Raw genomic sequence first — 57,671 nt, 5'->3', positions numbered from 1 at the left:
TTGTTGAAAAAAAGCTAGTTACGTAGAGGGATTCCTCCTTATACAGAAATTTATGGCCACATCTGAATTGATGTTTCTAAGGAAACGCCGGAATCCGTAATAGGAAAATCCGGCTTTTTTTCTGGGCTGCTTTATGGATTTTATCAGTTGATCGATAAACTTCCGGCACGGTGAATGCGCCGGCGATATGAAAAAGCGCGGACAAAAGAAATTGCCATTAGCTAAAATTAGAAGGAAGTGAAAGATATGTTTTTAAAAAGGATTAGTTTATTACAAGAACGGATAGAATTTGATGACCGGTACCCGTTTAATATCCCTTCGCTGAAAAATCTTGACAGCTTGGACCTGACCAGCGCTGTTACTTTTTTTGTCGGGGAAAACGGCTCAGGCAAATCGACGCTTTTGGAAGCCATTGCTAAAAAATGCGGATTCAATACAGCCGGTGGCGGCCGCAACAATACATACGATGTTTACGGAGCTGAATCTGCTCTGGGCGACTATATCCGCCTGTCCTGGATGCCGAAAGTAACGAACGGTTTTTTCATGCGGGCGGAATCGTTTTACCATTTTGCTACCCATATTGATGAAATCGACAGCAGCGGCTTTCAGGCATACGGCGGCCGGTCATTGCATGAGCAATCGCACGGCGAATCCTTTATTTCTTTGTTCCTAAACCGTTTTAACGGCCGGGCGCTGTATTTGCTTGATGAACCGGAAGCGGCACTTTCACCCCAGCGGCAATTGGCATTTTTAAGAATCCTGCACGATTTGACGACCCAAGAAAATTGCCAATTCATCATCGCGACGCATTCGCCAATTTTGTTAGGCTATCCGGGTGCGACGATTTTGAATTTCGATGCAAGTTCTATAAACGAAATCTCCTATGAAATGACCGACCACTACCGGATTACAAAGAATTTTTTGGATCATCGCGAGAAGTTTTTAAAAGAGCTGTTGGAAGGCGGGGAAGGGGAATAAATGGCCTTTAACATAGCATTAAGTTTCCAAGAATTGATGTCTGTGGGAGAGCAGGAGCGGCAAACTGTTTTGGCAGCAGGCTTTTTTCTTGTTATATTACCGGCAGGAAAGCCAGCCATATCGAAATAGGATTTGCACTCGGACAGAGTAAGAAGGTTTTCTATATTTTTCGACTGAAGAAGTGAATAACTTGGCTATATGCCTGACAGCAGTAAAAGTAAGGAAATGGGTTTAATGCCAGTAAACTGGAATCGAAAAGTCTTCATCCGACGTTTCCAGCAGCTGACGCTCTTGCAAATCTCCCTTTATCCAAATGGCATTAAAAGATATATCGATACTGCCCGCTTTTTGAACTAACAAACCAAGGTGCCAGGATTCCTCCTTCGTTTACTAGTAGTAAATCTACGATATTTCCAATAATATCCCTGAATTTAAAGTGATTCATCTCCAAATAATATAAAAGGCATGGAACCAGGATTTTCCGGTTCCATGCCTTTAACGGAGCATTGCTTTAAAGCTTATTGTAATGCAGTTTCGAGCACTTGGAGGTTTTTCTCCATTAAAGTGAAGTAAGTTTCTTTGTTATCAATGTTTTCCTGGGTCAGCACACCAAGGTTATGCATTTGCAATGCTTCAGCCCCGACTTCATTACGGATGACTTCTGTTAATTTTGAAGAAACATTCTGTTCAAAAATGATGTAATCAATATTCTTCTCTTTGGCCAAATCAACAATTTCCGTAAGTTCTTTTTGTGACGGCTCATCTTGGCTATTCAGCCCGGCGACCGGAATTTGTTCAAACCCGTACGGTTCTGCGATATAGCCAAAAGCAGAGTGGGAGACGAAGAATGTTTTATTCGTTACCCGTTTCGATAAATCAGTGAACGATTGGTCGAGTTCTTCCAGTTCATCGATCAGCTTTGCGTAATTGGCGTCATACATTTCAGTGCCTTCCGGATCTGCTTCTGTCAAAGCATTTTTAATGGATGCGGCTAATTTTTGGCTAAGCACCGGCGATATCCAAACGTGCGGGTCAGTGTCGCCATGGGTGTGCCCTTCATGGGCATCGGCTTCGTGTTCTTCACTATGCTCGTCTGCATGTTCTTCATGCACTTCTCCAGACTCCAGTTCTTCGTCTGTAATAGCGTCTGATGCAGCAATAAATTTTACGTTTTCATTTTTCAAAGTCTTTTTCGCATTGTCAATAAATCCTTCCAGACCAAGGCCGACATAGAACATCAAATCTGCTTCAGCAAGAGCAATCATATCTTTTTGCGTTGGTTCAAATGTGTGTTCGTTTGCTCCGGCAGGATAGATGGATTGGACATTGACGCGTTCTCCGCCGATGCGCTCGGTAAAGTAAGTCAATGGGTAAACGGTTGTATAGACATCGATTTTGCCGGTTTCTTCAATATCAGTTTGAGAGTCGCCAGACTGGCCGCAAGCACCCAGTATTAAAACAAGAATAAACAAAGGAATTAATTTTTTCATAGTAGTACCTCCAAAGTGTAACGGTTACGTTTTTTCGACATTAGGTTATACTACACGAAACTGCTTGAAAACACAAGAAACCCCCTAATTATTTTTTAGGGGGCCATTCTTCGGGAACAAAATCGATTCCGCCTTTATGGAACGGGTGGCATTTCAAAATTCGTCGTATTGCCAAATAAGCGCCTTTTACAGCACCGTGTTTCTCGACCGCTTCAATGCCATAATGCGAGCATGTCGGATAAAACCGGCAGCTTGGCGGTGATAGAGGTGAGATAAACCGTTGGTAAAAACGGAATAGTTTTAACAACGCGGTTTTCATGAATGGTCAGCTCTTTTCGGATAGTTTGGAAAATCCTTTAATGTTTATTGTAAGGACTCCAGAGGTATTAATAAAGTATATAAGCTTAATCAACCTAATTGGAGAGTGATTTGAATGTCAGCGGAATTAAATCAGGAATTAAATGTACAAGTGGCCACATGGTCAGTAGTCTACACAAAACTACATAATTTTCATTGGTATGTGAAAGGGCATCAGTTCTTTACGTTGCATGTGAAGTTTGAAGAATTGTATAACGAAGCGACTTTGCATATGGATGAGATTGCCGAACGCTTATTGGCGCTTGGCGGCAAGCCGGTTGCGACGATGCGTGAACAGCTGGAGCTTTCGGTTGTGGAGGAAGCAACAAGCAAAGAAAGTTCGGACGAAATGGTCCAAACGGTCGTTTCCGACTATGACAAAATCATGAAATCGTTAAAGCGCGGCATGGAATTGGCTGCAGAAGACAACGATGACATGACAGAAGATATGTTGAATGCGATCCACCAGAACTTAGAAAAACATTCTTGGATGTTATCAGCATTTCTGGGCGAAAAGAAGTAAAATAGAAATAATGAAGCGTACACTGATTCTTCAGTGTACGCTTTTTCTGATTGCCTAGAGGTGAATACGGATGGAATATAAAGATTTGAATGGCTATACATGTGAACTATCCTTTGTGCCCGGACATTTTTCAATAGCGAGCGAACATGTGCTGGTGATTGCGAAATTCAAAGGCCGCTGGCTGTTGACCGATCATTTGGTGCGCGGGCTGGAATTCCCGGGTGGCAAAGTCGAAGCAGGGGAAAGTTTAGCCGCCGCGGCAAAACGGGAAGTGTATGAGGAGACCGGAGCCATTATTGAAAACTTGGAATGGCTGGCAGAATACGTAGTTTATTCGGAGAAGCCATTCTGTAAAACGGTCTTTTTGGGAAGAGTCAGCCGGATGGAGGACAGCCTGTTGCTTGAGACAGCCGGTGCAGTACTGTCAGATGAATTGGCACTCGACGGCCGCTTTAGTTTTTTAATGAAAGATTCAGGTATGAAGGAAATTTTGGAGAAGGTGAAAAGCATTGGAAAATGGAATGATTGAATCGAAAAAATGGTACCCGTCGCCAAATCCGCATGTCCGGATGCAGGAAATCGTCTACTGGTCGGAAGGCTTGAAAGTGAAAGGTTTGCTGGCAGAGCCAAAAACATCTGGCGACTACAGCGGTGTGCTGTATTTGAGAGGGGGTATCCAATCGATCGGAATGGTGCGCCCGGCGCGCATTGCTCAGTATGCCGCACAAGGTTTTGTCGTTTTTGCGCCTTATTATAGAGGCAACCGCGGAGGAGAAGGAAAAGACGAATTCGCGGGTGCAGACAGATGGGATGCGGTTTATGGAGTGGATGTCTTAAAAGCGCGCTGCAATGGAAAAATTCATTTGCTGGCATTTTCCAGAGGCGGCATAATGGCGCTTTGGACAGCCATTTTGCGAGATGATATCACATCTGTGGTCACATGGGCTGGGGTAACTGATACGGTATTGACATATAAGGAGAGGCCGGACATGCGCCGCATGATGAAACGGATATACGGCGGTACGCCAAATACTGCGCTCGCAGCTTATGAAGAGCGAAATCCACTGTTGCGTTTAGAAGAAGCGACAGCTCCGTTTCTTATCATCCATGGACTTAATGATGAAAATGTCTCACCTGGGCAAGCTTATTTACTCGAAGAAGCATTGAAGATGAATAATCAGCCGCACGAGACGTGGTATTTTCCAGACTACACGCATTTCTTTCCGCCGGTGGCAAATCGCCGGACGGTGCGGGCGGCTGCGGAGTGGATGAAAAGGCAGGAATAAATTATTAGAAGCTGTCCGTTCAAGGGCAGCTTTTTGAAAATGATAAAAGCCATCCGCATAAGCGAATGGCTTTTTTTATGATAGGTTATTCTGCTGCGGAAGGTCCGCCTTGAACACTGATGTCAGAAGAGACAGTGCCGAATTTTTTAAAGTTTTCTTGGAATTGGCGAGCCAATTCCTTTGCTTTTTTGTCGTATGCTTCTTTGTCAGCCCAAGCATTGCGTGGGTTTAACACTTCAGTCGGCACACCAGGAACTTCTTTTGGAACTTCAAAGCCGAAAACTGCTTCTTTTTCTGTTTCAATGTTATTTAGCTCACCGTGGATAGCTGCGCGTACCATTGTGCGCGTATAAGACAGTTTCATGCGGTTTCCTACGCCATATTCTCCACCAGTCCAGCCAGTGTTGACAAGGAAGACCTGAACGCCATGCTCATCAATTTTTTTGCCGAGCATTTCCGCGTAAACTGTTGCGTGAAGCGGAAGGAAAGGCGATCCGAAGCACGTAGAGAATGTTGCTTCAGGAGAAGTAATGCCGCGCTCAGTTCCGGCCAGTTTAGATGTATAGCCGCTCAAGAAGTGGTACATCGCTTGTTCTTTTGTCAAATGGCTGATTGGAGGCAAAACGCCGAACGCATCAGCAGTCAAAAAGACAATCGTTTTCGGGTGTCCTGCTACCGACGGATCGACGATATTGTCAATTGCCTGGATCGGATATGCAGCACGCGTATTTTCAGTCAATGAACCATCATGGTAGTCAGGAATACGGGTGTCTTCATCAACGACTACATTTTCAAGAACAGAGCCGAAACGGATAGCATCAAAGATTTGCGGTTCGTGTTCACGAGTCAAATTGATGGTCTTGGCATAGCAGCCGCCCTCAATATTGAAAACGCCGTTATCTGACCAGCCATGCTCATCATCGCCGATCAACTTGCGATTTTCATCTGCAGACAGTGTTGTTTTTCCTGTACCTGAAAGACCGAAGAACAATGTAACATCGCCTTCTGGGCCAACGTTTGCTGAGCAGTGCATTGGAAGAATTCCTTTTTCGGGAAGAATATAGTTCATAATGGAGAAAATCGACTTTTTCATTTCACCGGCATATTCAGTGCCGCCGATTAAAATGATGCGTTTTTCCATCGACACGATAATGAATGTTTCCGAATCAGTGCCGTCTACTGCAGGATCTGCGTGGAAAGTAGGTGCGTATACAACGGTGAATTCAGCTTGGTGCGCTTCAAGTTCTTCAGCAGTCGGACGGATGAACAATTGGTGGGCAAATAAATTATGCCAAGCGTATTCATTGATGGTTTGGATTGAAAGGCGGGATTCAGGATCTGCGCCGGCAAAACCTTTGAACACATACAAAGCGTCTCTCTGTTTCAAATGGTTGAGGACTTTAGCGTAAAGGTTTTCAAAAACCTCGGAAGAAATTGGACGGTTGACGCTGCCCCAATCGATTTTGTCTTTTGAAGTTTCTTCTTCTACCATATATTTGTCTTTAGGCGAACGGCCAGTGTATTTGCCAGTCTCCGCAGCAACGGCTCCATCTGCAGTCAATACCGCTTCTCCTCGGGATGTTGCTTCTTCCACTAGCTGTGGAACAGACAATTGAACACGTACATTGGGGCTATTTAATAAATCATTCAAGTCGTTTACGAAGTTTACTGAAGTCATATATGTACCTTCCTTTTCGATTATTCCCATAAAAAATGGGGAGCTTGTATATTCGAACATTAGTATAACACATTGATTCGATTAGTCTATACTAATAACTACAGAAATGCAAAGTTTCCAATCTGAGGACAGTTTTAGCTGCATTTTGAAGTTTTTAAGGTGAAAGGGCAACTTTATCGGAAAAAAGTTGACATCAACAATTACATTCCGTAAGATGGAAAATTGAACGGATACTCTTATTCCGAGCTGGTGGAGGGAGCAGGCCCTATGAAACCCGGCAACCTGCTGCAATTGCAGCGAAGGTGCCAAACCTGAAACAAGGCGCAGGGCCTTGGATGATAAGAGTGAAAGGTGCTTATGATGATTTTTCCTTTCCTTATGCAATAAAAGGAAGGGATTTTTTTGTGAAATGCCCTTTATCCTCGTGTGCAAAGGCCACAATACAACGGCTTGAAGCCCATTCATTTAGAACGGGCTTGACATGGGAAATGAGTATCAGATCAATTTCGAGAGCAATCTCGCAGGATATAAGGAGGAATACACATTTTGAAAAACCGTCGATTATTCACATCAGAATCTGTAACAGAAGGACATCCGGATAAAATTTGCGATCAAATCTCAGATTCTATTTTGGATGCCATTTTAAAAGAAGATCCAAATGCGCGCGTAGCGTGCGAAACAACTGTCACTACTGGGCTAGTGCTTGTAGCGGGAGAAATTACAACTTCTACATATGTAGATATCCCAAAAGTAGTGCGTGAAACAGTTCGCGAAATCGGCTATACACGTGCAAAATATGGCTTTGACTCAGAAACTAGCGCAGTATTGACATCTATTGATGAGCAGTCGCCTGATATCGCTGCTGGCGTTAACGTAGCGCTTGAATCGCGCGAAGGCCAAATGACAGATAAAGAACTGGATGATATCGGTGCAGGAGACCAAGGCCTCATGTTCGGATACGCTAATAACGAAACAGAAGAATTGATGCCTTTGCCGATTTCATTGGCTCATAAATTGGCGCGCCGGTTAGCGGAAGTGCGCAAAGAAGAAATTCTTCCATACTTGCGTCCGGATGGCAAAACTCAAGTAACAATCGAGTATGATGAAAACAACAAGCCACTTCGTGTGGATACAATCGTCATCTCTACTCAACACCATCCAGAAGTAACGCTTGAACAAATTCAACGCAATATTAAAGAATATGTAATCAATGAAGTTGTTCCTGCTGAATTGATGGATGCAGAAACAAAATACTTCATCAATCCAACAGGCCGTTTTGTTATCGGCGGACCTCAAGGTGATGCAGGATTGACAGGCCGTAAAATCATTGTTGATACTTACGGCGGTTACGCACGCCACGGCGGCGGAGCTTTCTCTGGCAAGGATGCTACGAAAGTTGACCGTTCAGCAGCATACGCTGCGCGCTATGTAGCGAAAAACATTGTGGCTGCAGGACTGGCTGACCGTTGTGAAGTACAATTGGCTTACGCTATCGGTGTAGCACACCCTGTATCATTGGCGTTCGATACATTCGGAACTGGCAAAGTCAGCGAAGAAACCTTGATCGATCTTGTCCGTGCAAACTTTGATTTGCGTCCGGCTGGAATCATCAAAATGTTGGATCTGCGCCGCCCAATCTACAAACAAACTGCAGCATATGGCCACTTCGGCCGCACAGATGTGGACCTTCCATGGGAACGCACTGATAAAGCCGCAATTTTGAAAGAGCAAGCTGGCATCTAATAAAACATATAGAAAAAAGACGACCTTTTGGTCGTCTTTTTCTCAACTTGTTGAGAAAGTTAACGTTGTATGAGCGAGCATTCCTTAACCGATAGTTCGCCAACCAGCTGCGAAGCTATTGGCCGAAGTTATTTTGGCCAATAGCTTTGCGACGAGCTTGCGCAGGAGCATATGTTTTAAATGCCGCGGGCGAGCGCCAAGCCTCCTCAGCCGCTCCGCGTCTTGCGGGGTCTCGGCTGTCTCGCTATCCCGCAGGCGTCTCCGCCACTTGGCTCCCTATCGAGAGAGAAGGAAACACTACCAGCGAATTTGCTCAAACAATCAGGAGTGCAGAGCATCTCCAAAGCGAATGAAAAGAAGCGACATGCAGCGGAAGGCGGCGAGCAAGTTGGGCGAAGGGAGTTCGACCAACTTGTTTGCGACGAAGCAGCGAAGCGATGCAGGAGCACCGTTTTTTCCTGCGGGAATGGTGCGAGTCCTGAGACCCCGCAGGGAATGGGTTGGGCAAAAGTAATTTGCCAACCCATTTGCGACGAAACTAGCGCAGCGATGCAGGAGCACAAGGTTTTCAAAGCGAGCGAGGAGGCTCAGGCCGCACCCCGCGGAAAGCGTCCGTCTGGAGCGCAATATGAAAAGAGCAACAAGAGTTTCTCAACAAGCTGGAAAAAAGACGACCTTTTTGGTCGTCTTTTTTTATGCATAACTCACAAATCTGATGCTAATTGAATTTTTCTGTTGCAAAAGGTAAGATGAAAATACTAATAAAACTAAAAATTCTAAAAAAACATTTTCGATTTTATTTCATTTTTTAGGGAATAGATAAAGAAGCGAAACGGCTTTTTTAAGTTTGCTGAAGCGATTTGTAGTAAGCACCTTTTTCTGCGTATTCACGGACAATCCGTTCCATGTCGATTCTGTCGTCTTCACGCAGTTCGCGAACAACTTTTGCAGGGCGTCCAAGCGCGAGCATTCCCGGTGGGATCACTTTCCCAGGAGGAACGAGGCTGCCGGCACCGATAAATGCGCCTTTGCCAACTTCGGCACCATCTAAAATGATGGATCCCATGCCGATTAACGCACCTTCTCGGATGGTGCAACTATGAAGAGTCACTTGGTGGCCAATCGTTACATTGTCTTCTAGCCGCAGGGTCTTGCCAGGGCTTTGGTGCAGCATGCAAAGATCTTGAATATTGACGTTCTTGCCGATAATGGTCGGCGAAACGTCTCCGCGAATTACGGTATTAAACCAAACCGATGAGCCGCCGCCGATCGTCACGTCTCCGGTTACCGTAACAAAATCAGCGATAAAGACAGATGGATCGATGGACGGATGCTTGTCTTTGAACGGATAAATCATAAGAAAAACTCCTTTAAGGAAAATAAATGATGCTTTAATCTTATCAAAACCAATAGAAAGGTCAAATTTTGGAAAACAAGATGGCTGATTTTGAAAGGGGAAGATTGGATGTGGAAATGGGAAGCGGCTGGACAGGCAAAAGCGGTCATCGTTCTTATACATAGTGCTTACGAGCATCACCTGCGGTACGCATGGCCAATCGAGCAGTGGCGTTCCCAGAATTTCAACGTCATCATGGGGGATTTGCCAGGACATGGAGAAGGCATAGATGTCGGGCTCGTACACGAGGAATCGTTTGATGATTATGAACAGGCGGTGCGCTTATCAGTCGAAGCTGCGCATAAAGACAGCTTGCCGGTGTTCGTTGTCGGCCATGGATTGGGTGCAACGCTCGCCATGAACGTTTTAAGCAAGAATTCTTTCGCTGTGGCGGGAGCCGTTTTCACATCGCCTTGGCTCCAGCTAATAAAAACCCCGTTCAGCTTATCGAAATCGGTGCCAGGGCTGCATAAGTTGATGGCCAATATGAAATTGGATCATGATATCCAAGTACGCCACCTGACCCGGAATATTGAAGTGATTGTTGCAGAAAACGACGATAATTTATACAACACATTGATTACCGCTGGTTGGTATAATGAACTGCAAGCGTATATGAAGGGGACTGAACAAGGGAGAAATCGATTTCCGGACATTCCGGTGTTTGTCCAGACAGGTGAAAAAGATGAGATTATTGATATTGCCGCCGCAAAACAATGGCTTTTGCAACAGGATTTGACTGAATTCAGTTTTAAAGAATGGAAAAATTGCTACCATGATTTGTTCCAAGAACCTGAGCGGGAAGACATTTTCATATCATCGCATTTGTTTATGAAGAATGTCTTGCGTTCGCTTGGGTATCTAGTAGAGTGATGGGCATATGGAGGGACACCAATGGTTTTGAAATATAGCATACTTGATCAATCGCCTATATCAGAAGGCAGCACCCCGCAAGAAGCATTAAAACAAACCGCTGAATTGGCGAAAAAAGCGGAGGAATGGGGCTATACCCGGTTCTGGGTTTCTGAGCACCATGATGCAACGACGCTCGCCGGATCTTCACCGGAAGTGCTCATTGCCCATTTAGGTGCAGTGACTAGGAAAATCAGGCTTGGCTCTGGAGGGGTCATGCTGCCACATTATTCAGCGTTTAAAGTGGCAGAGAATTTCAAATTGCTTGAAGCGCTGTATCCAAAGCGTATTGACGTGGGCGTCGGGCGGGCACCAGGCGGCATGCCGCGTGCGAGCTACGCGCTGAATGAGGGCGGCAAGCGGGATGCTAGCCGTTTTCCTGCCCAAATCGACGATCTTCGCATGTATTTGACCGATTCCATTCCTGAAGAGCACCAGTATTACGGAATGAAGGCAACGCCTGTCACGGAATCGCCGCCGCCGATTTGGGTATTGGGTTCGAGCCAAAGTTCAGCGGAACTTGCGGCTGAAAAAGGGCTGCCTTATATGTTCGCCCAGTTTATCAACGGGGAAGGCGGCCAAAGTTTCGCGCGTACATACCGCGACCGCTTTGTTTCTAATGGCGGCAGCGCCCCTTATCAAGGAGTCGCCATTTTTGTAGTGTGCCAGGAAACGGAAGAGGAAGCGGAACGCGTGGCTTCATCAATGGATTTAGCGCTTGCTATGGGTGCGCAAGGAATGCCGTCAAAAGGCACACCGCCACCGGAAAGAGCAATGAATTATCCATATTCTAAATTTGAACGGCTCCTTGTTGAAGAAAACCGCCGGAGAATGATTGTCGGAACGCCTTCCCAAGTGGTGGACAAGCTGGAACATTTGGCCGCATCCTACGGGGCGGATGAAGTGATGCTAGTCTCAATCGCTTACGATTTCCAAGCGAAACTAAAAACCTTCCAATTGGTTGCTGAAGAAATGAAAAAACGCCAGGCGGCTTAATCCGCCTGGCATTTTTTAGTTTACTGTACTTCAAGTGCCGCAAAATGTTTGGTAAGGACCGCTTGTTGGTTCTGGCGGCTGGGCGTATTCCGCCTGTTCTGTGGAGTGTGCAAACGGATCTGCCAAAACAGCAAGCAAGCGTTCAAGAACGCGGTAATCTCCTTTGACCGCAGCTTCAAGCGCGGCTTCTACTCGGTGGTTCCGCGGAATGACTGCGGGATTGCTGCTGCGCATCAACTCTAGTACTTCTTCTTTTGATTGCTGCTGCCGGCTGAGTCGTTCTTGCCAACGGCTATGCCATTCGGTAAATTCAGGTGCCTCGAATAATTCTGCCGCTTCCAGTTTGCCGAAAGTCAAAGCTACAAAGGTATTGGTGTAATCAGCTTCGTGTTCTTGCATTAATTTCAACAAATCGTCGATTAATGATTCATCTTCTGCTTCTTCATTGAAAAGGCCAAGCTTGGAACGCATGCCAGCATGCCAATTTTCGTGGAACTGTTCCGCATAAACCTTCAGCTGGGTTTGGGCGATTGCAACCGCTTCTTCTTGCTCGTCATGCAAGAGCGGCAATAAGGTCTCCACAAAACGTGCCAAGTTCCATCCGCCGATAATCGGCTGGTTGTTGTAAGCATAGCGGCCTTGTGCGTCAATCGAGCTGAACACCGTTTTTGGGTGATAAACATCCATAAAGGCGCATGGGCCGTAGTCGATGGTTTCGCCGCTGATCGCCATATTGTCGGTGTTCATGACGCCATGGATAAAGCCCACTAGCTGCCATTTAGCAATTAATAAGGCTTGGCGTTTGGCCACTTCCTGGAACAATTTCAAGTAGCGCTCTGGATCCTTAGAATCAATTTCCGGAAAGTGGCGCTGCAAGGCATAATCTGCAAGAGCCCGAACCTCGTCAATCGATCCTGCCCCTGCGGCATATTGAAACGTGCCGACACGCAAATGGCTGGCCGCTACACGGGTTAACACAGCGCCAGGCAGAAATCCGGTTTCACGGCGAATGGTTTCACCGGTCGCGACAACTGCCAAGCTGCGGGTTGTCGGAATGCCAAGAGCATGCATTGCTTCGCTGATAATGTATTCACGCAGCATTGGTCCTAACGCTGCCCGGCCATCGCCACCGCGTGAGTAGGCTGTTCTTCCTGAACCTTTTAACTGGATATCGAATCGCTGCCCATCTGGTGTAATTTGTTCACCAAGAAGCAACGCGCGCCCATCGCCAAGCATTGTCAAATAGCCGAATTGGTGTCCGGCATAAGCCTGGGCAAGAGGATTCCCTCCTTCAGGAGCCCGGTTACCGGCAAGCACCGCTACACCTTCTTCACTCTCAAGCGCCTCGGCGTTCAATCCTAAGTGGCCCGCTAGCGGCTTGTTAAGAATGGCGAGCTTGGGTGAGCTTACAGGGTTCGGGTTCATGCTCGTATAAAATTTATCCGGAAGGCTGGCATAACTATTGTCTAAATTCCATCCGATTTCGGTTTTATCGATTTTCTTTGTCATTAAAATCCCCTTCTTCTTTTTGGCTTTTATGTCGTGAATCCAGGAACGGCTGGTTTGTTATTACTTATCTACATACCCTTTTGCTGTGAAGGTAAAGCCCTAAAACCGACGAAATCATATTAATGGCAGATCAAAAAAGAAGGACAGATGCCAATGTTGAAACAGCTGTCCTTCTCTCATAGGTGAAATTAATTTTTTTTAAGCTTCTTTTCAACTGCAACAAGAAAAGGAGGTGAGTGCTGTTGGTTGATGAAGCCATATTGCAAGACGTCGAAATTGGTTTGGGGAAGTGTACGGACAAATTCCATAACGGCATCCCGTTCTTCACTGCCGCCTTCATGCCCGCTGTAAATGACCACTAACAGCAGCCCATTCGGCTGGAGCAATTCTAGGCATTGTTCCATAGCCGAAAGGGTGCTTTGGGACTTTGTGATAATGCTGTGGTCGCCTTTTGGCAAATAGCCGAGATTGAAGACCGCTGCAGAAATTGGGGAATCCACATATTCGCTGATTTTCGCATGGCTGTCATGGATCAGACGGACATGATGGAATCCTTCTACACGGGTTTTCGTCGCTTCAATCGCTTCTTTTTGGATGTCGAAAGCAAAGACTGTGCCGTCCGGTCCGGTAAGCTGGGCAAGAAAAAGCGTATCATGGCCATTACCGGCAGTCGCATCAATAACCCGGTCGCCACTTGCCACAATTTGTTCCAGCAAGCTTTTTGTGAAAGGCAAAACACGCTGCAAGCTCATGATGTCGCACTCCCAGTAAAAAGTTTGCCTTGCCAGCTTTCACGGCGCAATAATTCCGTGTCAATGCCGTTCAAAACATCCCATTTGTTGACGCTCCACATCGGCCCGATCATCAAATCAATCGGACCATCCCCGGTGATGCGCTGGACTACCATTTGGGGAGGCAGCACTTCCAGTTGATCGGCGACCAGATTGATGTATTCCTGCTTTTCCAAAAATTCCACCATGCCTTTTTCGTATTGCTTGACCATTGGCGTGCCTTTCAATAAATGCAGCAAATGGATCTTGATGCCTTGCACATCGAGCTTCGCCACTTCGCGGGCGGTTTCCATCATCATATCCCGGTCTTCAAGCGGCAAGCCATTAATGATGTGGGTGCAAACACGGATGCCGCGTTTGCGGAGCTTCTCAACTCCCTCAACATATGAAGAGAAATCATGGGCGCGGTTGACGAGCAATGCCGTCCGTTCATGGACTGTCTGCAAGCCTAGTTCCACCCAAAGATAGGTGCGTTCGTTCAGCTCAGCCAAATAATCGACAACGTCGTCCGGCAAACAGTCGGGACGCGTTGCAATGCTCAAACCGACGACATTTTCCTGTTCAAGCGCCGCTTCAAATTTTTCTTTAATGACTGCAAGCGGGGCATGCGTATTTGTATAGGCCTGGAAATAGGCCATGTATTTGCCGTCTTTCCATTTTTGGTGCATCTTTGATTTTATTTTTTCGAATTGGACCGGAATAGAATCAATCCGGTCACCGGCAAAATCACCTGATCCGGCGACGCTGCAGAATGTACAGCCGCCATGGGCGACAGTGCCATCGCGGTTCGGGCAGTCAAATCCGGCGTCCAATGCAATTTTCATCACTTTAAAGCCAAAATGGTCGCGCAAATGGCGATTCCATGTGTAGTACCGTTTGCCATTTGAAGAAAAGGGCAATGCAGTTTCCATAAAAAACAACTCCTCTCATCGTATTGTAGCATGTGTTAAAAAAGGGCTTCAACGGCAGAAAACTCTGTTTTTACGGGTCACGAAATATTTCTCTTGTCGGGAAGCTTTAAAAAGAATACAATGACTCTTGGAATTTAGAATGAAAGGAAGACTGGAATGCCTAAACGCGTCTGGCTATTGATTATCGGAATGCTCGTGAACGTTACAGGGAATTCATTTTTATGGCCGTTAACTACTATATATATGCATGATTATCTAGGGAAATCTTTGTCGGTTGCCGGGCTTGTATTAATGGTGAACGCAGGAGCGGCAATTATCGGCAACTTGCTTGGCGGCCTGCTTTTTGACAGAATTGGGGGATACCGTTCTATCATGGGCGGAATCATCGTGACTACACTTGCGCTTACTGGTCTGACGGTTTGGCACGATTTTATGCAATTTGCCGTTTTTTATACCATCATCGGTTTTAGCGGGGGAATTGTTTTTCCAAGCATGTATGCAATGGTGGGAACTGTCTGGCCAGAAGGCGGAAGAAAGGCGTTCAATGCCATTTATCTGGCACAAAATGTCGGCGTCGCAATCGGTCCCGCACTTGCAGGATTTTTGGCCGCATACAGTTTTGATTATATTTTTGCGGCGAACTTAGGGATGTACATTCTTTTCTTTTTGATCGCCTGTTTTGGATTCAAGTCGTTGTCAATTTCGCCAATGAGCCATACGTCGGTTTTTAACGAGAAAAAGAAAATCCGCAAAGCTGCACCTTTTTATGCACTGATGATTGTATCGATAGGCTACTTGCTTTGCTGGATCGGCTATGTCCAGTGGCAGTCCACAATTTCCACATATACACAGGAGATTGGAATCACTCTTCCGCAGTATAGCCTCCTTTGGACAGTCAACGGTTTATTGATCGTTTTGGGCCAGCCCTTCATCCAACCAATCATTAAACGAATCGAAGACAATATCAAACGCCAGTTGGTGATCGGCATCATCATTATGATGGTGTCATATATCGTGGTCGCATTTGCTGAAGAATTCAGTATGTTCATTATCGCGATGGTCATTTTGACTATTGGCGAAATGTTTGTATGGCCTGCTGTACCGGCACTTGCCAACCAATTGGCGCCAAAAGGCCGAGAAGGATTTTATCAAGGCATTGTCAACAGCGTAGCAACAAGCGGCCGCATGATCGGCCCGCTTTTTGGAGGATTGATGGTGGATTTGTATGGAATGCCAGCGCTTTTCTTGGTCATTACTTTATTGGTCAGCGTTTCCATCGCCACTTCGCTCTTATACGATTATCCATTGAAAAGAGCGAAGAAAGAACAGCTTCAAGAAAATTATATGCAGTGAAAAGCGACCGGCGGCCTGGAATGGGCCGCTGGTTTTATTTATTTAGAAGTGGTTGACTCAATTGCTTCCGCTTTTCCGGATTGCCTTTTATTGGAGAGTTTGCTTAAATTGTATATGAAAGCGCTTTACCGGAACGATTCAATCACTGGATTTTAAAAGGGGGGCTTTGGATGAAACCGATTTATGGATCTGCTCAAGAAGCAGTGGAGCAAATACAGGACGGCGCGACAATCATGGTTGGCGGGTTCGGTTTAGTGGGGATCCCGGAACAATTGATTTTAGCGCTGGTAGATAAAGGGGTAACTGATCTGACTGTAATTTCGAACAACTGCGGGGTAGATGATTGGGGTCTCGGATTGCTGTTGAAAAATAAACAAATCAAAAAAATGATTGGTTCGTATGTAGGTGAAAACAAAGAATTCGAACGACAAGTGCTGTCCGGCGAAATTGAAGTTGAATTGACGCCGCAAGGAACTTTAGCTGAAAAAATGCGTGCTGGCGGAGCTGGAATCCCGGCGTTTTTCACGCCAGCTGGAGTTGGGACGACTGTTGCGGAAGGCAAGGAAATCCGCGAATTCGATGGCAAAGAATATGTGCTTGAGCATGCGTTAAGAGCGGATTTCGCATTGGTGCGCGCTGCCAAAGCTGATAAAATGGGCAACCTTGTCTATAACAAGACGGCACAAAACTTTAATCCTTTGGCTGCCGCGGCAGGCAAGATAACGATTGCCGAAGTGGAGGAGATTGTGGCTACCGGAGAAATTGATCCGAACCATGTCCACACTCCAAGCATTTATGTGCAAGGACTTTTGCAGGCGAAACAAGAAAAACGCATTGAACGTTTAACAACTCGAACAGTTTAAGAAAGGGCGGGGAATCTTGTGGATGAGAAACAATTAGTAAGAGAACGCATAGCTAGGCGTGCTGAAAAAGAAATCAAAGACGGCGATTACGTCAATCTCGGAATTGGAATGCCGACGCTAGTCGCCAACTTCATTTCTGAGAACAAAAGCGTTGTGCTGCAATCTGAAAATGGTTTGCTGGGCATCGGTCCATATCCGACAGAAGACGAAGTGGATCCGGATCTGATCAATGCCGGAAAAGAAACGGTTTCGACGATTCCCGGTTCTGCGTTTTTCACAAGTGCTGAATCGTTTGCAATGATTCGCGGCGGCCATATCGACGTGGCGATACTCGGCGGGATGGAAGTATCGGAAAAAGGCGATTTGGCTAACTGGATGATTCCAGGAAAAATGATCAAGGGGATGGGCGGTGCAATGGATCTTGTCCACGGGGCAAAAAAAGTCATTGTCATTATGGACCATGTATCAAAAGATGGCTCTGCGAAAATCAAGAAACAATGCGAACTGCCGCTGACAGGCAAAGGCGTAGTCAATAAAATCATTACCGAACGCGCCGTGATCGAAGTGACGGAGAACGGCTTGGTGCTGACCGAAGTTTTCGAAGGGTATAGCGTCCAGGACATTATCGATTCGACAGGTGCGCCACTTAACACAGATCATGTTAAAGTATCCTAAACTATTGCCAAATAACGGTGCTTCGTCTAAAATAAATAACAATAGCAAATGACAGCGAAGAGGATCAGTAGATTGCTTTTTTTCCCAAGAGAGCCGGCGGGTGGTGTGAGCCGGCGAAAAGCGCAATTGAACTCGCCTTGGAGTCAGTGTATGTGAACTAGAGTAAGATACACCGTTTTCCGCGTTAAGGAGTCAAGTTGAGCGAGCGATCGCTAATTTGGGTGGTACCGCGGGAAAACTCCCGTCCCTTATTTTATTTAAGGGACGGGAGTTTTTATTTATTCTGCTATAAATGCCGAGCTTTCTAGAGCGGGGGAGTTAGGTTCAACAAGCAACACCGGCCTTTTGGCCGTTTCCGCTTTTTAATGAGGAGGAACTGGACATGACATTCAAGCACAAAGAAGTTGAAAAAAAGTGGCAGAAATATTGGGCCGACAACAAAACGTTCAAAATGGACAACGACGAGTCCAAAGAGAAATTTTACGCTCTTGATATGTTCCCGTATCCTTCGGGTGCCGGGCTACATGTAGGCCATCCAGAAGGCTATACAGCAACGGATATTTTAAGCCGCATGAAACGCATGCAAGGCTATAACGTCCTTCATCCAATGGGCTGGGACGCATTTGGCCTGCCTGCTGAACAATATGCACTTGATACCGGAAATGATCCTGCTGAGTTTACTGAGAAGAACATCGCAACGTTCAAGCGCCAAATTCAGGAACTTGGCTTTTCATATGATTGGGACCGTGAAATCAATACGACGGATCCGGCTTATTATAAATGGACACAGTGGATTTTCATCCAGCTGTACAATAAAGGCCTCGCCTATGTGGATGAAGTGGCTGTAAACTGGTGCCCGGCACTTGGCACAGTACTGGCAAACGAAGAAGTAGTCGACGGCAAATCCGAACGCGGCGGACATCCGGTTGAGCGCCGCCCGATGCGCCAATGGGTGTTGCGCATCACCGAGTACGCAGACCGTCTGCTTGAAGATCTGGATGAACTTGACTGGCCGGAAAGCCTGAAAGACATGCAGCGCAACTGGATCGGGAAATCCGAAGGGGCGGAACTTGAATTCCAAGTGGATGGCAACGGGCATTCTTTCCGAGCGTTCACAACGCGTCCGGACACGATTTTTGGTGCAACCTATGCGGTTTTGGCACCGGAACATAAATTGGTGGCTGAGATTACGACGGCTGATCAAAAAGAAGCGGTTGAAGCTTATATCGATGAAGTGAAAACGAAAAGCGATTTGGAACGGACTGATTTGGCAAAAACCAAATCCGGCGTATTTACAGGAGCTTACGCGGTCAATCCGGTAAGCGGCGAAAAAATGCCGATCTGGATTGCGGATTATGTGCTTGCAACTTACGGAACAGGCGCCATCATGGCAGTTCCAGCGCACGACGAGCGCGATTATGAATTCGCGAAGCAATTTGATTTGCCGATCGTCGAAGTTGTTTCTGGGGGAGATATCTCAACCGAAGCATATGCTGGCGACGGGGAATTGATCAATTCCGATTTCTTGAACGGTCTGAACAAAAAAGAAGCTATTGCCAAAGCGATTTCGTGGCTTGAAGAACACGGCGTCGGTGAAAAGAAAATCACGTACCGCCTTCGCGACTGGCTATTCAGCCGCCAGCGCTACTGGGGCGAGCCGATTCCGATCATCCACTGGGAAGACGGCACAATGACTGCTGTTGATGAAAAAGACTTGCCATTGACGCTTCCGGTGACTACCGATATAAAACCGAGCGGAACCGGTGAATCGCCGCTTGCCAATATCGAGGAGTGGGTCAATGTTGTTCATCCGGAAACGGGATTAAAGGGCCGCCGTGAAACGAACACGATGCCGCAATGGGCCGGCAGCTGCTGGTATTACTTGCGCTTTATCGATCCGACTAACGACGAAGTGCTTGCAGATCCTGAACTTTTGAAGCGCTGGCTGCCGGTAGATGTTTACATCGGCGGTGCAGAGCATGCAGTACTTCATTTGTTGTATGCGCGCTTCTGGCATAAAGTGCTTTACGATGTCGGTGTCGTATCAACAAAAGAGCCGTTCCAAAAATTGTTCAACCAAGGAATGATTTTAGGAGAAGGCAACGAAAAAATGTCGAAATCCAAAGGCAATGTCGTGAATCCCGACCAAATCATTGAAAGCCACGGAGCAGACACGCTTCGCATGTACGAAATGTTCATGGGGCCGCTTGAAGCGTCGATCGCTTGGTCGACAAATGGCCTTGACGGTTCTCGCCGTTTCCTTGACCGCGTATGGCGCTTGCTTATGGAAGAAGACCAATTGAGCGGGAAAGTGGTTGAAGCCAATGACGGCAAACTTGAAAAAGTCTACCACCAGACGGTCAAGAAAGTGACGGAAGACTTTGAAGCGCTTCGCTTCAATACAGCTATTTCGCAAATGATGGTCTTTATCAATGAAGGCTATAAAGCCGATTCGATTCCAAAAGAATACGTTGAAGGCTTTGTGAAACTCCTGTCTCCAATCGCACCTCACGTAGCGGAAGAACTATGGGAGAAATTGGGCCACAGCGGAAGCATCGCTTATGAAGCATGGCCGGCATTCGACGAATCGAAATTGGTTTCGGACGAAGTTGAAATTGTGGTTCAAGTGAACGGCAAAGTAAAAACGAAACTGGTTGTTGCCAAAGCCAGTACAAAAGAAGAACTGGAAACAGCGGCACTTGCCGACGAGCACGTACAAAAAGCGGCAGAAGGCAAACAAATCCGCAAAGTCATCGCGATTCCAGGAAAGTTGATCAATATCGTAGTAGCTTAATAATTTCGCCTGTCCGAGAGCTGAGTGCTGAAGGACAGGCTTTTTATTAGGAAGCATATTTGCGGCAGACAAACCTAAGCTGCGAAGCCGATTCCAGTTGCTGTCCAATTTGAATGAAATGCAGTCCAAATAAGCTGAAATACTATCCGTTAACAATAAAATTGAAAAAGGAATTGCGGAGACCGCAATTCCTTTTTTTATTTGGCTAATTCTATTTCTTTTGCAAATTCCGCTGCGCTTCTTCCGGCGACGTTGCCTGTGACCAGCGCGGAAGTGATATTGTAGCCGCCGGTATAGCCGTGGATGTCCAGAATTTCGCCGCAGAAGTACAAGCCGGCTTTCTTTTTGGAAGCCATCGTTTTCGGTACGATTTCTTTGATCGATACCCCGCCACCTGTGACGAATGCTTTTTCAATAGGCTGTGTGCCGTAAACAAACATGGAAAATGCGGTCAGTTGAGCTGCCAATATCCGGACTTTGTCGCTCGCAAGTTCTGCACCGATTGCTTGCGGGTCGATGCCTGCGCGCTCAAACAGGAACAGCAGCCAGCGTTCTTGGCCAATGCCTTTCCAAACATTCTTCACCGCTTTTTTCGGTTCGTCTTTCATCATTTTGTGAAGCATCTGGAATGCCGATTCGGCGTTTTCATCCGGCAAGGAATTGATGCGGATTTCAACAGGCTCTCCGCCGTTTTTCTTCATTTCTTTCACAACATACTGGCTGCAGCGCAAAATGGCCGGACCGCTGAGGCCGAAATGGGTGAAGAGCATGTCCATTTGGTGGGTGACAAGAACTTTGCCTTTTTTGTTCAGCACTGATACCGCTGCGTCGCGAAGTGCCAAGCCTTGGAGTTCACGATTGACGATAAATGGCTCTTTTGACAGCAATGGAACTTCCGTTGGATACAAGTCGGTAACGGTGTGTCCTGCTTTTTCTGCCCAAGGATAGCCATCCCCGGTAGAACCTGTTTGCGGCACCGCTTTCCCACCGACTGCGACGACCACCGCTTTAGCGGTAAATTCTTCGCCGGAATGCAGGCGGATCCCTGTCACTTTTTCATCGGTCATCAGCAATTTTTTCACTGGCGAGTCGAGCAGGACTTTGACGTTCAACCGGTCCATTTCACGGAACATCGCATCCGCTACATCTTGCGCCCTGTCAGAAACAGGGAACATGCGGCCGTGGTCTTCTTCTTTTAAGGCAACGCCGAGGCCTTCAAAAAAAGCGATGATGTCTTCATTATTGAATACAGAAAACGGGCTGTGCAAAAAACGGCCGTTTCCTGGAATATTTTTTACAATTTCGTCAAGAGGCAGGCGGTTGGTGACATTACAGCGTCCTCCGCCGGAAATGACTAATTTTTTCCCGAGTTTTTTTCCTTTTTCAACCAACAAAACCTTTTGATTTCTAGAAGCAGCAGCAATTGAAGCCATGAGTCCCGAGGGACCCCCGCCGATGATGATAACGTCATACATAAAATAAGAACTCGCTTTCGTTTTTCTTTTCAGTATACACGATGCATCGAAACACGTTGAGTAATTTCTTCTATGGGTGTAAACTATCGTGTAGATTGTTTTTTTAGAAGAATAAATGCCGTGTCCCTTAGCCAGAATATTTCATACAAGTCAGGAAGTGCAAAATGTCTACACTCATCAAAGGAACTGCCATTTTAACCTTGGGTCTGTTTTTATCAAAGATTCTTGGAGTTATTTACGTTATTCCGTTTTACGATATGGTCGGAGAAGAAAACATCGGCCTTTACCAATATGCGTACATACCGTATAACCTTATGTTGTCGCTCGCTATATCGGGCGCGCCCATTGCTTTTTCAAAATTCGTAGCAAAATATAATTCGCTTGGTGATTATGAAACCGGCCGGCGGCTTTTGAAATCTGGATTGCTGACAATGATGGCAACCGGTTTTGTGGCGTTTTTACTGTTGTATTTCTTTGCTGAACCGCTTGCCCATATGACAATCGACGAAAACGATAAAATCCATTCAGTGCAAGATGTTAAAGAAGTGATTCAATGGGTCAGTTTTGCTTTAATTGTTGTGCCTTTCATGAGCTTGTGGCGCGGGTTTTTCCAAGGCTACAACTTCATGATGCCGACAGCGGTCTCTCAATTGATTGAACAGATCGTCCGCATCATTTTCTTGCTTGCCGGTGCATATATCGTCTTAAACTTTTTGGACGGCACACCGAAAACCGCTGTCCAAGTCGCAGTTCTTTCTGCTGCAATTGGTGCATTAGGCGGCGTTTTGGTTCTGTTTTACTATTGGCGCAAAAAAAAGCCGGAATACAATGAACTCCGGGCAAATTCAGTTGAATCGTATGATGTGCGTTTACGCGATATGTACAAAGAGATCCTCATTTACGCAGTGCCGGTCGTTTTTCTCGGCATTGCCAATCCGCTATTCCAGTTTGTTGATATGTTAACGTTCAATAACGCCATGAGCACAACGCCGGATGCCGTAAATTCGAGCACATATTTGAGCATTTTGAACTTTACTGCCCATAAATTAGTGATGATTCCGGTTATGTTGGCAACCGGGTTTTCCATGGCATTGATTCCGCTTGTCACAAAATACTATACGAAAAACGAGCATGTCCAAGTGAACCGGACTTTGGACCAATCGTTCCAAGTGCTATTGTTTCTGACTTTGCCTGCAGTCGTCGGAATGACAATGTTGTCTGATGAGCTTTACCATGTGTTTTATGAAATAAGCGCAAGCGGCTCCGAAATTCTTGCCCATTATTTGCCGGTAGCGATTCTTTTTGCGCTGTTCCCAGTGACAGCCTCCATTCTGCAAGGAATCAATCAGCAAAAATGGATCATCCTGAATTTATTGATCGGCCTTTTATTGAAATTGGCCTTAAACATCCCGCTCATCAAATTGTTTGAAACAGATGGGGCGATCGCCGCAACTGTCATTGGTTATGGAGTTGCGATCGGGATGAATCTGGCAGTCATCGCAAAAACGTTAAATTACCGTTCTTCTTTAGTAGTAAGAAGAATTGTATTGATCATTTTGATGAATGCAGTGATGGCGGCAGCTGTATTTGCAGCTATCTGGGCGCTTGATCAGTTCCTGCTGATGGACAGCAAATTCCATTCAATTCTTCGCATTTTACTTGTGGGAGCAGTTGGCGGAGCGGTTTATGGTTTTATCGGCTTGAAGACAGGCATTGCACAAAAACTGCTTGGCGAACGTTTGACAAAATACACACGTAAATTCGGTTTCTAGGAGGAGAACATGCGAATTGACAAATTTCTGTCCAATATGGGATTTGGTTCTCGAAAAGAAGTGAAAGTCCTGCTGAAGTCCAAAGCGGTGGAAGTGAACGGCATTGTTGTCCGGGATCCGAAAGTGCAGATCGACGAGCAAGGGGATACCGTTAAAGTGAATGGAGAAGCGGTGGAATATGTGAAGTTTATCTATCTTCTGATGAACAAGCCTGCGGGTGTGGTATCAGCGACAGAAGATAATCACGACCGCACGGTTATTGACCTGTTAAAAGAAGAAGAGAAGCATTTTCAGCCGTTTCCAGTGGGCCGGCTCGACAAAGACACGGAAGGATTTTTGCTTCTGACCAATGACGGCAAGCTTGCCCACGAATTGCTGTCGCCGAAAAAACATGTGGATAAAACATACTTCGCTGTTATTAACGGTGAAGTGACTCATGAAGATGTTAAAGCGTTCGAAAAAGGCGTGGTGCTTGAAGACGGCTATGTGACCAAACCGGGTTTGTTGAAAGTGGTGAAAAGCGGCCCTGTTTCTGAAATTGAATTAACAATTACAGAAGGCAAGTTTCATCAAGTAAAGCGGATGTTCATAAGCGTTGGGAAAGAAGTAAGCTATTTAAAAAGGTTGTCGATGGGTCCGCTGTCTTTGGATCCAAAACTAAAACCTGGGCACTACCGCCATTTGACCGAAGCAGAAGTAGACCTCTTAAAACAAAGAAAATGACCGCAAATATTGCGGTCATTTTCTTTGTTTAGAAAGCCATTCAGGTTGTTACTTTCACTTTTTTGTGCGTCGTTGTCCATTTGCCTCGAGTTGGGCTAATCACCAAATCGTTAAAGGCTAACACATTCAAATCTCTTTGAATGGTGCGAGGAGTGATGCCGAATTCATCGACTAAATCTTGCGTAGTTACAGTTCCGTTTTCTCGGATGTACTTATACATATCTTTAATTCGAATGAGCATGCGATCAGTGGTAGGTTTCATTAAAATAAACCACTCCTTCATCTTTTTTCCCATTGGCAAAGACTAGCGGACGATGTGCTGAGGTTTATACAGCAGGTTCGGTATTGAGAAAGACAACCCCTTTTTCTAAAAAATGTGTCAAATTAATTTGTTTGACAATTTGATTATATCGGAAAAATAATTACTTTACTATAATTTTCACTTTTTTCCTGCAATTTGACAGGAGAAAAGGCAAAAAAATGTCTGTTTTGTACTGGAATTATTTAATTTTTACAGAAAAGGTGTACAATAGCTTTAACAAAAAGGAGTGTGGAATATGGATTGGCAACTGGAAGCAGAAAAGCGAAAAGATCATATGCTTAAAGAATTGCAGCAACTGATGGCAATTCCAAGTGTGTTGAGTGAAGAAACAACACCTGACGCTCCTTTTGGAAAAGATGTCAAGCGGGCGCTCGATTGGTTTTTGGAAAAAGGAACAGCGAATGGATTTGATGTAAAAAACGTAGACCATGTTGCTGGGCATTTGGAATTTGGGCAAGGCGATGAACTGCTGGGCATTCTAGGGCATGTGGATGTCGTGCCGCCTGGCGCCGGATGGACGAAAGATCCGTTCGGTGGGGCTATTGAAGACGGCAAGCTTTATGGCCGTGGTGCAATCGATGATAAAGGACCGACAATTGCAGCTTGGACGGCGCTTAACCTGGTGAAAGATGCTGGTTTCGAGTTTTCCAAACGGGTACGCCTTATAATCGGAACCGATGAAGAAAGCGGCTTCCGATGCGTTGAGCGCTATTTCGAAAAAGAAGAAATGCCGACCATCGCATTTGCGCCTGATGCAGATTTTCCAATCATTAATGCAGAAAAAGGCATTGCCGGATTGGTCTTTTCGAAATCGGAGTGGTCGCAAGCTGATGCATTGGTTTCATTCAAGTCCGGTGAACGGACGAATATGGTTCCGGATTTAGCGGAAGCAACAGTCGCCGGAGAATTCACAGCATGGCAAGAACGCTTTAACAAATTCTGCAGCGAACAGCAAGTGAGCGGATCCGCTGTTGAAAGCGAAGAGAACACAACGCTCACTTTACACGGGAAATCGGCGCATGCGATGGAGCCGGACCATGGCATCAATGCCGGAATTTTGCTTGCTTTGTTTTTAAAGGATCACTTGAGCGGGGACGGTAAACAGTTTGTAGAATTTATCGCCGTCCATTTCCATAATGATTCGCGTGGCAGAAAGCTTGGCCTCGATTTTGCCGATGAAATATCCGGAGACACGACATTCAACCCCGGCGTCATCCGATTTGAAAAGGGCAAAAAAGCGACAATATCCATTAGTATGAGGTATTCGGTGAGTTATCCTTTTAAAGAGAAAATGACTGATTTTGAAACGGAAGGATTTTTGTTGGAGATTGCTTCGGATTCTCCTCCTCATCACGTAGACGAGAACGATCCCTTCATTCAAACCCTTCAGACAGTTTATGAAAAGCAGACTGGGCAAAAGGCGGACCTTCTGGCGATTGGCGGCGGCACATACGCACGTGTGTTGAAAAAAGGCGTAGCCTTTGGCATGCTGTTTCCAGGGGAGAAAGACGTTGCCCATCAACTGGATGAATTTGTAGACATCGACAACTTACTAAAAGCGACTGCCATTTACGCAGAAACAATATACCAACTGGCTTGTAAAAAATAAGAAAAGAGGGATTGGCTATGGACGTGATTTTACATAATGACCAATTTATTCGTGAAGAGGAACTGGTGATTTCCAAAGAAGACCGAGGCTATCAGTTCGGTGACGGAATTTATGAAGTTATCCGGGTATATGAAGGAAATCTGTATACGGCAAAAGAACATATTGACCGGTTTTACGCAAGCGCAGAAAAGATAAAAATTGTCATCCCTTATACAAAAGATGTTTTTCATAAATTGGTATACGATTTAGTTGAAAAAAATGAAATCAATACCGGCCAAGTGTATGTGCAAATCACCCGGGGCGCTTCTGTTCGGCAGCACCATTTTCCGGCAGACACGCCGCCAGTTCTGATTGGTTATACAAAATCGGTCGAGCGCCCTGTAGAATTGATGGAAGCCGGTGTCCGGGCAACGTTTATCGAAGATATCCGCTGGCTCCGCTGCGATATTAAGAGTTTAAATCTGCTCGGCAATGTTTTGGCAAAGCAAGAAGCCCACGATAGAGGCTTTTACGAAGCGATCCTCCACCGGGGAGAAGTTGTGACTGAAGGCTCTTCAACGAATATGTACGGAATAAAAGATGGTGTGGTGTACACACACCCAACAGACAACCTCATTTTGCCTGGAATTACAAGAAGCGTGATTCTGGAGCTGTGCAAAAAAGCGGGAATACAAGTGCAAGAAACGGCCTTTACGAAATCCCAAGCTTTGGAAATGGATGAATTTTTCTTGTCTTCAACGACTGCTGAAGTGATGCCCATCATTGAAATTGATGGACAACCGATCGGCGGAGGCACTCCAGGTCCCTTGACCCAAAAACTCCAAGAGGCCTTTACGGCAAACTTGGGCTTAACGGTAAAAGCGTAATAGTGATCGGCGAAAGCCGATCGCTATTTTTTTATAAGAAGTTAAATGATAAACTGGAAAGAGGTGGCGCAAATGTCCAAACATTACTTTATCGGCATTAAAATACCTGAAGAGGTTGCTGTGGTGTTAGATGAGGCAAGAAAAGAGTGGAACTTGACGAGCCATAAACGGTATACACCACCGGTCGATATGCATATTACTTTGCTTTTTATCGGCAACGACCCCAATTCGGAAATTGAAGCTGCAGCAAAAGCGCTGGAAAGAGTGGAGCATGCACCTTTTAATCTTAAGATTAATGGCGTAAAGACATTTGGAAAACCATCGACTCCTCGTATCATCTATGCGTCAGTCGAAGACAGCGAGGAATTGGCCGCTCTGCAGACCAGTGTTCGGCAAGCGCTTCAGCAGTTCAACCTGAATCCGGATACAAAACCGTTCGTTCCGCATATCACACTTGCAGGCAAGTGGAAAGGCGGGCCGCCAATCGAGCAGCAGTTGAGGCTTGAACCGGCGACGTTCCAAGTGAAGGAATTCTCCGTATTCCAAATTGAACCGCAACAAGTACCGAGATATATTCCAATTCACACTTATCAATTGAAAGAAGGATGACCAATGATGCGAATAAGAGCTGCGGCTCCGCTGAGCGGTAAAGAATGAAGACAGTGTTCATCATCAATCCGGCCGCCGGAAATGGCAACGCGTTAAAGAAATGGCGGAGTTTTGAACAAACGGTTCAGTTTCCTTTCGAGGCCATGTTCACTGAAACAAAAGGACATGCCATATCTTTGGCCAAAACATTTCACGCATCAAAAGAAAGGGTCCTGCTCATCGGTTTTGGAGGAGATGGTACGCTGCGTGAAATCATCGCCGGGGCGGCAGGAGCTGAAAATCTTATCGTCGGCGCCGTCGCTGCTGGCTCAGGAAACGATTTCAGCAGAGGCTATGCCGCTTTTCGGGATGCAGATGCTATTATGCAATTCTTCGAACATCCGACTTTTGTAAAAGAAGACTTAGGAGAATTTAGCAACGGAGCAGCCAATCACTTTGTCAGCTCTTCAGGCATCGGTTTTGATGCCGAAATTTCTGTTTTGGTCAATCGATCTCCGGCAAAAAAATGGCTCAATAAAATCGGTGCCGGAAAAATCGTTTATTTGCTTTATGTAATTAGGACATTGGTAAATTTCAAAGGGTTTCAGCTGGTGGTAGAAGAAGAAAACCACAAGCATGTTTTTGATGATGTATGGTTTGCCACCGTCAGCAACCAGCCTTATTTCGGAGGAGGCATGAAAATTTCACCTCGCTCCAAAACGAACGATGGATTATTGGAGTTGACTGTTGTCCACAATCTATCCCGTTTGAAACTCTTGCTGGTTTTTGGTACGGTATTTACCGGAACCCATACTCGGTTTAAAGAAGTGGCCCAATTGAGCAGGCCGGAGTTCCGGCTAACGGTGAACAAAGCTGTCTTCCGCCACGTTGACGGAGACAATGCAGGAACAGCACCAAGAAATCAAGCGGTGACGTATGCCGTGAGCAAACAGTATTGGCAATCTGTGAATATAGAAAAGAAAGAGGAAGTCTAATGAGATCACGTTTTAAACCATGGGCAGCAGATTTAATCCAAGCCCATCCGGAAATCGTCATTCCAGAACCGGAAAAAGTAAAAGGAAAATGGCAAGAAGTTTTTGGCAACGACCGTCCACTGCATATTGAAGCAGGAACGGGGAAGGGCCGGTTTATCGTCGGCATGGCAAAGATGAATCCGGATATCAATTATATCGGCATCGAGCTTTTTGACAGTGTGATTGTCAGTGCCCTTGAACTGGTTCTAGCAGAAGAAGGCGGTATTCCGAACCTGAGACTGTTAAAAGTGAACGCGAAAAACATTGAATCATATTTTGAAAAAGGCGAAGTAGACCGCCTGTATTTGAACTTTTCAGATCCATGGCCGAAATCGCGCCATGCAAAGCGCCGTTTGACGCATGAGACGTTTTTGCGGTTGTATGAGACAGTTCTGCCTGAAAATGGCGAAATTCACTTTAAGACCGACAATCGCGGCTTGTTTGAGTATTCGCTTACCAGCATTTCGGAGTATGGCATGCTTTTGAAAGATGTATCGCTGGATTTGCATGCGAATGAGCCGGAATGGAATATCATGACCGAATACGAAGAGAAGTTTTCTAAAAAAGGCCAGCCGATTTACCGGATGGAAGCACAATTCCAAGCAGAATGATGATCAGGGGGATGGAAGATGGAAAAGTTTCAATTTCACGACATGGCGTTAACATGGCTGGATGGGGGAACCACTTGGCTCGACGGCGGCACAATGTTTGGGGTAGTGCCGAAAGTTGTTTGGTCAAAGCGGTATCCAGTCACTGAAGGGAATCAGATCGAATTGCCGACTCATCCGATCTTAGTGCAATATCAAGACCATAATATTCTTATTGACAGCGGCTTGGGTTCGGGGAAACTAACCGATCGCCAAAAGCGTAATTTGGGTGTTTCTTCCGAATCCAGAATTGATGAAGCACTGGCGGAGCTCGGGCTTTCTGCAAAAGATATCGATACAGTGTTGATGACGCATCTGCACGGCGACCATGCTGCTGGATTGACGAAAAAACAAGGCGATTCTTATGTGCCGGGTTTTCCAAATGCGAAAATTTATGTTTCTTCAGTTGAATGGGAAGAGATGCAAAATCCCAATATCCGTTCCAAAAATACCTATTGGAAGGAAAATTGGGAACCGATTATGTCTCAAGTCGAGACATTCGAAAAAGAAAAAATACTTTTTGATGCCATTACCATGATTCATACCGGCGGCCATTCAAACGGCCACAGTGTCATTAAATTAACAAGCGGCGGGGAAACGATCCTTCATATGGGAGATATAATGCCGACACATGCCCACCAAAATCCGCTCTGGGTGCTGGCATATGACGATTATCCGATGGATTCGATCTACGCAAAAGAAAAATTGATGAAAGAAGCATTGGACGGGGGCTATTATTTCAGCTTTTACCACGATGCTTACTACCGTTTGTTAAAATGGAGCCAAGATGGCAAAGAAATTCTGGAATCGGTAAAATATAAAGAAGTGCAATTTTAAAAAGAGCCGAGATTCGGCTCTTTTTTAGTTTGTTGAAAATATCCTTTTTATACTTTAAAGAATTATGATAAGTCTTCCATTCAGCAACATGCTCCGCCAGGAACAAAATAAAAAAGCCGCCGAAAACTTTTCGGCGGCTTGTAAAAAAAGAACAGCAACGGTTCCTTTTTTATACTTTCTTAACTTCTAAAACGGCGCCGGTATGGGCGTCAGCTAGGAATTCGAATTGTTCCAGCTCGTCTTCACGGTGGCGTGTAATGCCGCCCTTATAAACTTCTGTTGTTATTGCATGTTGTTTGTACGGTTCGGTCTTCATGAAAATCCAGGAACCGTCAATCGGTCCTTCTTCTTTGAAGGCAGATTTAACTTGCTTTAATACATTATCTGCTGAGTAAAGCTTTTCTTTGCGGTCGTATGCTTCTTTTACTAAAAAAGCGGTAGCGGCCCCTGTTGCAAATCCAATCAATAAATCGCGATTTTTCACTCGAATCCCTCCTATACGTGCTGCCTAAATTGTACCATAAACTAAAACGTGCAAGGAAATAATGTGCCATTCAAAAGTTTTCGTTTCGCCAGTCGAAATATAAAGGTGGAAATACTCTGAAAAAAACTCTAAACTATTAGAAGGCAGTTATTTAGGAGGAATTAGTTGTATGAACAGTGAAACAATCAATTTATTCAAAACCTTAACAGAACTTCCGGGCACTCCTGGCAACGAACATGCAGTAAGAAAGTTTATGAAACAAGAACTCGGCAAATATTCAGATGAAATTATTCAAGACAAATTAGGCAGTATTTTCGGCGTCAAACACGGCAAAGAAGATGGTCCGCGCATCATGGTTGCCGGCCATATGGATGAAGTCGGGTTTATGGTATCTTCCATAACCGACAATGGCCTTCTCCGCTTTCAGCCGCTTGGCGGCTGGTGGAATCAGGTCATGCTGGCAACACGTGTGGAAGTCATCGCGGGCGATAAAATCATTCCTGGCGTGATTGGTTCCGTTCCGCCTCACTTATTGAGTGAAGAAATGCGCAAAAAACCGATGGAGATCAAAAACATGTTGATCGATATCGGCGCTGACAATAAAGACGATGCAATTGCGATCGGCATTCGGCCTGGCCAGCAAATTGTTCCTTTCAGCCCGTTTACACCGATGGCAAACGAGAAAAAAATCATGGCTAAAGCATGGGATAACCGTTACGGCTGTGGGTTGGCAATTGAACTGCTAAAAGAATTGAATGGCGAAGTTTTGCCGAATCAGTTGTTTTCGGGAGCTACGGTAATGGAGGAAGTCGGTTTGCGCGGCGCCCAAACCGCAGCGAATATGATCGATCCCGATATGTTCTTTGCCCTTGATGCGAGTCCTGCAAATGATGCAACCGGCAACAAAAATGAATTTGGCCAACTTGGCCAAGGCACATTGGTCCGCATTCTCGATAAGAGCATGGTTACGCATCGGGGCATGCGCGAGTTTATTTTGGATACAGCCGCCACCCATAAAATTCCGCATCAGTTTTTTGTGTCCCAAGGCGGCACTGATGCAGGCCGTGTCCATATGTCAAACCGCGGCGTGCCAAGCTCTGTTATCGGCATCTGTTCGCGTTATATCCATACAGCAGCGTCAATCGTCCACACAGATGATTACGCAGCAGCAAAAGAACTGCTGAAGCAGCTTGTTAAAACTGCTGACCGCACCACTGTCGAAACCATCAAGCAAAACGTTTAAAAAAGTGCCTTCGGGCTCTTTTTTTTGCTCTCATCCCTAATCGAATTTGAAAGGAATGGAATCAGATGACCAAAATCCAAGTAAATATCGCTTCAAAAAATCCTGCAAAGATCAATGCCGTTGCCGCCGTATTAAGCGAATTGAACCTGGTATTCGACTTGCAGCCGACAGAAACGGATTCCGGCGTGCCGGCCCAGCCTTTTTCTCTGGAAGAAACCCGGCTCGGCGCAATCAACCGGGCAAAGCGAGCGCTAAATGCCGGACAAGAATTTGCCATCGGGCTTGAAGGCGGCGTTTATGAATTAGAAGGGGTTATGTATTTATGCAATTGGGGAGCATTGTGTTCAAAAGAAGGCTTGCTGTTTACAGCAGCCGGTGCACAAATTCCACTGCCGAAAAGCATTGCTGCTTCTTTGAAAAAGGGAGAGGAATTGGGACCCGTTATGGATAGTTATGTGCAAGAAAGCGGTACACGTAAACATAAAGGCGCTGTCGGAATTTTGACTGCCGGGCTTGTCAACCGCGATGAAATGTTCCAGCACATTGTCAAACTTTTGGTCGGGCAATATTTACTCAGCGGCGATTCAGTTGCATGTGCTTCCAAACACCTTTAAAATAAGAACATGCAAAGCTAAGGAGGAATTAATGTGCCTCGAAAAAGATTGATTGGGCTGGTTCTTTTTGCAGCTGCCATGTTGGCTGGCTGTATGGCCACGCCGGAAGAACGGGCGGCTGATGGCTTAGCGCATGCGCGCGAGGCATTTGAACAAGAACCGATGGACACCAACGAGCGTGCCGATGACAGGGAGCTGTATCTTCCCGGCGGCTATACAATTGAAAAACCTTCCGATAATAATAACGTTATCATTACAAAAGGCAGCGATTCTTTTGTATTGTTTATAAACCCGAACGAAGCAAGCGACAGCAAATTTTTTTACGATCTTCAAAAAGCGAATCCCGATCAGCAGTGGCTGGTGGATGAAACATTTGAACAAAATGGCCGATTCGGTTTCACCACGGTCCGGATGATTGCCGAAGACCGTTATGAGGTTGTGGAAAGTATGGGCGGCGTAAAGATGACGACTATTTCTGAAGAGAGCGCCATTGCCGACAACATGGATTGGATGATGAAAACCGTCCGTTCCATCAATATTGAAGAATAGGAGTTGAAATAAAGATGAGACGATTACAATCAGTGGACGAGTTTCACGATTTAACTGAGCAAAAACCGGTGGTCTTCATGTTTACTGCAGGATGGTGCCCGGATTGCCGGGTGATCGATCCGGTCATGCCTGAGGTGGAAAAGTCCTTCAAAGAATACGAGTTTGTTTCGGTGGACCGCGATGAATTTATCGATTTATGCATTGAAAAAGATATATATGGAATTCCGAGTTTTCTAGCGTTCAACAATGGCGAAGAAGCGGGGCGTTTTGTCAGCAAAGACCGGAAGACGCAAGAAGAAATCGAATCATTTCTGGCCAATTTGCCGAAATAATAAAAAAGACGGTTCGCCTTTTAGGCTGAGCCGTTTATTTTTGAAAGGATGAACGTCTATGAAATCAACAGAGCTAGTGAATCTCTTAAGAGAACGGATGCCGAGCCGCCAACTGGAATGGCGCTTTGACCGTGAAAAAGACATGGTGCATATTCGCCATGCAGCATTGCAAAAAGGCATGTCCTTGTCGCTTCCGCAAGTGATCAATCGCTACCAGGCGAAAGGCGATGCGGCTATTGAGGAAATTGTCTATACCATCACAGAAACGTTCAACGCCATGGAAAAAGAAGCCGAAGGACAGCTCGGGTCTTCAGAACATATTTATCCGGTCATCCGTTCGACTTCGTTTCCTCTTGAATCCAAAGAAGGCCATAAGTTTATCACGATGGAACATACAGCGGAAACCCGCGTGTATTTTGCTTTGGATGCTGGCACTACCTATCGCTTAATTGATGAAAATGTGTTAAATTCATTAAGTCTGACAGAAGACCAGCTCAAGGAAATCGCAAAATTCCAAGTGAAAAAGCTGACCACCAAGTTGAAAGAAGACCACGTCGCAGGCAATATTTTTTACTTTTTAAATGAAAATGACGGGTACGATGCTTCACGCATCTTGAATGAAGCTTTCCTAAAAGACATGAAAACAAAAATAGCGGGGGATATGACGGTGTCCGTGCCTCATCAGGATGTACTGATCATCGGCGATATCCGCAATGAAACCGGGTATGATGTACTAGCGCAAATGGCTATGCACTTTTTCACAAACGGCAAAGTGCCCATTACATCTTTGTCGTTTGTCTATGACAAAGATGTATTGGAACCGATCTTCATCATGGCAAAAAATAGACCGACTAAGGAGAACGATAAAAAATGAATGTTTTCTACAATAGAAACGGAATCGGCGATGTATTGCTGGTTCAATTGCAAATGGAAAAGCCAGAAGAAATCAAGACGCAAATTTCAGGGGATGTCACCCTCATTAAAGACGAGGCAGATCAAATCGCCGGCTTTAATTTATTTAATGCGTCTTCCTATATCGATTTTCCCGAAACCCAAGCAGTGGATTTGTCGGAAGAATTAGTGACAGCTTTGCAAAACGCTTTAGAGAAAAATGATATCAACTATACATTAGAAGTTGATTTGTCACCCAAATTTGTCATTGGCTACGTAGAAGCGAAAGAAAAGCACCCGAATGCCGACAAATTGAGTGTTTGCCAAGTGGCTGTTGGAACGGAAACTTTGCAGATTGTTTGCGGGGCGCCAAATGTCGAGCAGGGGCAAAAAGTAGTGGTAGCGAAAGTTGGCGCAATCATGCCTTCTGGAATGTTGATCCGAGATGCAGAACTGCGCGGTGTTGCTTCAAGCGGCATGATTTGTTCTGCCAAAGAATTGGCGTTGCCGGATGCACCACAAGAAAAAGGAATACTTGTGCTGTCTGCAGATGCAGAAATCGGTGCACCATTTGAAGTAAAGGCGTGACGCATTATGGGCTGGGTTAAAAATATTTGGACTCGCATGTTTTCAAGTGATAGATCAGAGGAAAATGAGGAAGTGCAATGGGAACAAGCACCGTCTGCCCCTATTGAACCCACTCCTTTTCGTTTTCCACTCATTCCGGATGATGAAAAAGAGGTGTTTTTAAAACGGGATGCTACTTTAGTGAAAGTGGACCCTTCGATAAAGAAGGAGACTCCACCGCCGTTTGAGCCGCCGATTCGAAGACCAGCAGTCTCGCCAGCGCGCAAACCTATAACACCTTCGACCGGCAATAGAATCGTTCCGCCTGCCAACAGAACGCAAAAATCCGTGCCAAAACCTATCAATAAAACACGCCCATTTGAACCGACAAGAGTTCCTTCTCCTGTTTACGGTTTTGATGAATCGCGGCCGGCACCGATTGAAAACTTGCTTGAACGGAAAGAAATCCATTTCAAGCCAAAACAGCTGCCTGAGCCAATGGCGCTAAGAAGTCCGCTTAATAAGCAGGAAGAAGCGGAGAAAAAATTATCAGGCGCCAAGGATCCGGTTACGGAAGAAACACCGGCTGAAGCGAATGCATCTGTCTTGGCCCACCAACCTGCTGATTCCGAGGAACCAACAGTTGTGCAGGAGCCAGTGATGCAAGCAGCATCGGCAGCAGAACAAGAACCAGCTGTGGAAGAAACACCGTTAGAAGCGCAGAATCTGATCGTGCAAGAAGAACCATCTCCAGCAGAAGACCTTGTTGATCAGAAATATCCAGATTCAGCACAAAAGCCGGATGTACAAGAAGAGCCAGTTTTAGTGCAAGAGTTTGCTGATCAAGAAAAATCGGCTATGGAGCCAGAACCTGTTAAAGAACAAATTGAACAAACAAAAGAAGCTGGACAAGCAGTACATATGGTGACACAAGAATCAATGGCTGAACCTGAAAAAGCGGAGCCAACCCAGGAAAAGAAACGGGAGAAAACCGTGCCATTTAATGTCTTGATGTTGAAGTCAGACAAAGAGCGGATGAAAAAAGCCGTGCGGCCAGCTATGCCCAAGCCGGTAGAGCAGAAACAGGCAGAAAAAAAAACCGTTGAACCGGAAGTGGAAGAACCGGCAAAAGCAGCCCAAGCTGCAGCAGAAAAGATAAAGCCGGCTGCAGAAAGTCTGCCGCCAGAAAATATATCTTCTGTTGAAAAAGCCGAAGAAAAACCAGCGGCTTATTTGCACCCGGAAAACGACTTTTTATTAGCGCCGGAAGATGACCGAAAAGATGATAATTGGATGGAAGAACAAGGCGAACGGTTAGTAGAAGCGCTTTCCCATTTCCAGATCCAGGCCTCAATTTTGAGCATCGTCCAAGGACCGGCAGTCACGCAGTTCGAACTGACGGTAGCGCAGGGAGTAAAGGTCAGCAAAATCCGCAACTTGGCAGACGATTTGAAACTGGCTCTCGCAGCGAAAGACATACGCATCCAAGCCCCGATTCCTGGAAAAAGCTCCATCGGCATCGAAATTCCGAACCGGACATCGCGTGCAGTACGAATTTCCGAAATCATCGACAGTCCAGTTTTCAGGGATTCCGATTCTCCGATGGAAGCTGCGCTTGGACTGGATTTGACTGGTAAGCCTGTAACGCTCGATTTGCGCAAAATGCCGCACGGGTTGATAGCCGGAGCGACTGGTTCCGGCAAAAGCGTCTGCATCAATTCTCTTTTAGTTAGTTTATTGTATAAATCTTCTCCAAGAGATTTAAAATTATTGTTGATCGATCCGAAAATGGTGGAATTGGCTCCGTACAACCACATCCCGCATTTGGTCAGCCCAGTCATCACGGATGTGAAGGCGGCCACTGCTTCATTAAAGTGGGCTGTCGAAGAAATGGAACGGCGCTACCAGTTGTTCGCTCATGTCGGCGTAAGGGACATCAGCCGCTACAATAAAATGGTGAAAGATAAAGGCGATCATGCACAGCATTTGCCTTATATTTTGATAATTATCGATGAATTGGCCGATTTGATGATGATGTCGCCTTCTGATGTTGAAGATGCCATTTGCCGAATTGCGCAAAAAGCGCGGGCCTGCGGCATCCATTTGGTCATTGCGACACAGCGGCCATCCGTTGATGTCATTACCGGACTGATCAAATCGAATATCCCGACGCGAATTGCATTTTCGGTATCATCGCAAGTTGATAGCCGGACCATTTTGGATTCCCAGGGCGCTGAACGGCTTCTTGGCAGGGGAGATATGCTATATCTTGGAAACGGCATGTCGGCTCCGGTCCGGCTCCAAGGCACTTTCGTGACAGATGAAGAAATTGAAATCGTAATAGAGCATGTGCGCGCGCAAGGAAAACCTGAATACTTCTTTAAAGAAGAAGAGTTGATGAAACGAAACCAATCTCCAGGAGAGCAAGATGATTTGTTCGAGGAAGCTTGCCGCTTCATTTTAGCCCAAGGGACTGCATCAACATCGCTTTTGCAGCGGAAGTTCCATATTGGCTATAATCGCGCAGCAAGATTAATGGATTTGCTCGAGGACCAAGGCTTTATATCGGAACAGAACGGCAGCAAGGCGCGGTCTGTTTTGATCACTGCCGATGACGTGGAGGAAGTTTTTCAATAAGCTTTCTCTGAAGACTCAATTATAAAAAATATCGGTTATTTTAGAATGGCATAAAAATATGATATAATTTACAGAATTAGTATCGATATAAACCAGCTATAAATACCTTTCACCAGGTTTTGTAGACTAATTTTCAGCTCCCACAGGAGGTCCAAATATATGACAGTCTTACATTTTACAGGCATTAAAGGTGCCGGTATGAGCCCGCTTGCGCAAATCATGCACGACATGGGCCAGCAGGTACAGGGGTCTGATATAGACCAGCACTTTTTCACAGAAGACCGGCTTCGCGAAAGAGGCATCACCATCTTGCCTTTTGATCCCGGCAATATTGAAGAGAATATGACCATCGTAGCCGGCAATGCCTTTAACGACAACCATCCGGAACTTGTTAAAGCAAAAGAGCTAGGGGCGACGATCATCCGTTACCATACGTTCTTAGGTGATTTGATGAAACAATATGTTTCAGTGGCCATTACAGGGGCGCATGGCAAAACTTCTACAACAGGTTTGATGGCGCATGTCCTGAACGGCTACAAGCCGGTTTCTTACCTTATTGGAGACGGCACTGGCTACGGCAAAGAGGATTCTCATTTCTTCGTATTGGAAGCTTGCGAATACCGTCGCCACTTTTTGGCTTATCACCCGGATTATGCGATCATGACCAATATCGATTTTGACCATCCGGATTATTTTAGCGGCATCGACGATGTTTTCAAGGCATTCGAAGAAATGGCCCAGCAGGTGAAAAAATGCATTATTGCTTGCGGTGATGATGAGCATTTGCAAAAGATCCAGGCGCCGATTCCAGTTGTTTATTACGGACTTGGGGAAGAAAATGATTTTCAAGCGCAAAATATCGTTAAAACAACTTCCGGGACTACGTTTGATGTAGTGATCCGCGATGAATTTTTCCATACGTTCACCATCCCGATGTTTGGCGACCACACGATTTTAAATGCCCTTGCGGTGATTTCTCTTTGCCATTACGAAAATATTCCGGCAGAGATTATCCAGCAGCAGTTTACAAGCTATGGAGGCGTGAACCGCCGCTTTACACAAACCGAAATCGGGGGACGCATCTTAATCGACGATTATGCGCATCATCCGACTGAAATCCGCGCAACCCTGCAGTCTGCGCGCCAAAAATATCCGGACCGAGAACTCGTGGCTATTTTTCAGCCGCATACATTTTCACGGACTCAGACGTTCCTGCAGGAATTTGCAGATAGCTTAGCGGAAGCGAACCATATTTATCTATGTGATATCTTCGGCTCTGCGCGCGAAAAAGCAGGAGTGCTGACGATTGAAGATTTAGCCGGAAGAATTGAAGGCAGCCATGTTTTAAAAGAAGACGGAGTCGGCACGTTGCTTGAACACGGCAATGCAGTGTTTTTGTTCATGGGGGCCGGGGACGTCACAAAATTCCAAGAAGCTTTTGAAAACTTAATTCAAACAGAGGAAACAGTTTAACTTTCGGGTTAAACTGTTTTTCCATTTAGGCAGGAATTCACAAGCCTGTGTGGAATAAATGTAAAGGGGGTTGGTTTAGTCGTACTTCAGTAGGGGTAGAAAACAATATAACGTTGAGTTAAAAAGGAGGAAACAGCATGGATTGGAGAATACTGCTTTACATAGCCGCTATCGTGGCTGCAGTAGGGTTTTTGGTGTTGTGCGTAGCGTTGGCAATGACATTAAACTCGCTAAAAAACACATTAAAAGAAGTTTCAGGAACTGTTGCAGGTCTTGAAAATCAATTGCAGGGGGTTACATTGGAAACTACCAACCTGCTACACAAAACAAATGAATTAGCTGAAGACATCCAAGACAAATCACAAAAACTGAATACAGTTGTGGATGCAGTGAGAGGGGTCGGAAATTCAGTAACAGACTTGAATTCATCCGTACGCCACATTACGACTTCTGTCACCTCACAAGTTGAAGACAATCGCGACAAAATCGCGACAGTGGTCCAATGGAGCAATGTTTTGATGGGAATCCGCGATAGCTGGAAAGAGCGCAAGATTTATGAAGCGCGTGCAACTTCTGCCTACGAACCGGTTCCAGGGCAAAAACAATTGCCTCACAATGAACGAGCTTAAGAAATCCTATAATACTGGAGGAACAGATTATGACTCAAAACTACAACAATAATCAAAACAACCAAGGTTCTCGCGACAATCAACAAAATTCGAATCCTAACGATGCGGCTTATAACAACACCTATTATTCACAAAATGGCGGTGCTTTTGAACAAAGTGAATACGTGCCTCAGTCATATGGCATGTCAAACCGCTATGATGACCTTTATGATTATGAAGAGGAACAAGCTTCAAAAGGCTTTCTTACTGGAGTAATTGTTGGCGGGCTTATCGGAGCGGCCGCTGCTTTATTCTTGGCGCCTAAATCCGGCAAGGACTTCCGGACGGATTTGAACACCCACGCGTCTACGCTTAAAGAAAAAACTTCCGGCTACACAGATTCAGTAAAAGGAAAATCAGGCGGCCTAACGCAACAAGTGAAAGAGCAATCTTCAAAAGTGGTGGATAAGGTCAAGAATTTAAAAGGCGGCAAATCGCCAATGGACGATGGTACTGCTTCTTCTGAAGGGGAAGAGTCAATCGAAATGCTGGATACTGTCCACAACCAAAGCGATTCGACTACCACAACAGGCGGTCAAGAAAACTTTACATCCACTGCAGATGCATTGAGAGAAGCTGTTGAAGAAGTGAAAGAAGAAAGCAAATCAGGTTCAGCCAATACTTCTGGATCTACAGGCACTTCTGGAACCAAAGCTTCAGGAACTACCGGTACAGTAGGTTCTACAGATTCTAAAAATTCGTCAAGCTCAGCGGGATCTGCAGGTACCGGCGGAACTTCGAACAATAAAGGATCTGGTTCTAATTCAACTTCCAACAACTCGAACAAATCATCAAACTCAAACAGTTCAGGGCGTTGGAACAACTCGAACAACTCGAACAAATCCAATAACTCGAGCAACAAAAACAAATAATACGAAATATCTTGGGAGCGGGTTTCATGAAAAATTTAGTGCGTGTTCAACATTTAGATGATATAAAACAAGCTACTTCAGGTACACTGCATTATTGGTTGTTTAAACACAGCAATACATGTCCGGTATCGGCAGCTGCTTGGAATGAATACAATGAATATTGTTCTTTGCACCCCAACCAACTATTTCTATTTTTAGTGGTACAAGAAGATCGTGAACTTTCAAATGCAATTGAGGAGATTACACAAATCAAACACGAATCGCCTCAACTGTTCCACTTTTCAAATCAAGTGGTTGATTGGCATGAATCTCATAACAAAATCAAAAGCAAGGCAATGACAGAATTTCTTGCTTAATAAAAAACCGGAGCTTGAATGCTCCGGTTTTTCTATGCAAAAACACTTTCGCGCGTTGAAGCGCTAAAATATTTCGTGACTTTCCCGAATACTTTGCATATAATAGTTTTATTATGTTAAGATGAGTCACTAAGTAAGGTGATTTGCGAAAGGAGAAGTTGGAGAATGAGCCATTTAGATTTAGAGCAGCTAAGAGAAAAAGTCGACGCAGTGAACCTTCAAATTTTATCTCTTATAAATGAGAGGGCTTCTATCGTGCAGGATATTGGGAAATTGAAGGAAAAGCAAGGGATTGACAAATACGATCCAATGCGTGAACGCCATATGTTGAATTTGTTGAAAGATAACAATAATGGGCCACTAGACCAAAAAACGGTTGATCATATATTCAAAGAGATTTTCAAATCAGCTCTTGATATGCAGGAAGAAGATCACCGTAAAGCTTTGTTGGTTTCTCGTAAGAAAAAAGCTGAAGATACCATCGTTACAGTCAATGGTGAAAAAATCGGCGATGGAACTCCATCCTTTATTTTCGGACCTTGTGCAGTAGAGTCACAAGAGCAAGTTTCAAAAGTGGCCGAGGCGATTGGTGGCAAAGGGCTTCGGATGATTCGCGGTGGAGCATACAAACCCCGTACTTCTCCATACGATTTCCAAGGACTTGGACTTGAGGGCTTAAAAATGTTGAAAAAAGCCGCCGATGAAAACAACTTGGCCGTCGTATCTGAGATTGTGACACCGCATCATTTGGAAGCGGCACTGGATTACGTGGACGTTGTTCAAGTTGGAGCACGCAATATGCAAAACTTTGAACTCTTAAAAGCAGTTGGTTCGATCAACAAACCGGTTCTTTTGAAAAGAGGATTGTCCGCAACAATCGATGAGTTCATCAATGCGGCGGAATACATCATCGCAAACGGCAATAGCCAAATTATCTTATGTGAACGCGGAATCCGCACATATGAAAAAGCGACAAGAAACACACTTGATATTTCCGCAGTGCCAATTTTGAAACAAGAAACACACCTTCCAGTATTTGTGGATGTTACTCATTCTACTGGCCGCCGTGACTTATTGTTGCCTACAGCAAAAGCTGCTATCGCAATAGGCGCAGACGGAGTTATGGCTGAAGTACATCCAGATCCTGCAGTAGCATTATCGGATGCCCAACAGCAAATGAATATACCACAATTTGACGAATACTACGATGCTTTAATGAAGTTCATGAAGCAATACGAATTGAAAGCTTAAGACCGAAGAGCCGGGAAATTACCCGGCTTTTCTTTTTTAGTTGATAACATGAAAGTTTCTATCGTATGATTAAAAGAGCAATTGAAAGGAGGCGTACAATGACGGTTACAATTTATGATGTGGCAAGAGAAGCGAATGTTTCCATGGCTACCGTTTCACGGGTGGTAAATGGAAATCAAAATGTAAAGCCTGCCACACGAAAAAAAGTGTTGAAAGTTATAGAAGAATTAGGCTATCGTCCTAATGCAGTAGCAAGAGGGCTTGCCAGTAAAAAAACCACAACGGTTGGTGTAATCATCCCTGATATTTCCAATAGTATGTATGCCGAACTTGCGCGTGGTATTGAAGATATCGCTACGATGTACCGATACAATATCATTTTGTCGAATTCAGACCAAAATCAAAACAAAGAACTTCAATTATTGGAAACAATGCTTGGGAAACAAGTGGATGGAATTGTTTTCATGAGCGGCGATATCACGCCAGAACTTCTGCATGAAATGGGGCGCTCATCCTCTCCGATCGTTTTGGCGGGATCTATCGACGAGTCGGCCACCATCGCGTCAGTCAATATTGATTATTATGGAGCGGCTTATGAAGCTGTAAAGAAATTGATTGATAATGGACATAAGAAAATTGCGTTTATTTCAGGCCCTATGACGTCTAAGGTCAACAAAGACTATAAGCTTAAAGCTTATAGACAAGCTTTGTTGGACGCGGGGATCGAATTTGAAGAGCAGCTGGTTGTCGAATGCGACAATTCGTATGAAGAAGGCCTGGAGGCTGTTGAAACATTGAAACCGTTAGATCCGACAGCTTATTTTGTCAGCAATGATGAAATGTCCGTCGGAGTTATACACGGAGTGGAAGAAATCGGGAAAAGAATACCGGAAGAAGTGGAAATCGTCAGTTACGAAAATTCAAAATTAGCTCGCATGGCGCGACCTATGCTTACCTCTATCGCATTCCCCTTATACGATATCGGAGCTGTATCCATGCGTTTACTAACGAAATACATGAACAAAGAAGAAATTGAAGAGAACCAAGTGATACTTCCATATCGCATAGAAGAACGCCAATCTACTAAAAACAACGACTAAAAAGCTCCCGCAAAGGGAGCTTTTTCATGTATTTCGAATCATGTACAACGCTTTATTAAGCATTTGCTGGTTTTTATCCGTGATTTCTTCTTTCCGTGGAATGGCTTCATACATATTCTCTGGATCATGCCATGTGTCGATTAATCTGACGGGGGATTCGGGCTGCCACTTGGACAGCCAGCTTTCCGGCAGTTTCCCTTCAGGAAGGGGAATGTTGTTCATTTCCATCCATAGAAGAGACCAAGCTCTCGGCACGACGCGCCAGATATCGTAGCCACCGCCTCCAACCGCAATCCAGCGGCCTTCGCAGTATTCGTGGGCGAGTTCGTGGGCTATTTTGGGTATCTCCCGGTAAATGTTCATAGTGCCGTATAAATGCGTCAGCGGATCTAGGTAATGGGCATCCGCTCCATTTTGGCTCAGGATAACATCGGGTTTAAAAAATTCCATAATTTCTTTCATGGAAGTGCGGTAGACTTCCAGAAACGATTCATCTTCCGTAAAGGCATCTATCGGAAAGTTGAAGCTTGTCCCGTAACCTTGGCCGCTGCCGCGCTCACTGATGCTTCCTGTGCCTGGAAACAGGTAGCGGCCGGTTTCGTGGATAGAAACAGTGCAAACATCTGGGTCTTCGTAAAAGCACCACTGAACGCCATCTCCGTGGTGTGCATCCGTGTCGATGTAGAGGACGCGGGCCCCGTATTTTTCCCTGATGTAATTAATGGCTACTGAGCTGTCGTTGTAAATGCAAAAGCCAGATGCTTTCCCGCGAAAGCCATGATGAAGTCCGCCGCCAAGATTAAGCGCATGCTGTGCTTTTCCTTCCATGACATAATCGACAGCTGTCAGCGTGCCTCCCACCAAACGGGCGCTGGCTTCGTGCATATTTTCAAATATAGGCGTATCTTCTGTACCGATGCCGTAACTTTCTCCTGCTTCCGGCGTGATTTCTCCATGGCTTGCTTTTTTGACAATGTCGATATAACGCTGATCGTGAGCAAGCAACAACTCTTCATCAGTAGCTATACGTGCTGGAACGATAGCATCCGTTGAAAGCGCATTCATTTGGTTGAGCAAATCAATGGTTAAAATGAGTCTCTTCTGGTTAAACGGATGCGTCTCTGAAAACTTGTAGCCTAATTGATCTTCTGAATAGACAAAGACGGCATGTCTCATTGGTTCGTTTTGGGTATGTTTGGCCATAAAACATCGAAACCTTCTTTACGTAAGTCGTTAATCACAGCTAATGGATTCATTGTCTGGACACGGAACACCAAGACTTTATTGCTGGAATTCTGTTTGTCCGGGTAAACCAAGACGCTAAGAACATTAATATGTTTTTCATAGAAGACTTTTGAAACTTCGTATAACACACCAGAACGATTCGGCACTTTTATCTCAATCTGAGAACCGGGTTGGTGCGCGCCAGTCAGTTCGATATATTTGTACAAGAGATCAGTTTCTGTTAAAAATCCGACAAGTTTTTCTCCGCTTATCACCGGAAGACAGCCAATTTGCTGCTCGTAGAAAACCAAAGCGATTTCTTCGACAAAATCCATAGGATGGGCAGTAACAGGATTTTTTGTCATGATGCTCTCAATTTTCTTTTCATATCTTTCAGGCGGCGGGGAGGTTGCAAAGCGCGATGGCAAAGCATCTTTCAGATCGCGATCCGATAAAACCCCAACTAATTTCCCGTCTTCTACAATCGGTGCATGGCGAATGTGTTTTTCTTCAAATAAAAGAACAGCTTCCTTAACAGTTTGATCAGGCCGAAGCAAATGAATATTGGTTTTCATGATTTCTTCAACTAACATACTTACACCCCTCAGATTTAGTACATGTAGCGATTCATAAAACGCAATTGATCAAATTTTTGGATCGATTCGGGATCGACGCGGCTACCGATTTTCGCCATTAAGCAGTTGGCTGGATGTGAACTGATTTCCGGATCATCAGTGGCATAATACTCCAGGCCGCCAGCCTGCATCATTTTCTCCATGACTTTCCGGTATTCCCAGACATTTAAGCCGGTTCCGTTTAAATCCCAATGCCAGTAATATTCTGTAGTAATGACGATAAAATCTTCTAGCGCATCATCCATCATCGAAACTCTTAAAAGTGCCTTTCCGACTCCACTACCCCTAAATTTAGGAATAACTTCTATGGCACCGAGTTCGATCAAATTTTCCATTTTTCCTTGTGACCATCGTTCAAGTGGATCCGGATATAAATACGTGACATATCCTACGATCGTATTTTGGTCTCGGGCTATGATAATGCGCCCTTCTGGCAAGTCGGCAATTCCGATAATTGCTTTATGCTGTTGTTCGGGCGGACGGAAAGCGACTAGATCTTCATGAAAATCAAGCTCTTTTAATTCATGCGAAGGAATGGGTCCTTCAATTACGATAGGGCCATGCTTTGTTTTTAACTCCAAGACATTATACGTTTTCTGATGGTTCATTTTTTCACCGCCTATTGGATGCAATTAGCTTTATTATACATGAACTGGAGGGAATTGGGGACTATCGTCGGAGAAGAGCGTGTCTTTTCTAAAAAATTAAAATAATTGGCATTCAATTGTCAGAATGTTGTAGAATATAAGAGAATCGACATGAAAGGATGATTAGAATGAAAGTGGAAGCGATACCGGCGGCACAAGGGAACTATCTATTACATAATTATGAAGAAACTGCTGCAAACTTTGATTGGTCTGATGCTGAAAAAGAATTCAGCTGGCATGAGACCGGAAAAGTTAATATGGCATATGAAGCAATCGATCGCCACGCAGATTCTGATCGAAAGAACAAAGTTGCGCTCTATTATAAAGACCAAGGAAGAAGCGAGTCTTATACCTTTTATGAAATGAAACGGATGACGAACCGAGCGGCGAATTTATTGAAAGCGCATTCTAATTTAGAAAAAGGGGACCGGATATTCATTTTCATGCCAAGATCGCCAGAACTGTATTTTATGATGTTTGGCGCGTTGAAAATGGGGCTGATCGTCGGCCCGTTGTTCGAGGCGTTTATGGAAGGGGCCATATACGACCGTTTGGACGACAGCGATGCAAAAGCGATCATTACGACGCCGGAATTGCTGCCGCGCGTCCCGCATGACCGGCTGCCCAATTTAAAAACAATTTTCTTGGTTGGCGGGAATATTGAAGAAGACAATAAAATCATTGATGTACAGAAATATTTGAATTCAAGTTCCGATCAGTTTGAGATTGAGTGGCTTGATAAAGAAGACGGCCTTGTGCTGCATTACACCTCTGGTTCAACAGGAAAGCCGAAAGGGGTGCTCCATGCACAGTATGCGATGGTTCAACACTACCAGACGGCTAAATGGGTATTGGACTTGAATGAGCAGGACATCTACTGGTGCACTGCTGATCCAGGGTGGGTTACTGGAACATCGTACGGCGTGTTTGCTCCATGGCTTACGGGCACAACAACCGTCATTTTAGGAGGCCGCTTTTCTCCCGAAGGCTGGTACAAGGCGATTGAAGATTTCGGCGTGACGGTTTGGTATAGCGCACCAACTGCATTCCGCATGCTGATGGGCGCAGGGGACTCATTGGTGAGAGAGTTCGATTTGTCGACGCTTCGCCATGTGCTTTCAGTTGGAGAGCCTTTGAATCCGGAAGTGGTCCGCTGGGGCATGCAAGTCTTTAAAAAGCGGATCCACGATACATGGTGGATGACAGAAACAGGAGGCCATATGATTTGCAACTATCCGTCCATGACGATCAAACCGGGATCGATGGGCAAACCGGTGCCCGGCATAAAAGCGGCAATCGTCGATGACCAAGGCAATGAGCTTCCGCCGAATCAAATGGGAAATTTGGCCATTAAAAAAGGCTGGCCATCCATGATGCGCCAAATTTGGAACAACCCCCAAAAATATGAGTCTTATTTCATGAATGATGAATGGTATGTTTCCGGTGATTCAGCCTATATGGATGAAGAAGGCTATTTCTGGTTCCAAGGCCGTGTAGATGACGTTATTATGACTTCAGGTGAACGCGTAGGGCCGTTCGAAGTTGAAAGCACGTTATTAGAGCACCCTGCAGTAGCCGAAGCAGGCGTGATCGGAAAACCGGATCCGGTGCGAGGAGAAGTCATAAAAGCATTTGTCGCATTGAACGAGGGCTATGATCCATCTGAGGAACTCATTCAGGATATTCAGCAATTTGTGAAGAAGGGGCTTGCGGCACACGCAGCGCCAAGAGAGATTGAGTTTAAAGACAAACTGCCGAAAACGCGGAGCGGTAAAATCATGCGGCGCGTGTTAAAAGCATGGGAACTGGATTTGCCGACAGGCGATTTGTCAACAATGGAAGATTAATATGAAAAGTCTCGACCTGACTCTTTGGTCGAGGCTTTTTTATGCAAAAAAACCAGTCCGCATGCTACGGACTGGTTTGGTGGATCGCTTCTTATTCTTCGTCTTTCGGTTCGTCTTCGCCTTCTGCTGGTTCAGCCGGTTGGTCTTCCTCTTCTTCCGGCTCTTCAGGTTCAGCTGGCTCATCTTCATCTTCGTCTTTCTTATCATTGTCAGCTGGTTTTTCCTCTTCATCTTTCTGTTCGTCGTCAGCAGGCTTTTTGTCTTCATCTTGTTTATCATCTGATGAAGTATCTTCCTCTGCTGCCGGTTTCTCTTCGTCTTCATCCTCTTTCGGTTCAGCTTTCGGTTTCTTCGCTTCAATGCTTACGCTATCGGATTTACCGGATTGTTTTCCGGTAATATCGACAGCCACTACGTAATAGCTGCCCGCTCCGGAAACGCTAAACGCGTTTTCGCTTGATTCTGAGATGGAAGCGAGAGGAGAGCCGCTGCCTTCTTTGTAGACGCGGTAACCGACAACGTCATTTGAAGATGAATTGCTCCAAGTTATGGTGCCGCCGCTTAATGCTGCATTTACTCCCGAAGGAGCAGCACCGTCTGCTTGGAAATTAGATCCAGCAACCACCCTTGCATATCGTGAGCTGCCTGGGAACAACTTGCTGGCATCGCCTCCGAACGGTGCAAGCATCCGCTCGACAAAGGCTTGAGATACACCAGCGCCTCCGCTAGTGACAAATTCTCTTGGTGTGCTGTCAAGTGCAGCATAACGGCTGCCGTTGATGGTTGTGTAAGATCCAGAAGTCAAACTGTCATCTTTTTTAGATGGAACCATAACTTTTGAATTGAACAAATCTGATTTGACTAAGCCATCGCCAGAACATGAACCGCTCGGGGCAAGGCCGGAAATCGCACAGAAAGAGCGTGTGACAACGTCTTTCGGCTGTTTGAACGTTTTCTTTGCACCGACTAATTTTGGTTCTACGTCATAAGTGGTATTCATTAAACTAGCCCATAATTGATTGACCCGTACCGAAGGCTGCAAGTCGCGATTAGGGAAGTCAGCCAATGAATATTTCTCTTTGTCGTATCCTAGCCAAACACCCATTGTGATGTTCGGGTTATAACCGATAAGCCAGACATCTCTTGTTTGTTGCGTGGTACCAGTTTTGCCGGCGAAATCTGCGTTAAAGTTTAATAGGCTGTTTGCGCGATTTGCTGTTCCTCTGTCATCTTCAAATACGTCGCGCAGCATGTCTGTTAAAATATAAGCTGTTTGTGGCGTAAATACTTCTTTTTCTGTTGATTTGTGTTCAAATATGACATTGCCTTCGTCATCTTCAATCTTTTCAATCATGTACGAGTCGACAAATTTACCGCCATTGGCAACCATTGCATATCCATTTGTGATTTCTTCTACAGAACCTTCGATACCGCCGCCAAGTGCAGCAGACGTATTGTAGTTTTCTTGTTCTTCTACACGTGAAAAGCCTGAGTTCATCATATACTTGATCGGCACTTGATCATTGATTTGTGCATATAAACGAAGCGCCGGCAAGTTTTGGGATTGAGCCAATGCATCGCGTGCCGGCATGATGCCTTGCTCGCTTGTCGGGATAAAGTTGGTCGGTGCCCAGACACTGCCATTGTCGTTCTTTTCGAATTTGACATCAACTACCGGGCTGCCGGCACCGATTTTACCATACTCAATTGCTGGACCGTAAACAAGCAACGGCTTTACGGTTGAACCGATTGAACGGAACCCTTGTGTTGCATGGTTCAATTTTTCGATTTCTGGGTCACGGCCGCCGATAAAGCTTAAAATGCGGCCTGTTTTGTTTTCGATTGTCATACTGCCGACTTGGACAGGAAATTCTTTTTCTTCTTCTTCGCCATCGGCGTTGATGATAGTGCCGTTTCTCGTTGTGCCATAAGATTTATATTTGTCTTTTGCTTTTTGCTGTGCATCGTATAAATCCTTGTTGATTGTCGAATAGATGCGGTATCCGTTTGACCGGACTGCACGGTCAGCCAGGATTGCATATTCTTCATAGAGTTTATCGTTTTCATCCAGGGTTTTTGGCTCGATTCCATCTTTTTCTGCCAATACATCCATGATGATGCGGGTTGCACGCTTTTCGAGTTCGGTAGTCACGTAATAATACTTATCGTAAGCCCGTTGTTCTTTTTCACGGAAATCTTTTGTAATATCATAAGCAAGTGCTTCGTTGTATTCTTCTTCTGTGATGTATTCCGTTTCTTTCATACGGAACAACACCGTTTTCATCCGGTCGATTCCTGGTTGAAGACCTTCTTCACTTTTTAACACACCGCCTTGTGCTTGGTAAGGCGTATAAAGGAATGGGGCTTTCGGAATTCCGGCAATATATGCAGCCTGGGGCAAATTCAATTCGCTTGCGGAGACATTGAAAATACTTTTCGCAGCCGTTTCGATTCCAGCGATATTTGTACCAGCAGAATTTCGGCCGTAAGGAATAATATTCAAGTATGCTTCCATAATCTCATCTTTGGACATGAATTTTTCTAATCGCATGGCGAGCAAAATCTCTTTCGCTTTCCGTTCATAGGAAACTTCATTTGTCAAAATCTGATTTTTGATGAGCTGCTGGGTAAGTGTGGATCCGCCCGTCTGGCTATCAGAATTCGAGACGTCCTGGAACAACCCGCGGAAAATCGCTTTTGGCACAATTCCGTTGTGTTCTTCAAAATACTCGTCTTCCGTAGCGAGAACAGCATTAATCGCATTCTCAGAGACTTTGTCTAATGTGGTTTCCGTACGTTCCAAATCGGTGCGAAGCTTTCCAAAGTAAACTTCGCCAGCAAAATAAAGTTCCGATGTTTCTTCATAGCTGTAGACCTCGTCCCGCATTTCTTCAGGGGTCCGAAGTTTTTCCTCGTCGACTAATGAAGCAAAATAGCCGGCACCAACTGAAGCGGCAAACACGCCGCTGGCGACAAATATAATCGCCAGCAAGATGGCCAGATTCCAAAGGACGCCTGTAGTTATATTGAAGCGTTTAACCCACTTGGTGGATGACCATTTATTGTAAGACTCTTCAGCTTTGGTGAGCCAGTTTTTTAATTGATCGAGCACGTTATCAACCTCCTAAAATCTTGTCTTATTATATCATATTCTCCTAATCGCTACGAAGGTTATTGACAATATGTTAGAATAAAGTAAACTACTTATTATATTCATATTTAAAACGTTGAAGAGTCCGAAGTAGGGCGTGCGATTTTTGTCAAGAGAGCCGGTGGATGGTGCGAACCGGTCAAAGCGCAGCGGCTGAATTACAGGCTTGGAGTTTACGGAAGTGCCCCGTTCGGCACATTTAGAGTTGGGAGAAAATATCTCCAAGCTGGGTGGTACCGCGCATTAGCGTCCCTGCATGAACTTTCATGCAGGGGCTTTTTTATTCTCAGGCTGGGTTCGTGTTTTCTTGTTCGCTTTTACCGGTCTAGACGGGGAAGGCTAGACGTTAACATTTACTTAGCTTATATCTTGAGGAGGAACTAAAATGGCAAATGAATTAATCGATGACTTGAAATGGCGCGGTTTACTATACCAGCAAACCGACGAAGAAGGACTTGCGAAATTGCTTGATGAAGAAAAGATTTCCCTGTACTGCGGAGTTGATCCGACTGCAGACAGTATGCATATCGGGCACATTGTGCCGTTATTGACATTGCGCCGTTTTCAAATGCATGGCCATCAGCCGATTCTACTGGTGGGTGGAGCGACGGGAATGATCGGCGATCCTTCAGGCCGAAACGAAGAACGGCAACTTCAAACAACAGATCAAATCGATAAAAACGTCGAAGCAATTAAAGTTCAGATGGAGCAGATATTCGACTTCCAATCCCAAAATGGGGCGCAGATGGTCAACAACCGTGACTGGATCGGCCAAATGAGTGTAATCGAATTTTTGCGTGATTACGGGAAATTGATTTCCGTCAATTACATGCTGGCAAAAGAATCGGTTGCTTCACGCCTGGAAAATGGAATTTCATTCACGGAGTTCTCCTACACGCTCATTCAAGCGATCGACTACAACCATTTATACAATAACTTTAATTGCCGCGTACAAATCGGAGGGTCCGATCAGTGGGGCAACATCACTTCCGGCCTTGAAGTTATCCGCAAAACGCACGAAGAAGAAACAAAAGCTTTCGGCATCACAATTCCGCTTGTAACAAAAGCAGACGGTACGAAGTTCGGAAAAACTGCTGGCGGGGCAGTATGGCTTGACGCGAAAAAAACGTCGCCTTATGAATTCTACCAATTCTGGATTAATACTGCAGATGCGGACGTTATCAAGTACTTGAAAATTTTCACGTTCATCAGCCGCGAAGAAATTGAAGCGCTGCAAGTGACGGTCGAGAATGAACCGCATTTGCGAAAAGCCCAGAAAGTATTGGCTGAAGAAATGACGAAATTGATTCACGGGGAAGAAGCGTTAAATGATGCGCTTCGCATCACTAAAGCGTTGTTCAGCGGTGACTTAAAAGCGCTGTCTGCCAGCGAAATGAAAGCGGCATTTAAAGATGTGCCTTCCGTTGAAATGGCGAAAGAACCAAAAGTCATTATCGACTTAATCGTCGAAGCAGGAATTTCCCCTTCAAAAAGACAGGCACGGGAAGATGTAACGAACGGCGCCATCTCAGTGAATGGTGAAAAAGTGACCGATCTGGAATATGTCGTAGATGCAAAAGATCGTTTAGAAGATACGTTTGCCATTGTCCGGCGCGGCAAGAAAAAATACCACATGGTACAATTCCAGTGAACCAAAAATCCGTCCACAGAAATTCTGCGGACGGATTTTTTTGATGGAAATTGCGGCTTTAGACCCTCTTATCTTCAAAACGCTTTAAATCTTCACGATGCCCGATGATGATTAATATATCACCAATCCTAATAACATCAGAAGGGAGAGGCACAATATTCACGTCTTCTCCTCGTTTGATGGCGAGGATGGTACAACCGTATTTGGCGTTGATATTCAGTTGACTCAAACTTTTGTTGGCCGTTTTTTCGGTCGCTACCAATTCAACAATACTATAGTCTTTTGACAGATCGATGTAGTCGATCAGTTTTTCGGAATCCATATGATGGGCAACGCGGATGCCCATTTCGTTTTCCGGTTGAATGACCCGGTCAGCGCCAACGCGTTCCAGAATGGTTTGATGCTGCAAGTCGCGCGCTTTTACCCAGACCTTTTTCATACCGATTTCTTTTAGCATCAAGGTGCATAGCACGCTTGACTGGAGATTATCACCGATCGCGACAATGGCATGGTCGAAATTGCGCACTCCTAAAGATTTCAAACTTTTCTCATCTGTGGCATCTGCCACTACGGCATGGGAAGAATAATCGGTTAAGCCGTTTACGCGCTCGAAATTCTGGTCGATGGCTAATACCTCATGCCCCAAATTATGCAGTTCTTTGCAGACGCTTGTGCCAAATCGGCCTAGCCCGATGACCACTACTTGTTTTTTCATTTTGTTTCCTCCAATCGGCCTGCGATCGTTACTTTAATGTAGTCGTTAGTTTGTTTGCCCAGTAACTTGGATAGCGTTACTCGCTGTCAAACCAGCCCTTGTTCTTGAACCAGAAAAACATGCCTATACCTGTGATCAGCATGACAGCAAGCACAACAAAGTATCCTGATTCCCATTGAAGTTCGGGCATATATTGAAAGTTCATTCCGTAAATTCCGGCCAAGAAAGTGAGCGGCATGAAGATAGTCGTGATGACCGTCAACGTTTTCATGATATTGTTCATTCGAAAAGAGTTCATCGATATGTAGCTGTCGCGAATATCAGAAGTCAATTCGCGGTTCGATTCAATTATTTGGCTAAGTTTGATCAAATGGTCGTGAATATCCTGAAAATAGGCTCGTTTTTGCTCCTGGATGATAAAACGCTTGGACTCTAGAATTCGGTATACCAAATCCCGCATAGGCAAAACAGTTTGCCTTAGTTTCAGCAGATCTTTCCGGATATCGAATGTTTTTTGGATGATCGTATTGCCGGCAAACTGGTCTTCGCTGGAATTTTCAATACCGAGCAAGTGGTCTTCCAACTGGTCCATAATCGGGAAGAATGCGTCGACCACTTTATCCATAATTTTGTATACGACTTCAACGGGCTTTATCCGGTCGGCACTCGTTGAGCGCTGGAAATAATCCCAGACATAGTTGACTTCCTGCAAGTCTTCGTAATGGAAAGACACCGTAAATTTTTCGGTTATAAATAAATCCACTTCAAGAGCTTCAAGTGTTTTTTGATTTAAAGTATGGAAGACGAGAAAGCTGAGATTTTCATAATGCTCAAGCTTTGGCCGTTGGAGCGAGTGGATGCAATCTTCTATGGCAAGCGGATGGAAATGAAAGTAACTTCCAAGCAAGCTGGTTTCTTCATCTGTCGGCATATTGAAATCAGCCCAATACCACTTCATGTCTTCCAACGAATCTAAAGGTGGGTTTATAAGCAGGTCATTGTCTTTGTTGATTGCTAGTATTCTGAGCATACTTTTCTCCTATAGTTGTTTTTCTTTAATAAACTTTGGCAACTCCATATCATCGTACATATCGGGATGAACCAATTTCCCAAGCTTCAGTGCTCCTTTAATCAAGCGGGGGGAAGGCCGGCAATACAATTCCTCTTCCATAATGTGGATGTTTTCATATGCTTGCATTTCGTTCCAGCCGGGCCTTTTCCTTACAAGTGCAGGTTTTACTTTAGAAGTCATGATGCCGACCCAAGCAAGAAGAATAAAATCAGGGTCGCGCTTTTTCACTTCGTCCCAATCGGTCTGGAAATTTGCTGAATCAATATCATCAAAAATATTGCGCGCTCCGGCAATTTCACTGATTTCCGTCAGCCAATTAATGCGGCCAGGCGTGAAAATCGGTTTTGGCCACCATTCCCAGTAAAGGGAAGGGCGGTATGAGACATTAGCCGAACGGCTTTTGAGTTCTTCAATAACAGCCGTATATTCAGCGTGGACCGGTGCTGCATCAATGCCGCACGCATGTCCAACTGCCAAAAGGTCATTGCCGATTTCGACCAAAGACTGGGGGTCTAAAACGAGATGAGGGATTTTCCGTTTGATCAGTTCATCCACGTTTTTTTCCATGCCAGGAACGCTAAGCGAGGCTAAAACCAAGTCAGGGCTTAATGCTTCGAGTTCATCCATGCGGATGGACAAATCAGGGCCAAGACGCGGCAAGCTGGAAATCCGCTCCGGCCAGTCGGAAAAATCGTCGACAGCCACCAGCATATGGTCAGCACCCAAGAAAGCGAGCAGTTCCGTATTGCTTGGACAAATTGAAATAATGCGCATTTTTGCACCTCCGCTATTTTCCTCAGTTTACCATAGAAAAAAGGGGGAAGTAAAAATCCATTCAAAGCAAAAAAGAAGCCTCCGCATAAGCGGGGCTTCTTTAAGTGGCTTGTTATTAACGAGAGTAGAATTCTACGATTAATGATTCGTTGATTTCAGCAGACAATTCGCTGCGTTCAGGGTAGCGCACGAAAGTGCCTTCTTTAGCGTCAGCGTTGAAAGAAACGTACTCAGGAACGAAGTTGCTTACTTCGATCGCTTCGTTAACAACATCCAAGTTGTTTGAACGTTCACGGAAAGTGATTGTTTGACCAGGTTTTACGCTGTATGACGGAATGTCAAGGCGTTTGCCATCAACAAGGATATGGCCGTGGTTTACGATTTGGCGAGCTTGGCGGCGAGTGCGCGCAAGACCTAAACGATAAACAACGTTATCAAGGCGAGCTTCAAGCAAGATCATGAAGTTTTCACCGTGTTTACCTGGCATTTTACCAGCTTTGTTGAACAAAGTTTTGAATTGGCGTTCGTTTACACCGTACATGAAACGAAGTTTTTGTTTTTCTTGAAGTTGCAAACCGTATTCAGAAACTTTTCTGCGTTGGTTAGCACCGTGTTGACCTGGTGCGTAAGGGCGTTTTTCTAATTCTTTACCTGTTCCGCTAAGAGATACTCCTAGGCGGCGTGACAGTTTCCATGATGGACCTGTATAACGAGACATATATGTCTCCTCCTCTGTTTTTGGTTTTTAGAGTAAAATAAAAACCAGATGCATTCATGCTGTAAGCCATTTTATTTTCATGTACCTTCGCTCAGCAGCCAAGAGTTACGCGATACACCTTTTAATTGTCTAGACTCCAGCGCCTAGCTCTGACAGACGCTTTCGCTTTTCTCATAAGGAATAAAATGGACAAACCCGCACATACAACTGCTGCGATTATTTTACACAAAGATTAGTATAACCGATTTTTATAGAGAAAGTCAATGGAAACAATCGATTGAAAAGGAACAGCTTTTCTTTTCTGGCTTTTCACGATAGAATGAAAAGAGAGTTAATGTAAGCGCTTTCTATTTCTGATAAGGGGTGTATCAAATGAAAAAGCAAAACATCAAAATGGAGACGGCAGTCATTCATCAAGGCTATGACAGCACAGTCCACCACGACAGTTTAGCAACACCGCTTTACCAAACATCGACATTCTCATTTGCAAATGCAGAAGAAGGGGAAAGCCGCTTCGCGGGAAATAGTGAAGGGAATATCTATTCCCGGTTAGGCAATCCGACTGTTCGAGTCTTAGAAGAACGCATGACAGAAATCGAATATGGCAAAGGAGCGCTTGCTTTTGGTTCAGGGATGGCCGCTGTCAGCGCTATTTTAATTTATTTGACCAAAGCGGGAGATCATGTTTTGTGTTCAAGGGGTATATATGGCTGCACTTTCGGTTTATTGGAAATCATGAACGAAAAATACGGCATTACCCATAGTTTGGTTTCGATGATAACGGAACAACAAGTTGAACAAGCTATTCAACCGAATACAGCCTGTATATATGTAGAAACACCGATCAACCCGACGATGGAATTGGTCAATTTAGAAGCCGTGGCGGCCGTAGCCGCTAGGCGTGGAATCCCTGTAGTCGTTGACAACACATTCAGCTCGCCGTATCTGCAAAACCCGCTGATCATGGGAGCGGATTTCGTTCTGCACAGTGCGACCAAGTACTTGAATGGCCATGGCGATGTTGTTGGAGGCGTATTGGTCGGAAAAGACGCGGAAGAAATGAAACGTATACGGAAAACTGTCCAAAAAGATGTGGGCGGGATTATGTCGCCGTTTGATGCGTGGCTTTTGATCAGAGGTTTAAAGACGCTGCACGTACGAATGGATCGGCATGTAGCCAACGCCAAAAAAATCTTGGCATTCTTACAAAAAGAGCCGAGCGTCAAAAACATTTTTTATCCTTTTGACCCGACACACCCCCAGTATGAGATTGCTGTTAAGCAAATGCGCGAAGGGGGAGGCTTAATATCATTTGAAATTGAAGGCGGAAAAAAAGAAGCGCAGGCATTCATGAATGCGCTATCGCTCATAAAAATCGCCGTCAGTTTAGGAGATGCGGAAACACTTATTCAACACCCTTCCACGATGACACATGCGGCAGTGCCTGCTAAGGAAAGAAGTGCGATGGGAATCAGTGACTCGCTGCTAAGGCTTTCCGTCGGTCTTGAACATACTGACGATTTAATAGAAGATTTGGCGCAGGCTTTTGAAAAAGTGAAACTGGAATTGCAGGAAATCTAATGAGAATGGCCTTTTCAGCTTGTTTAGGAACTTCTATTCATTGTTGAAGTGAAAACGCATATCACCTTTACTATTCCACAAAACAGCAGCGCTTTCCGGCGGGAATCTCCGCTGTTTCGCTCCATAGCTACACGGAAAGCAAGCGAATGGTTCTTTCAAAGAAATCGACCTGGCAAGAGAGAAATAACAGGCAGAACAGCTTCGCTTGTTCCGACCCTTTCTTCGTTTTCATCTACTGTTTGAACGCTTCATATAAAATGGAGCGGAAGGCGGCGACTCCAGCGGAAGCAGTGACGGAGTGCAACGACGGAGCGACGCGAGCCGAAGACCCTGGACAGAGCGAAGCGAAGGAAGCGGCTGAGGTCGTGCCCGCGGAAACATACTAACATGAGTAGCACAAACCATGGCCATGGTTTGTGCTACTCTTTTTTTGTAGAAGTGAAGGGAAGTCGTGCGGACGCGTGGATCGTCGAATCCGAACCAGGAAACCG

General features: G+C 45.2%; 55 protein-coding genes, 1 riboswitch and 2 other annotated features (1 of these 58 running past the window's edge). Of the genes, 37 read left to right on the top strand and 18 right to left on the bottom strand.

Annotated features, from left to right (window positions below; genetic code table 11):
• The 3 genes from FQV28_RS03660 to FQV28_RS19430 form a co-directional block, all read left to right on the top strand.
• Positions 1-18, top strand: the 3' portion of a protein-coding gene (locus FQV28_RS03660) for an MOSC domain-containing protein (protein WP_146494250.1). 651 nt of this gene lie to the left of the window's left edge; the window shows 18 of its 669 coding nt (coding positions 652-669); the start codon falls outside the window, past its left edge; its stop codon occupies positions 16-18.
• A gap of 228 nt (positions 19-246) precedes the next feature.
• Positions 247-978: an AAA family ATPase gene (locus tag FQV28_RS03655; protein ID WP_146494249.1), complete on the top strand. Its 732-nt coding sequence runs from the start codon at positions 247-249 to the stop codon at positions 976-978.
• 234 nt (positions 979-1,212) lie between these two features.
• Positions 1,213-1,335, top strand: coding sequence for a hypothetical protein (locus FQV28_RS19430; RefSeq protein ID WP_255472789.1), 123 nt, complete (start codon positions 1,213-1,215; stop codon positions 1,333-1,335).
• A 161-nt stretch (positions 1,336-1,496) separates the two neighbouring features.
• Here the strand turns inward: FQV28_RS19430 and FQV28_RS03650 are convergent, their stop codons facing one another.
• Together FQV28_RS03650 and yidD are read right to left on the bottom strand one after the other, a co-directional pair.
• Positions 1,497-2,468 (bottom strand): metal ABC transporter solute-binding protein, Zn/Mn family, encoded by a 972-nt coding sequence (locus FQV28_RS03650; RefSeq protein ID WP_146494248.1) that lies wholly within the window; start codon positions 2,466-2,468, stop codon positions 1,497-1,499.
• Between the two features lie 88 nt (positions 2,469-2,556).
• The gene (gene yidD / locus FQV28_RS03645) at positions 2,557-2,787 is read right to left on the bottom strand and encodes a membrane protein insertion efficiency factor YidD (RefSeq protein ID WP_146494247.1); all 231 of its coding nucleotides are present in this window, start codon (positions 2,785-2,787) and stop codon (positions 2,557-2,559) included.
• 114 nt (positions 2,788-2,901) lie between these two features.
• On the opposite strand from yidD, the gene FQV28_RS03640 reads away from it, so the two are divergent.
• The 3 genes from FQV28_RS03640 to FQV28_RS03630 all read left to right on the top strand — a co-directional run bounded on the left by FQV28_RS03640 (position 2,902) and on the right by FQV28_RS03630 (position 4,634).
• A complete protein-coding gene (locus tag FQV28_RS03640; RefSeq protein WP_146494246.1) occupies positions 2,902-3,348 on the top strand; it encodes a Dps family protein in 447 nt (148 codons plus the stop codon).
• 70 nt (positions 3,349-3,418) lie between these two features.
• Positions 3,419-3,877: an RNA deprotection pyrophosphohydrolase gene (gene ytkD, locus FQV28_RS03635; RefSeq protein WP_146494245.1), complete on the top strand. Its 459-nt coding sequence runs from the start codon at positions 3,419-3,421 to the stop codon at positions 3,875-3,877.
• Positions 3,858-4,634: an alpha/beta hydrolase family protein gene (locus FQV28_RS03630; protein ID WP_146494244.1), complete on the top strand. Its 777-nt coding sequence runs from the start codon at positions 3,858-3,860 to the stop codon at positions 4,632-4,634. Before ytkD ends, FQV28_RS03630 begins: the two co-directional genes overlap by 20 nt.
• A gap of 85 nt (positions 4,635-4,719) precedes the next feature.
• Here FQV28_RS03630 and pckA read toward each other — a convergent pair whose 3' ends face one another.
• Positions 4,720-6,312, bottom strand: coding sequence for a phosphoenolpyruvate carboxykinase (ATP) (gene pckA / locus FQV28_RS03625; protein ID WP_146494243.1), 1,593 nt, complete (start codon positions 6,310-6,312; stop codon positions 4,720-4,722).
• A gap of 233 nt (positions 6,313-6,545) precedes the next feature.
• A riboswitch (SAM riboswitch) is annotated at positions 6,546-6,657 on the top strand.
• 198 nt (positions 6,658-6,855) lie between these two features.
• Between pckA and metK the strand changes: the two genes are divergently transcribed.
• On the top strand, positions 6,856-8,055 hold the full coding sequence (metK, locus tag FQV28_RS03620; RefSeq protein ID WP_186763773.1) for a methionine adenosyltransferase: 1,200 nt from the start codon (positions 6,856-6,858) through the stop codon (positions 8,053-8,055).
• An 841-nt stretch (positions 8,056-8,896) separates the two neighbouring features.
• Here the strand turns inward: metK and FQV28_RS03615 are convergent.
• Positions 8,897-9,412: a gamma carbonic anhydrase gene (locus tag FQV28_RS03615; protein ID WP_146494241.1), complete on the bottom strand. Its 516-nt coding sequence runs from the start codon at positions 9,410-9,412 to the stop codon at positions 8,897-8,899.
• Positions 9,413-9,520: 108 nt separating this feature from the next.
• Between FQV28_RS03615 and FQV28_RS03610 the strand changes: the two genes are divergently transcribed.
• Both FQV28_RS03610 and FQV28_RS03605 read left to right on the top strand, forming a co-directional pair.
• Complete coding sequence (locus tag FQV28_RS03610) at positions 9,521-10,324, top strand: alpha/beta hydrolase (protein WP_146494240.1); 804 nt, start codon at positions 9,521-9,523, stop codon at positions 10,322-10,324.
• Between the two features lie 21 nt (positions 10,325-10,345).
• Positions 10,346-11,359: an LLM class flavin-dependent oxidoreductase gene (locus FQV28_RS03605; RefSeq protein ID WP_146494239.1), complete on the top strand. Its 1,014-nt coding sequence runs from the start codon at positions 10,346-10,348 to the stop codon at positions 11,357-11,359.
• Positions 11,360-11,389: 30 nt separating this feature from the next.
• On the opposite strand, the gene FQV28_RS03600 is transcribed toward FQV28_RS03605, so the two are convergent.
• From FQV28_RS03600 to mnmL, 3 genes are all read right to left on the bottom strand, one after another.
• The gene (locus tag FQV28_RS03600; RefSeq protein WP_146494238.1) at positions 11,390-12,868 is read right to left on the bottom strand and encodes a protein adenylyltransferase SelO; all 1,479 of its coding nucleotides are present in this window, start codon (positions 12,866-12,868) and stop codon (positions 11,390-11,392) included.
• 188 nt (positions 12,869-13,056) lie between these two features.
• Positions 13,057-13,620 (bottom strand): tRNA 5-(aminomethyl)-2-thiouridylate-methyltransferase MnmM, encoded by a 564-nt coding sequence (gene mnmM, locus FQV28_RS03595; RefSeq protein ID WP_146494237.1) that lies wholly within the window; start codon positions 13,618-13,620, stop codon positions 13,057-13,059.
• Complete coding sequence (mnmL, locus tag FQV28_RS03590; RefSeq protein ID WP_146494236.1) at positions 13,617-14,570, bottom strand: tRNA modification radical SAM protein MnmL/YtqA; 954 nt, start codon at positions 14,568-14,570, stop codon at positions 13,617-13,619. Before mnmL ends, mnmM begins: the two co-directional genes overlap by 4 nt.
• A 156-nt stretch (positions 14,571-14,726) precedes the next feature.
• Here mnmL and FQV28_RS03585 point away from each other — a divergent pair, with 156 nt between their 5' ends.
• From FQV28_RS03585 to leuS, 4 genes are all read left to right on the top strand, one after another.
• Positions 14,727-15,923: an MDR family MFS transporter gene (locus FQV28_RS03585; protein WP_146494235.1), complete on the top strand. Its 1,197-nt coding sequence runs from the start codon at positions 14,727-14,729 to the stop codon at positions 15,921-15,923.
• Between the two features lie 170 nt (positions 15,924-16,093).
• Positions 16,094-16,786 (top strand): CoA transferase subunit A, encoded by a 693-nt coding sequence (locus FQV28_RS03580; protein WP_146494234.1) that lies wholly within the window; start codon positions 16,094-16,096, stop codon positions 16,784-16,786.
• Positions 16,787-16,804: 18 nt separating this feature from the next.
• Positions 16,805-17,461, top strand: a complete 657-nt coding sequence (locus FQV28_RS03575) for a 3-oxoacid CoA-transferase subunit B (protein WP_146494233.1) — start codon at positions 16,805-16,807, stop codon at positions 17,459-17,461.
• A gap of 45 nt (positions 17,462-17,506) precedes the next feature.
• Positions 17,507-17,713: a binding site (T-box leader), on the top strand.
• A gap of 130 nt (positions 17,714-17,843) precedes the next feature.
• Entirely contained in the window at positions 17,844-20,255 is a 2,412-nt protein-coding gene (gene leuS, locus FQV28_RS03570; protein WP_146494232.1) for a leucine--tRNA ligase, read from the top strand.
• 197 nt (positions 20,256-20,452) lie between these two features.
• Here leuS and FQV28_RS03565 read toward each other — a convergent pair whose 3' ends face one another.
• Complete coding sequence (locus tag FQV28_RS03565; protein ID WP_146494231.1) at positions 20,453-21,730, bottom strand: BaiN/RdsA family NAD(P)/FAD-dependent oxidoreductase; 1,278 nt, start codon at positions 21,728-21,730, stop codon at positions 20,453-20,455.
• A gap of 164 nt (positions 21,731-21,894) precedes the next feature.
• On the opposite strand from FQV28_RS03565, the gene FQV28_RS03560 reads away from it, so the two are divergent.
• Positions 21,895-23,502: a putative polysaccharide biosynthesis protein gene (locus FQV28_RS03560; protein WP_146494230.1), complete on the top strand. Its 1,608-nt coding sequence runs from the start codon at positions 21,895-21,897 to the stop codon at positions 23,500-23,502.
• 9 nt (positions 23,503-23,511) lie between these two features.
• Positions 23,512-24,225, top strand: coding sequence for a pseudouridine synthase (locus FQV28_RS03555; protein ID WP_146494229.1), 714 nt, complete (start codon positions 23,512-23,514; stop codon positions 24,223-24,225).
• A gap of 40 nt (positions 24,226-24,265) precedes the next feature.
• Here the strand turns inward: FQV28_RS03555 and FQV28_RS03550 are convergent, their stop codons facing one another.
• Positions 24,266-24,487 carry a DeoR family transcriptional regulator gene (locus tag FQV28_RS03550; protein WP_146494228.1) on the bottom strand — a complete coding sequence of 74 codons (222 nt, stop codon included), beginning with the start codon at positions 24,485-24,487 and terminating at the stop codon, positions 24,266-24,268.
• Between the two features lie 295 nt (positions 24,488-24,782).
• On the opposite strand from FQV28_RS03550, the gene pepV reads away from it, so the two are divergent.
• From pepV to FQV28_RS03520, 6 genes are all read left to right on the top strand, one after another.
• Positions 24,783-26,156, top strand: a complete 1,374-nt coding sequence (gene pepV / locus FQV28_RS03545; protein WP_146494227.1) for a dipeptidase PepV — start codon at positions 24,783-24,785, stop codon at positions 26,154-26,156.
• Between the two features lie 17 nt (positions 26,157-26,173).
• The gene (dat, locus tag FQV28_RS03540; protein WP_146494226.1) at positions 26,174-27,022 is read left to right on the top strand and encodes a D-amino-acid transaminase; all 849 of its coding nucleotides are present in this window, start codon (positions 26,174-26,176) and stop codon (positions 27,020-27,022) included.
• Between the two features lie 72 nt (positions 27,023-27,094).
• On the top strand, positions 27,095-27,631 hold the full coding sequence (gene thpR, locus FQV28_RS03535; RefSeq protein WP_146494225.1) for an RNA 2',3'-cyclic phosphodiesterase: 537 nt from the start codon (positions 27,095-27,097) through the stop codon (positions 27,629-27,631).
• A gap of 44 nt (positions 27,632-27,675) precedes the next feature.
• Positions 27,676-28,605 carry a diacylglycerol/lipid kinase family protein gene (locus FQV28_RS03530; RefSeq protein ID WP_146494224.1) on the top strand — a complete coding sequence of 310 codons (930 nt, stop codon included), beginning with the start codon at positions 27,676-27,678 and terminating at the stop codon, positions 28,603-28,605.
• Positions 28,605-29,255 carry a tRNA (guanosine(46)-N7)-methyltransferase TrmB gene (gene trmB, locus FQV28_RS03525; RefSeq protein WP_146494223.1) on the top strand — a complete coding sequence of 217 codons (651 nt, stop codon included), beginning with the start codon at positions 28,605-28,607 and terminating at the stop codon, positions 29,253-29,255. Before FQV28_RS03530 ends, trmB begins: the two co-directional genes overlap by 1 nt.
• 18 nt (positions 29,256-29,273) lie before the next feature.
• Entirely contained in the window at positions 29,274-30,128 is an 855-nt protein-coding gene (locus FQV28_RS03520; protein ID WP_146494222.1) for a YtnP family quorum-quenching lactonase, read from the top strand.
• Positions 30,129-30,297: 169 nt separating this feature from the next.
• Here FQV28_RS03520 and FQV28_RS03515 read toward each other — a convergent pair whose 3' ends face one another.
• The gene (locus tag FQV28_RS03515) at positions 30,298-30,612 is read right to left on the bottom strand and encodes a PepSY domain-containing protein (protein ID WP_146494221.1); all 315 of its coding nucleotides are present in this window, start codon (positions 30,610-30,612) and stop codon (positions 30,298-30,300) included.
• A 169-nt stretch (positions 30,613-30,781) separates the two neighbouring features.
• Here FQV28_RS03515 and FQV28_RS03510 point away from each other — a divergent pair, with 169 nt between their 5' ends.
• From FQV28_RS03510 to ccpA, 13 genes are all read left to right on the top strand, one after another.
• Positions 30,782-31,855, top strand: a complete 1,074-nt coding sequence (locus tag FQV28_RS03510; protein WP_146494220.1) for a M42 family metallopeptidase — start codon at positions 30,782-30,784, stop codon at positions 31,853-31,855.
• A gap of 65 nt (positions 31,856-31,920) precedes the next feature.
• Complete coding sequence (locus FQV28_RS03505) at positions 31,921-32,469, top strand: DUF84 family protein (RefSeq protein ID WP_146494219.1); 549 nt, start codon at positions 31,921-31,923, stop codon at positions 32,467-32,469.
• Positions 32,470-32,502: 33 nt separating this feature from the next.
• Positions 32,503-33,018: a hypothetical protein gene (locus FQV28_RS03500; RefSeq protein WP_146494218.1), complete on the top strand. Its 516-nt coding sequence runs from the start codon at positions 32,503-32,505 to the stop codon at positions 33,016-33,018.
• Positions 33,019-33,032: 14 nt separating this feature from the next.
• The gene (locus FQV28_RS03495) at positions 33,033-33,350 is read left to right on the top strand and encodes a thioredoxin family protein (RefSeq protein WP_146494217.1); all 318 of its coding nucleotides are present in this window, start codon (positions 33,033-33,035) and stop codon (positions 33,348-33,350) included.
• A gap of 58 nt (positions 33,351-33,408) precedes the next feature.
• On the top strand, positions 33,409-34,224 hold the full coding sequence (locus tag FQV28_RS03490; RefSeq protein ID WP_146494216.1) for a DUF1444 domain-containing protein: 816 nt from the start codon (positions 33,409-33,411) through the stop codon (positions 34,222-34,224).
• Positions 34,221-34,829, top strand: a complete 609-nt coding sequence (gene ytpR / locus FQV28_RS03485; protein ID WP_146494215.1) for a YtpR family tRNA-binding protein — start codon at positions 34,221-34,223, stop codon at positions 34,827-34,829. The genes FQV28_RS03490 and ytpR overlap by 4 nt, the downstream gene beginning before the upstream one ends.
• Positions 34,830-34,835: 6 nt before the next feature.
• Positions 34,836-37,445: a DNA translocase FtsK gene (locus FQV28_RS03480; RefSeq protein WP_146494214.1), complete on the top strand. Its 2,610-nt coding sequence runs from the start codon at positions 34,836-34,838 to the stop codon at positions 37,443-37,445.
• Between the two features lie 159 nt (positions 37,446-37,604).
• Positions 37,605-38,918, top strand: coding sequence for a UDP-N-acetylmuramate--L-alanine ligase (gene murC, locus FQV28_RS03475; RefSeq protein WP_146494213.1), 1,314 nt, complete (start codon positions 37,605-37,607; stop codon positions 38,916-38,918).
• Positions 38,919-39,055: 137 nt separating this feature from the next.
• A complete protein-coding gene (locus FQV28_RS03470; protein ID WP_146494212.1) occupies positions 39,056-39,547 on the top strand; it encodes a DUF948 domain-containing protein in 492 nt (163 codons plus the stop codon).
• Positions 39,548-39,576: 29 nt separating this feature from the next.
• A complete protein-coding gene (locus FQV28_RS03465; RefSeq protein ID WP_146494211.1) occupies positions 39,577-40,458 on the top strand; it encodes a YtxH domain-containing protein in 882 nt (293 codons plus the stop codon).
• A 26-nt stretch (positions 40,459-40,484) separates the two neighbouring features.
• The gene (gene ytxJ / locus FQV28_RS03460; protein WP_146494210.1) at positions 40,485-40,814 is read left to right on the top strand and encodes a bacillithiol system redox-active protein YtxJ; all 330 of its coding nucleotides are present in this window, start codon (positions 40,485-40,487) and stop codon (positions 40,812-40,814) included.
• A gap of 165 nt (positions 40,815-40,979) precedes the next feature.
• Positions 40,980-42,065 (top strand): bifunctional 3-deoxy-7-phosphoheptulonate synthase/chorismate mutase, encoded by a 1,086-nt coding sequence (locus FQV28_RS03455; protein ID WP_146494209.1) that lies wholly within the window; start codon positions 40,980-40,982, stop codon positions 42,063-42,065.
• Between the two features lie 98 nt (positions 42,066-42,163).
• Entirely contained in the window at positions 42,164-43,165 is a 1,002-nt protein-coding gene (ccpA, locus tag FQV28_RS03450) for a catabolite control protein A (RefSeq protein ID WP_146494208.1), read from the top strand.
• A gap of 24 nt (positions 43,166-43,189) precedes the next feature.
• Here the strand turns inward: ccpA and FQV28_RS03445 are convergent, their stop codons facing one another.
• Genes FQV28_RS03445 through FQV28_RS03435 form a run of 3 tightly spaced genes read right to left on the bottom strand, consistent with a single transcriptional unit; the run spans position 43,190 to position 45,632 of the window.
• Positions 43,190-44,341 carry an acetoin utilization protein AcuC gene (locus tag FQV28_RS03445; protein WP_146494258.1) on the bottom strand — a complete coding sequence of 384 codons (1,152 nt, stop codon included), beginning with the start codon at positions 44,339-44,341 and terminating at the stop codon, positions 43,190-43,192.
• Positions 44,338-44,982, bottom strand: coding sequence for an acetoin utilization AcuB family protein (locus FQV28_RS03440; RefSeq protein ID WP_146494207.1), 645 nt, complete (start codon positions 44,980-44,982; stop codon positions 44,338-44,340). Before FQV28_RS03440 ends, FQV28_RS03445 begins: the two co-directional genes overlap by 4 nt.
• 17 nt (positions 44,983-44,999) lie before the next feature.
• Positions 45,000-45,632: a GNAT family N-acetyltransferase gene (locus tag FQV28_RS03435; protein WP_146494206.1), complete on the bottom strand. Its 633-nt coding sequence runs from the start codon at positions 45,630-45,632 to the stop codon at positions 45,000-45,002.
• 167 nt (positions 45,633-45,799) lie between these two features.
• Here FQV28_RS03435 and acsA point away from each other — a divergent pair, with 167 nt between their 5' ends.
• A complete protein-coding gene (gene acsA / locus FQV28_RS03430) occupies positions 45,800-47,518 on the top strand; it encodes an acetate--CoA ligase (protein WP_146494205.1) in 1,719 nt (572 codons plus the stop codon).
• 91 nt (positions 47,519-47,609) lie between these two features.
• Here acsA and FQV28_RS03425 read toward each other — a convergent pair whose 3' ends face one another.
• Positions 47,610-50,630 carry a transglycosylase domain-containing protein gene (locus tag FQV28_RS03425; RefSeq protein ID WP_146494204.1) on the bottom strand — a complete coding sequence of 1,007 codons (3,021 nt, stop codon included), beginning with the start codon at positions 50,628-50,630 and terminating at the stop codon, positions 47,610-47,612.
• Positions 50,631-50,736: 106 nt separating this feature from the next.
• Positions 50,737-50,926, top strand: a binding site (T-box leader).
• 128 nt (positions 50,927-51,054) lie between these two features.
• Between FQV28_RS03425 and tyrS the strand changes: the two genes are divergently transcribed.
• Entirely contained in the window at positions 51,055-52,320 is a 1,266-nt protein-coding gene (gene tyrS, locus FQV28_RS03420; protein ID WP_146494203.1) for a tyrosine--tRNA ligase, read from the top strand.
• Between the two features lie 58 nt (positions 52,321-52,378).
• Here the strand turns inward: tyrS and FQV28_RS03415 are convergent, their stop codons facing one another.
• From FQV28_RS03415 to rpsD, 4 genes are all read right to left on the bottom strand, one after another.
• Positions 52,379-53,035: a potassium channel family protein gene (locus FQV28_RS03415; protein ID WP_146494202.1), complete on the bottom strand. Its 657-nt coding sequence runs from the start codon at positions 53,033-53,035 to the stop codon at positions 52,379-52,381.
• Positions 53,036-53,111: 76 nt separating this feature from the next.
• Entirely contained in the window at positions 53,112-54,065 is a 954-nt protein-coding gene (gene corA, locus FQV28_RS03410; protein ID WP_146494201.1) for a magnesium/cobalt transporter CorA, read from the bottom strand.
• 9 nt (positions 54,066-54,074) lie between these two features.
• Positions 54,075-54,881, bottom strand: coding sequence for a cobalamin-binding protein (locus FQV28_RS03405; RefSeq protein ID WP_146494200.1), 807 nt, complete (start codon positions 54,879-54,881; stop codon positions 54,075-54,077).
• 115 nt (positions 54,882-54,996) lie between these two features.
• Complete coding sequence (gene rpsD, locus FQV28_RS03400; protein ID WP_146494199.1) at positions 54,997-55,599, bottom strand: 30S ribosomal protein S4; 603 nt, start codon at positions 55,597-55,599, stop codon at positions 54,997-54,999.
• A 372-nt stretch (positions 55,600-55,971) separates the two neighbouring features.
• On the opposite strand from rpsD, the gene megL reads away from it, so the two are divergent.
• Entirely contained in the window at positions 55,972-57,180 is a 1,209-nt protein-coding gene (megL, locus tag FQV28_RS03395; RefSeq protein WP_146494198.1) for a methionine gamma-lyase, read from the top strand.
• The last annotated feature ends 491 nt before the right edge of the window (positions 57,181-57,671 follow it).

Origin of the sequence: Planomicrobium sp. CPCC 101079 (genome assembly GCF_007859275.1) — a bacterium.
Lineage (GTDB): Bacteria > Bacillota > Bacilli > Bacillales_A > Planococcaceae > Planococcus.
This window is presented reverse-complemented; position numbering and strand designations above follow the sequence as displayed.

Excerpts from the sequence above, each read along its gene's own strand:
- FQV28_RS03655 (WP_146494249.1), top strand. The coding sequence starts at position 247 with ATGTTTTTAAAAAGGATTAGTTTATTACAAGAACGGATAGAATTTGAT.
- FQV28_RS19430 (WP_255472789.1), top strand. The coding sequence starts at position 1,213 with ATGCCAGTAAACTGGAATCGAAAAGTCTTCATCCGACGTTTCCAGCAG.
- FQV28_RS03650 (WP_146494248.1), bottom strand. The coding sequence starts at position 2,468 with ATGAAAAAATTAATTCCTTTGTTTATTCTTGTTTTAATACTGGGTGCT.
- yidD (WP_146494247.1), bottom strand. The coding sequence starts at position 2,787 with ATGAAAACCGCGTTGTTAAAACTATTCCGTTTTTACCAACGGTTTATC.
- FQV28_RS03640 (WP_146494246.1), top strand. The coding sequence starts at position 2,902 with ATGTCAGCGGAATTAAATCAGGAATTAAATGTACAAGTGGCCACATGG.
- ytkD (WP_146494245.1), top strand. The coding sequence starts at position 3,419 with ATGGAATATAAAGATTTGAATGGCTATACATGTGAACTATCCTTTGTG.
- pckA (WP_146494243.1), bottom strand. The coding sequence starts at position 6,312 with ATGACTTCAGTAAACTTCGTAAACGACTTGAATGATTTATTAAATAGC.
- FQV28_RS03615 (WP_146494241.1), bottom strand. The coding sequence starts at position 9,412 with ATGATTTATCCGTTCAAAGACAAGCATCCGTCCATCGATCCATCTGTC.
- FQV28_RS03610 (WP_146494240.1), top strand. The coding sequence starts at position 9,521 with ATGTGGAAATGGGAAGCGGCTGGACAGGCAAAAGCGGTCATCGTTCTT.
- FQV28_RS03605 (WP_146494239.1), top strand. The coding sequence starts at position 10,346 with ATGGTTTTGAAATATAGCATACTTGATCAATCGCCTATATCAGAAGGC.
- FQV28_RS03600 (WP_146494238.1), bottom strand. The coding sequence starts at position 12,868 with ATGACAAAGAAAATCGATAAAACCGAAATCGGATGGAATTTAGACAAT.
- mnmM (WP_146494237.1), bottom strand. The coding sequence starts at position 13,620 with ATGAGCTTGCAGCGTGTTTTGCCTTTCACAAAAAGCTTGCTGGAACAA.
- mnmL (WP_146494236.1), bottom strand. The coding sequence starts at position 14,570 with ATGGAAACTGCATTGCCCTTTTCTTCAAATGGCAAACGGTACTACACA.
- FQV28_RS03585 (WP_146494235.1), top strand. The coding sequence starts at position 14,727 with ATGCCTAAACGCGTCTGGCTATTGATTATCGGAATGCTCGTGAACGTT.
- FQV28_RS03580 (WP_146494234.1), top strand. The coding sequence starts at position 16,094 with ATGAAACCGATTTATGGATCTGCTCAAGAAGCAGTGGAGCAAATACAG.
- leuS (WP_146494232.1), top strand. The coding sequence starts at position 17,844 with ATGACATTCAAGCACAAAGAAGTTGAAAAAAAGTGGCAGAAATATTGG.
- FQV28_RS03565 (WP_146494231.1), bottom strand. The coding sequence starts at position 21,730 with ATGTATGACGTTATCATCATCGGCGGGGGTCCCTCGGGACTCATGGCT.
- FQV28_RS03560 (WP_146494230.1), top strand. The coding sequence starts at position 21,895 with ATGTCTACACTCATCAAAGGAACTGCCATTTTAACCTTGGGTCTGTTT.
- FQV28_RS03555 (WP_146494229.1), top strand. The coding sequence starts at position 23,512 with ATGCGAATTGACAAATTTCTGTCCAATATGGGATTTGGTTCTCGAAAA.
- FQV28_RS03550 (WP_146494228.1), bottom strand. The coding sequence starts at position 24,487 with ATGAAACCTACCACTGATCGCATGCTCATTCGAATTAAAGATATGTAT.
- pepV (WP_146494227.1), top strand. The coding sequence starts at position 24,783 with ATGGATTGGCAACTGGAAGCAGAAAAGCGAAAAGATCATATGCTTAAA.
- dat (WP_146494226.1), top strand. The coding sequence starts at position 26,174 with ATGGACGTGATTTTACATAATGACCAATTTATTCGTGAAGAGGAACTG.
- thpR (WP_146494225.1), top strand. The coding sequence starts at position 27,095 with ATGTCCAAACATTACTTTATCGGCATTAAAATACCTGAAGAGGTTGCT.
- FQV28_RS03530 (WP_146494224.1), top strand. The coding sequence starts at position 27,676 with ATGAAGACAGTGTTCATCATCAATCCGGCCGCCGGAAATGGCAACGCG.
- trmB (WP_146494223.1), top strand. The coding sequence starts at position 28,605 with ATGAGATCACGTTTTAAACCATGGGCAGCAGATTTAATCCAAGCCCAT.
- FQV28_RS03520 (WP_146494222.1), top strand. The coding sequence starts at position 29,274 with ATGGAAAAGTTTCAATTTCACGACATGGCGTTAACATGGCTGGATGGG.
- FQV28_RS03510 (WP_146494220.1), top strand. The coding sequence starts at position 30,782 with ATGAACAGTGAAACAATCAATTTATTCAAAACCTTAACAGAACTTCCG.
- FQV28_RS03505 (WP_146494219.1), top strand. The coding sequence starts at position 31,921 with ATGACCAAAATCCAAGTAAATATCGCTTCAAAAAATCCTGCAAAGATC.
- FQV28_RS03495 (WP_146494217.1), top strand. The coding sequence starts at position 33,033 with ATGAGACGATTACAATCAGTGGACGAGTTTCACGATTTAACTGAGCAA.
- FQV28_RS03490 (WP_146494216.1), top strand. The coding sequence starts at position 33,409 with ATGAAATCAACAGAGCTAGTGAATCTCTTAAGAGAACGGATGCCGAGC.
- ytpR (WP_146494215.1), top strand. The coding sequence starts at position 34,221 with ATGAATGTTTTCTACAATAGAAACGGAATCGGCGATGTATTGCTGGTT.
- FQV28_RS03480 (WP_146494214.1), top strand. The coding sequence starts at position 34,836 with ATGGGCTGGGTTAAAAATATTTGGACTCGCATGTTTTCAAGTGATAGA.
- murC (WP_146494213.1), top strand. The coding sequence starts at position 37,605 with ATGACAGTCTTACATTTTACAGGCATTAAAGGTGCCGGTATGAGCCCG.
- FQV28_RS03470 (WP_146494212.1), top strand. The coding sequence starts at position 39,056 with ATGGATTGGAGAATACTGCTTTACATAGCCGCTATCGTGGCTGCAGTA.
- FQV28_RS03465 (WP_146494211.1), top strand. The coding sequence starts at position 39,577 with ATGACTCAAAACTACAACAATAATCAAAACAACCAAGGTTCTCGCGAC.
- ytxJ (WP_146494210.1), top strand. The coding sequence starts at position 40,485 with ATGAAAAATTTAGTGCGTGTTCAACATTTAGATGATATAAAACAAGCT.
- FQV28_RS03455 (WP_146494209.1), top strand. The coding sequence starts at position 40,980 with ATGAGCCATTTAGATTTAGAGCAGCTAAGAGAAAAAGTCGACGCAGTG.
- ccpA (WP_146494208.1), top strand. The coding sequence starts at position 42,164 with ATGACGGTTACAATTTATGATGTGGCAAGAGAAGCGAATGTTTCCATG.
- FQV28_RS03445 (WP_146494258.1), bottom strand. The coding sequence starts at position 44,341 with ATGAGACATGCCGTCTTTGTCTATTCAGAAGATCAATTAGGCTACAAG.
- FQV28_RS03440 (WP_146494207.1), bottom strand. The coding sequence starts at position 44,982 with ATGTTAGTTGAAGAAATCATGAAAACCAATATTCATTTGCTTCGGCCT.
- FQV28_RS03435 (WP_146494206.1), bottom strand. The coding sequence starts at position 45,632 with ATGAACCATCAGAAAACGTATAATGTCTTGGAGTTAAAAACAAAGCAT.
- acsA (WP_146494205.1), top strand. The coding sequence starts at position 45,800 with ATGAAAGTGGAAGCGATACCGGCGGCACAAGGGAACTATCTATTACAT.
- tyrS (WP_146494203.1), top strand. The coding sequence starts at position 51,055 with ATGGCAAATGAATTAATCGATGACTTGAAATGGCGCGGTTTACTATAC.
- FQV28_RS03415 (WP_146494202.1), bottom strand. The coding sequence starts at position 53,035 with ATGAAAAAACAAGTAGTGGTCATCGGGCTAGGCCGATTTGGCACAAGC.
- corA (WP_146494201.1), bottom strand. The coding sequence starts at position 54,065 with ATGCTCAGAATACTAGCAATCAACAAAGACAATGACCTGCTTATAAAC.
- FQV28_RS03405 (WP_146494200.1), bottom strand. The coding sequence starts at position 54,881 with ATGCGCATTATTTCAATTTGTCCAAGCAATACGGAACTGCTCGCTTTC.
- rpsD (WP_146494199.1), bottom strand. The coding sequence starts at position 55,599 with ATGTCTCGTTATACAGGTCCATCATGGAAACTGTCACGCCGCCTAGGA.
- megL (WP_146494198.1), top strand. The coding sequence starts at position 55,972 with ATGAAAAAGCAAAACATCAAAATGGAGACGGCAGTCATTCATCAAGGC.